Origin of the sequence: Brevibacillus borstelensis (assembly GCF_037834415.1) — a bacterium.
Classification (GTDB): Bacteria; Bacillota; Bacilli; order Brevibacillales; family Brevibacillaceae; genus Brevibacillus; species Brevibacillus borstelensis_A.
The window spans coordinates 56555-114225 of sequence record NZ_JAUMSJ010000010.1; the positions used below are offsets into that span (position 1 = coordinate 56555).

Below are 57671 nucleotides of genomic sequence, written 5' to 3' on the forward strand. Positions count from 1 at the left end.
AGGCACTTCTCTCACTGTATATCCGATTCGCCCATCCGCTGCGGACAGGACAAGCTCGGAATCGACGATGAAGCTGCCATCGATCTGATCAATCTGGTAATCTCCGCGAGCGTCCCGAAGCTCGGTTATTTGGATGTTCACATTCTTCCTCCTTCAATCGCTCTCCTTTACTGTCAATGAACAGCTTTGGTTATACTACTTTCAAAGCAAGTGCCACAGATGAAAGGAGGATTGTTGCCCATCGACACTCATCGCGAGGAACATTTGCCTGATTTTAAACAGCTGACCGACCGCGTGATCGCCCCGCCGCCAAAAGGTCCCTTCATTGGCATTCGGACCAATCTGGATGAAGAACGCAAGGATGCGGACAAAGAAACGCCTAAATAGGTGATCTGTCTTTTGATTTTAAAGGCTGAAGGCACAAGCTGTACGACATTGTCGTGGACAGCTTGTGCTTTCCAATTTTAAGGCGCACCTCTTCCGCCGAATCCAGCTTCCCGTATTTGTCCCTCGCCAGGACTTGTCCTGACGCCTCCAGAGCGGTGCAGCATTCATATCCCGCAGCTATCTTTCTCATGGGCAGACCAGAAAGGGGCAGGCTCGCGACCAGACAGATGGTCGACGAGAATGCCGAAGTGCGTATGCCAGCCGCTGGCGACGCTAATCATCTCGCCATCGTCTGCAAGGCGGCGGCGGGTCAATACGAGAATCACATTTTCGCCTTGCGGAGTTGGTTCAAAGGTAACTTCCGAGCTGTATCCGGACTCTTCCGCCCAAGTGAAAGCGAGGAAGCTGGGCGGCTCGCAGCGCGTGATCCGGCTAGTTGGTATGTCCCCCTTCGTAGTGCTTGTATCGATCAGGGGTCGGCTCGGCTTTCGCATGTTTTTCGCTCATTTTCCTGCCGATCGATTCTCTTACAGATCGAGCAGCTCGATCTTCTCCAGCTCCTTGCGTCGCTTTTCTTTTACGGAATTTCGGCCATTGACCCACGCGAGCAGTAAAATGGCCGTTCCCCCCACAGCTGCCAACGTCATGGAGACTTCTTTCCCTTCGGCAAACAATCCGCTCAGCTTGCCGTATGCAAAAAAAGCGACAAACAGCACCGGCAGGACAGCGCCCCAATAGGCCTCATCCCGTCTCGACAGGTAGTGTTGCAGTCCAAGTACCGCCAGCGCAGCCAAAAATTGAATCACCTGCATCATAACTCTTCATCTCTTTCCTTTTTGTATTTTTCAATAATGATCTTGGCTACCTCTAAACTAATCCGTTCATCAATGACCAGGTTTTTAATCATGTTCACGAACCCGACATCTTCTTCCTTGCTGTGCAGCTCAATTTTTTTGATTAACCGATCCAGCTTGGCCCTGACCGTTGGGTATGAAACATCGTAGATGGCAGCCATATTCTTTAAAGAGCCTGAGTTGACAATAAATTTTCTGATAAATTCAAGGGACTCTTTATCTAAAGCCAGCACCCAGGATGGGACTTCGTCACGATCCAAGTTAATCACCTCTCTCTTTTAATTATATTAATATAAACATAAATTTTATTCAAGTTTTTTTAAATAAATTTAAATAATTTTCCTGACTTCCAACGAGAGCTTCACCGTTCAGCATAGAATATTGAATCCGGAAATAGAAAAAGGCAGACTCCTTCTCAGAATCTGCCAATGCTGTTTAAAGCAGTACCCGCTGCTATGCTCCGTCGGGTCCGCTCACAGTTCCAAAAAAACGCCGACAAGCGAATAGAGAATAACTGTAGAAAACAATACCGTCATATGAAACAGCGAAAACAGGAACAGCGATTTTGCCCACTTTTCGGGGTCCATTTTTTTATAGCCGTAAACGCTCAGAATGAGCCAGGAGATGCTCAACAGAAGCGCTACCAACATCAGACCAAGGCTTAGCGATCCCAACAGAAAGCTGGTCGCGATCAACATGACCAGGTACACATTCGTTTGGATATAAGTTCTGCGGACGCCTTTGACTACGGGAAGCATGGGGACCTTCGCAGCCTTGTACTCTTCGTGCTTGCGGATCGCGATCGCATAGAAATGAGGCATCTGCCAAATCACCATGATCACAAAGAGACCGAGGATGGCGGGATGCGTGATGTCCGGATGAATGGCGGCCCACCCGATGAGCGGAGGCGCCGCCCCGGAGATGCTTCCCACCTCCGTATTGTAAACGGTTCTTCGCTTCGTCCACATCGTGTACGGGACGACGTAAAAAAACAAGCCCAAAAACCCGAGCAACGCCGCAAGAGGGGTCGTGCATGCAAGAGCAGCCAATCCCAGGACAGTCGTCACAATGCCTAGCCACAACACCGTCTTCGGCTCAATCTCTCCTGTCACGGTCGGCCTGTTTTTTGTCCTCTCCATGACAGAATCAATATCCCGGTCGTACAGGTTGTTAAAAGCCCCCGCCGCTCCCATTACGAGACTCGAACCGATGAAAGCCAATATAATTTCCGGCAGCTTCTCAAACGGGCTAATCCGATATGTGTATAAAGCCAATGTCAATCCCGCAAACATCGGAATCAAGTTCGACTTGATGATCCCTGTCTTGACGGTTTGCGCCAGGATTTTCGGCCAAGCCTGTTTCGGAGCCATCGAGAGGGCTTGTTGTATGTTTGTATCGATTTTTTCGTCCTTTTGCATTTTCCCTATCTTCCTTTTCTAATCTATCCGCATGCAGCCAGTTCATCTTACTTCTACCTAGTATATCAATTTATCATTTATTGTGTTGCTTGTTCAAATAATTGGCACACACCAGTACCTGCCAACTATTTGATTGTCCACCCGGATTGACCTGCGAATAAGCTGCCGCTCGCGATACAAATCCCGACCGACAGCAAAACCGGAAGTGTTCTTATTCGACAAAAGGCAACAAATCCCTTTCCGTTCTAGGTAAAGAAAACCACTCTATACAGGAGAGAATTCCTCTAATGAGCCCTCCGCTTATGACCGAACCCAATCGAGATAGGCTTTGCCAAAGAGACAAAAGTCCGCCCCATACCACAACCCGTATTTTTCAAAAAAATCACCACGAAAACGACATGCTTTCGTGGTGGTTTTGCTTTGCCCTATTCAAAGAGCTGTTTTCTTTGGCGCTCTTCCGTACGGGACGGCCATCATCCGCTCCCACATCGGGATAAACTGCTTGATCAACGGTCCGATAGCCACAGCCGTCACCAGTGTTCCGATCGACACCGGCCCTCCCAAGAGAAAGCCCAGCAATGCCACCGTACATTCGATCCCGACCCTGACTTTGCCGATTCCCCAGCCCATTCGTTCATGCAGCGCCAGCATAAAGCTGTCGCGTGGTCCGGCCCCGATTCGCGGCGAAATATACATCCCTGTGCCGAACGTATAAATAAGAAGCCCGCCCGCGAACAAGACGACTCGCTCGGATAGAGTCTCACCGGTAGGAATCCACCCCAGCCATAAAAATAAGTCGATGAACAAGCCGAAGAAAAACATGTTCAAAAACATGCCCACGGTTGGCCTGATCTTGCCGATTACGTAAGACGCAAGTATGATGATCGCTCCGACGATTTGCGACCAGCTGCCGATAGTCAGCCCGAACGTCTTTTGCAATCCGATGTGCAGCGTATCCCACGGAGCTACACCTAGATTCGCCTCGATCATCATCCCGATTCCAAAGCCCATCACGGCCAGTCCCAGCATGAACACGGCGTACCGAACCGTTACCGGGTGTAAAAAAAACTTCCTTATCATAATTTGTTCCCCCTGTTGGGGTGGTCAGCCCCTTATGATCTGTTGCCCTTCTCAGGACGCAAAGGGGGGGACTGAGCGAATGCTGCTCGTTGAAAGGCGACTGCCGTAACATGTTTATCCATAAGTATCACCTTCTTTCTGTATTATTGAATATTTAGACTTCTAGACCAATCATGACCGCACAGAGGGAACCGGGACCCATGCTTACGCCATCTTGAATGATATGTCAAATTCCCAGGATTATTTCCAGTTTTTTCTTTCCGTTAGATGAAGGGACTCGCTTCTCCTTTCTTTTCTACCATTCTCGTTCAGATCATTGAACTTGTCTATAGGAAAAAGGCAGATTCGTTTCCAAAGCGTGGTGGTAGTAAGGAGCCTCTCTTGGGCATTCTGGAGCGGTGAGAGAGCAGCAGGAAAAGCAAGAGGCTCTTTCCGCTTTCATTTACAAAGGAAAGTTGAAAGAGCCATCTTCAGGCAGCCTGAGCAGCAGCAGGTTGCTATTCGTTTAGACTAGAAAGATACTTTTTCTTTAATCCGAAGTAAAAGAGAACCTGCAAGAAAAGATATACCGCCGCCACATACAATGCCTGCAGCATCGTATAATGTATTTTTGAGTAATTGGTATTCACTAATGCGATATAGTAGAGAGCCATAGCAACACCAAAAATGGCTGGTACAGAAAAGATAATTTTCAACTGTTTCGTCAGATTTCGCTTCATCTCACGGTTGGTGATCCCGATTTTTCTCAGTATCGCTATTCTCTGCGTTTCTTCCGCAATATCTGTAACAATTTTATAGAACAGCACAATACTTGAGGAGATCAGGAGCAACGCTCCTAAAAAGGCCATGGAGAAGTAAAAGACGCCATTCATCTGTACATCCCTTTCTTCTTTTTCGGCCTTGGAGAAAGGGCGATATGCTTCCAGCAAGGTCCTTTCGTTCTTCGGTCCACCTAAAAAAGCTTTGTCCTTCCAGATTGATTCATCAGCGTGATTCGCTTCTCGCAAAGTACGGAGAATCTCCGTGAATATCTTGCTTTTATCACCGCTAGCCAGACTGATTAAATGATACTTGGAAGTATCGGGATAACCGCTTTTTCGAAGGATCATTTCATAGTCTGCATCATCGACTACATAGGCGTGATACGTCGAATACGCATTGGTATACTCTAAATTTGCAAACTGGGCCATATCACTCAGAATCCGATCTTTCGATACGGTAAACAAATCAGCAGGATCGACTTGACGAAAGAATTCCGAAGGGCTCATCGTTATATTCGCATCATCGAATGATGTGCCCGGGCTTTGCACGCTTTGTTTATTCATCAAAAACATGATATCTTCAGTAGGTTTCGTTTGAATCTCTCCACCATCAAGAAATACATCCAGCATGTATCCTCTTTTGACGTCCTTGTTTGCTGCCATATGTTTGTTGTAGTTGCTTTCACTTACAATGACACTGTTGAAATACGTACGCTCACCCGTTTTCACTTTCCCATCCTTCAATTTGTAAATCGGTAAGGAAAGATAGTCCAAGACCGCATATTTCTCGATCTTCCCGCCATGATCTTCAATAACTTTCCGCATCTCATCCTGCGAAACATGATTGTATTTATCATCCTCAACGAACATGAAGTCATACGGTCTCTCCAAATCATTGAATGTAACGGTATTTTTATGGATCGTGTAGCCGACTCCGATCAGAAAAACACCCAGGGATACCATAAGAGAAACTACATAAAGAATCGTCCGATAGGATAAAAAACGGTGTGCAAGATTGGACAGAACCAGCAAGTTGTTATTGTACACTCTTGGAAATTTACGAATGAATAATTGGCATGTACTGATCAATGTACCGAAAATGAAGAATGGACTAGCCAATACCACTATTGCACAAAGCGCAAGCATCGCCTTGCTACCATCAAAGATTTCATCCGTGTAAATTTTCGGCAATAGGTACAAGGATAGTGCAAATAACAGGGTAGCGATCAAGCCGATTGCGGGATTGGCAGCAGCCACTTCTTTTTTCGAGCTGGATTGTATAACTTCAATGATGGACAGCTTGGTCAAATATCTCTCTGTAAAAAAAGTACTGATGATATAGATTGGCAAAAAGACACCGATCGTCAGCAAAAAAGAATCAAAGCCAATGCTGTATGCGATATCTTTCAATAATTTACCAAGGATCAGATAAAACATCCTTGAGAAAAGCAATCCTGCCGCAATTCCGGTTAGCAATGAGATGGAGATAATGATTATATTTTCTCGTCGAGTCATCTTTTTGAGATCACGTGTAGTCATCCCTAATGTCAAATATACGCCAAATTCTTTTCCTCTGAATTTCACAAAATACGTTTGCGTGTAAGAGATAAAAACGATACAGAACAGCACGATAGCCACAAATGAAAAATTGAACACACTTTTCGTGTTTGCTGGGATGCTGTCGTTAAAAAACAAGGTTCCATACATAAATAGAACGGCGACAATAAAACTGTTTACGAGATAAAAGGAGACATAACGGGTAAGGTTGTACTTCAAATTTTTATAGACAATCGCGGAAAACGTCATTGGAGCTCTCCCCCAATCATGCTTTCAGCTTCCAGGATGCGGTCGAAAAATTCCCTTCTGTCACCATTCGATGCGATTTCCATCTTGATCGCTCCATCTTTGATAAAAATGATTCTTTTACAAAAAGATGCAGCAAAGGGGTCATGACTGACCATCAAAACCGTGCTCTTTCTTTCTTCATTTATTTTTTTGAGCGTGTTCATAATGTTGTTGGAGGATTTTGAATCGAGATTTCCTGTCGGTTCATCGGCGAATACGATGGCGGGGTCATTGATCAACGCTCTGGCCACAGCTGCTCTTTGTTTTTGTCCACCCGATACATGATAAGGATATTTATTTTGGATGTGCTCGATTTCGAAAAATGCTGCAAGCTCCTGGACTTTCCCTTTAATTGTTGTCGGGTCTACCTTGTCTAGTATCAAGGGAAGGGAGATATTTTCTGAGATCGTCAGGCTGTCAAGCAAGTTAAAGTCCTGAAATACATAGCCTACACTGTGTCTTCGAAAAAGAGCCATTTCCTCCTTCGACAGGTTTGTGATGTTTTTGTCCTCAATGAAGATTTCTCCCGAAGTGCATTGATCGATACCGGACAACAAATTCAGCAAAGTGGTTTTTCCGCTTCCGCTCGGCCCCATAATGCCAACAAAATCGCCACTTTTCACACTGAGGTTTATTCCATGCAAGGCCGTAACCTCTTTGGCTCCTTTAAACGAGTTATACACTTTTGACAGGTCATTTACTTTTAATACTTCCATCAGAAAGAAACCTCCAATACGCAACGTTTGTTCTGTTCTAAGCAGAAGTTTATAGGAGGAATGGATAACAAAATATCGATTTTACTCTCAAAGCCTTACAGTTTTGAAAGAAAACCGATGTCGACCGTCGTTCCTTTATCCTTTTGTGATTGGATGTGAATGGTATGTCCCAATCGTTCCGAAATAAGCTTGACCATGTAAAGCCCGATTCCTGTGGCATTTCTGTCCCGTCTCCCGCCATCACCCGTAAAAAATGGATCAAATACTCGGTGAATATCCTTTTCGTCAATTCCAATGCCATCATCAATAACGGAAAGAATGACCTTGTCCCGTTCTTTTCTTGCTCGAATCATGATTGATTCGCTTCTCTCTGATACGGAATACTTGATGGCGTTTGACAGGATTTGTTCAAGCATATACTGTGCCCATTTTTTATCGGTCAAGATTTCAAATTCATCCGGAATATCCACAATCGGTTCGATTCCCTTATACCTGATTTCTCTTCTTCTTTCATTCAGGGCCGGATAAACAAGCTGTTTTAACGACATTCGCTGAGCGATAAAATCTCGGGAAAACTCATCGATCCTCAGCAGGTTCAGAGCTTCCTCCAGATTCTTTTTCACTCTCTCATTCTCTTCGTTGATGTCTTCCAAATACTCATCATTTTCTCTTTCAGCAAGTCCTATTTCACAAGCCAGGTGGATGACGGAAACCGATGTTTTCATGTTGTGAATCCATTGGGAAAACAAGGCATTTTTATTGTTCTGCTTTGCTTTGTTGTCATAAAGCCTCGCGTTATATTGATGGTGGAGTTTGGAGAGCGTTTGGAATACAAGCTTGTCTTTATGATTCGAGAAATGCTTGGCGTAGTCCGGACTCCTCCCTCCGTCCTCGATCTCGCCTACAAATTGATGATATTTGTATACTTCGTAGCCTACATAAAGAATGAGCAGAGCTCCGCTCAACAGGACCGGATATACATACTCTGAGCTATCCAGTAAAAGCATATAAAATGAAATGATCAGGAACGTATTGATGGTGTACACGAAGATTGTCGCTTTCTTATCCTGTATCACTTCAATGATCAATGGAATGAAAGACATAACCCAGTCCCCTTTTTGTCGTGATAACATCATCGAGTCCCAGTTCCCTCAGCTTGCTCTTTATTCTGGACATGTTGACATTGAGCGTATTTTCAGCCACAAACGTGTTATAATCCGTTAACACATCAAACAGGTCATCTCTGCTCACCAATTTCCCTGCATTCTGCATGAATAATTTGATGATTTTATACTCATTCTTCGAAAGCTCTACGGTTTGATTTTCATACTGCAGCTTTAAACTGTCCTCCAGTAGCACTAGCTTCCCCTCTTCGATCCTGACCCCTTCCGAATATTGCATGGATCTCCGTAAGGCAGCATTAATTTTGGCCATAAGAATCCCTACACTGAACGGTTTGGTCATATAGTCATCCGCACCTAGCTCTATTCCCCTGATTTGTTCCCCTTCTTCATTCCTGGCGGATAATATGATGATGGGTACGGCGTGGTTTTTCCTGATTTGTTTCAAGTAATAAAAGCCATCAAACATCGGCAAATTTATATCCAGAATGATCAGATGAGGTTCTATCCGATCAACCGTTTCCGTGACGCGCTCGAAATCCTCGACAATGAAAACTTCATAATCGTATGCGGTCAAATACTGCTTGATATATTTAATCAGCTTCACATCGTCTTCTATTAAAAGTATTTTCATCGGTTGCCCCCCGGATTACGGTTGTTGGATGCATGGCTGTCTGCTTTGTATGGTAAGACCTGTCTACATTATATCCCTTCCTTTTTTCAGGGCGAAACCGAGAGGACAGCCCCCGTCATGAAAATGCGTTTCTTTGTGTCGGTATCATCAAGAGGTATCTGACTACAGCAAAACCTGACAAACTCCAATACCATGTAATATTTACAGCTTTGCTTGGTAAAGGAGAGTGAGGGCTGGTTGGGAAAACGCAAGAAAATCATTGTTCGGATCGCTTTTAACTCAAAAAAGCTAAGGTACAACCGCAAGAAGCGATTTACAACGCGATGGATTAAAAACCGCATGAAAGTATTTATGCGGTATACGCGGAGGAGCTTGCAAAGACAGAGCAATCAAGGCTTTGTCGCTCTTGTCGAGTATGAGGATCGTTCCCGAAAAAAAATAAAAAAGGAGCTGCGCAAGTACAGCAAGCTCCCTAAAAATATCAAGTTCGTCCCCAAAAGCAAGTGTCAAAAAAGCATCAGGAAGCGTCTGAAGGGCTATCATTACTTGTATTTGGTCCGGTTGGATTCGGATGATTTGTACCGCCGCAGCTATATTCAGCAGCTGAAGAATCATCGCAGAAGAAAGGGAACGTCCGCGGTGATCAACCAATACGGCTACATGTACGACTCGAAAAAGAAGCGGATTGCCCCGATGTACGCAAAGTCACCGGCCTTCTATACCTTGATTTATAAAGTAAAAGATTATTTGAAAGGGAAACGGTATCGGCTGGCCGGGGGACATCCCGCTGTCATCCGCCTGCGTCACGACAAATTGCGTCTGCGCAACTATGTGCACGTCATCCACTCAGGCAATACGACAAGCAAATTTCGTTCAAAGCGGAACAAGGCCATCAACAAAAGACGTATTGTAAAAAATCGGCGCCAGGTAAAAAGGATCCTCTCGTCTTTTATGTAAAAAGGACCTTCTCATCGTTTTATCTTACAAGAAAAAAAGGTGCCGATTTGGCATCTTTTTTATTCTTGAATCGAAAGCGATATGCCAAGAGGCTTAGTCTGGTTGGTGTTGAAACACAGGCCCTCCATCTCTTTCGTCGGCTCCACCATCTCGTATTCATGGATTAACTCAAATAATTCGACAATCAAAACCGTATCATCTGTTAACTTAACCCCGATATCTTTCCAAGCAAGCCGATGGTCCTCTTGGAATTGGGCGACATCGTCTCCGTTTCCTTCTCCCTGTACAAGCCGCATATCAGGGTTTCCAGACGTCGTTTCAAAAACTGCCTTCAGTCTCACATTGCATCTGGGATTGCCGTGCTTGTCAAAGACGGTGACAATTTTTCCGACCGGCTCGTATGTTTGCTGCAATTCTTCCGCTGAATATTCTTCTTTGGGTGCACAAGTAGCCGTTTTCTCCCCTCTGAGGATTTGCTGAATCAATCTCTCGCCCAAGCCATTATCCTCTTCCCAGCCAAATATCATTTTGTGATTGTGTATTGTAATTTCTGACATAGACTCTCCTCCAAAAGCTCACTTATCTATTCATCATAACATTTTGGCGAGTTGGCTTCATAACTAGCCTGCCTGTTATCCCCGTTAGACTTTCCTTTGCCTGCCCATTTGGCATTGCCGCGAGTACGTCGTTTTACCAGTTTTCGAATCGCTTATGGCTGGGGCGCAGGACAAGCACACATGCACATCAAAAAAGACGCTTCCGTGAGGAGCGTCTTTTAACATTACGAACATGTGTTCTTTTTTTGAAACATCCAAACTAACCAGACGTATATTCGACCTTCATATTAATAGTATAAACCATTCTGAATTATAAGTCTATATTTACTTGAAAAAATGCTTTAAAGTTTGTATACCCGGCCGGGAAACTTGTGGTGTGTATCTGTTTGTAAACGGGAACATGCCTGCTTTGACAATAAAGAGGAGGATATTGATGAAAATACGTTCATGGAACAACAATCTGAAAACCCGGTTGATCGGGGAAGCACTGTTTAACATGCTGTTTTGGATGTACTTTCCGTTTATCACCGTATATTTTGGTACGGCATTAGGCAATCATATCGCTGGCATTTTGATGACGGTCCCTCCGCTCTTCAGCCTGATCGGGAGTCTGCTCGGAGGAGCTTTGGCGGATCGGTGGGGAAGGCGTTCTGTCATGCTGCTGGGCGCTTTTCTTCAGACGGTGATGTTTGCCTTGTTTGCCGTGTCTTGGTCCCATTGGATCGATTATATCGCGTTCATCGGTCTTGGGCTGGGAGGAGCCATCTACAGGCCGGCAAGCTCCGCCATGGTTGCCGATCTGGTTCCCGCTCAGGACCGCCGCCAAATATTCGCAACGTTTGCGACGGCCAACAACATCGGCGCGGTTCTCGGGCCTGCGCTTGGAGCCGTTTTCTTCTTCCATTACCGGCAAGAGCTGCTGTGGACCTGCGCCCTGGTTTTGCTGCTGTATTTGATTGCCATGTATGCGATCGTTCATGAAACATTGCCGCAGTCGGCGAAAAGCCCGGAAGCCCCCGCTTCGATTTCCCGCGCTTTCAAAGAACAGTGGACGGGTTACGGCATTATTTTTCGCGACAAAGTGTTTCTGGTCTATACGTTGGCAGGCATCTTTGCGCTGATACCGATCATGCAGCTCGATTTGTATTTACCGGTATACGTGATCAATCACGTCCCTGCCCAGGCTTTGTTCCCGTGGAATGGCGATTCCCTCATGCTGTCCAGTACAGAGATATATGGTTGGCTGCTGGGGTTTAATGGTCTTTTGTTTGTCCTGTTTATCCTGCCTGTTACGAAATGGTTCAACAATTGGAAAGAGCGCAACGTCTTTATTCTGTCAACGCTGTTGACCGGCGGGGGCACATTCCTCGTCGGGATAAGCGCCCATATCTGGTTCCTGTTTTTCGTTACGATCATCTTCACCTTTGGCGAGATGGTGCGTTCTCCCGTGACGCAAAGCTTTATTAGCCGCTATGCCCCGGAAAATGCCCGGGGGCAGTACATGGGAGCCGACAGCTTGCAGGCCACGATCGGAAAATTTTTGGCCCCGGTGACGGTGTTTCTGTCCGGGTGGGTGGCGCCCATGGGAATATTCTGCCTCATTTTGGCGTTTGCCTTGATCAGCATCGCGCTATACATTCAGTTATTCAGAATGTATGTGGAGAAGCCGGAGGCAGCGGGCTGATGGAAGCTGAGGAGCAAAGCCATACCGTCAAATCGATTCCATCCTGTCAAAATAGTTGATCACAAACTGCTTGAACCGCAAGGCAGCTGGCGACGAGTACCGATCCTTCACATACGCGATCCCGATCACGCGTTTGCACTTTGGCTGCCGGATCGGGATATACACGATTTTGCTCTTGTCCAGTCCTACGTCGGGGAGGAGCGAGAGGCCCAGTCCGGCGGCGACCAGCCCTGCGACGGTAGACACTTCTTCTCCTTCGAACGTAACCTTCGGATTCATTCCCAATTGCCGGAATAAACCGTCGGTCGTTTCACGAAGCGCGTACCCCTTCTTCAGAAAGATAAATGATTCGTCCGCTATTTCTTCCATCAAAATGCTTTCAGCATGAGCCAAACGATGATTCGTTGGCAGGATGACAAAAATCTCCTCACTCCAAAGAGGTTTCCATTGGATCGGGACTTTTGTTTCGGTTGGCTCAGCAACAAGACAAAGGTCAAGCTTACCGGCGTTCATATGCTCGAGCAGCGAGTAACTGTGATTTTGGGTTAGTTGAAAGCGGATCGCCGGGGATTGGCTGCGGAAAGCTCCAAGCAAGTCAGGTATCAAGTTCGTGCCCAGCGTATGCAAGAACCCTAACGCTACTTCTCCATGCTCCGGATTCACTATATCGTGCAACTCTTGCTTCCCAACGTCAAATTCCATCAAAATGCGATTCACCCGCTTCAAAAAGAGCTGGCCATATCGATTCAGCACAATGGTACGCCCTTGTCGATTAAATAACGGTACGCCCAGCTCTTCCTCCAGTCGGGCAACGGAACGGCTGAGGGCTGGCTGGGAAATGGACAGATACTCGGCCGCACGTGTCACATGCTGCAATTGAGCCAAGGTTTGAAAGTATTCAAGCTGCTGCCACTCCATGTTTAACCCTCCTTTACATAAAATCATGTACTGATTTATCTATTACCGCGATGCATTAAAAACATAATTATAATGAATTATACATCATGATTTGCCGGTGATAGTATAAAAAGTGCGTACGGATGAGGGTAAGGGAGGTCCATTCAGCATGGGTTACATTCAACAAGGCACAGCTGCTTTTCGCAAATCAAACGTGGCCTTTTTTGCAGCCGGCTTCAATACGTTTGCCATTCTTTACAGCACGCAGCCATTGATGCCGGAATTCACTAAGGAATTTCACATATCACCTGCAATGGCCAGCCTGTCGCTTTCTTTGACCACCATTTCTCTGGCGATTAGCATGCTGTTGTTTGGCTCGATCTCGGAAGTATGGGGGCGCAAACGAATCATGATGATCTCCATGCTATCCGCCTCCGTCTTGTCCATTTTGACTGCATTCAGCACAACGTATGAAAGCCTGCTGGTCTTCCGGGTTATTCAGGGGTTTGCTTTAGGCGGACTTCCCTCCATCGCAATGGCCTATCTGGGAGAAGAAATGGAACCAGCCAGTCTCGGTGTAGCGATGGGACTCTACATCAGCGGAAACTCGCTTGGAGCCGTATCAGGCAGAATCATTGCTGGAATGATGACCGATATGTTCAACTGGCACGCAGCGTTGGGAACCATCAGCTTTATTAGCGTTCTGGCCAGCCTGATATTTTTTGCGAGTTTGCCCAAGTCTCAAAACTTTCACCCGCGTTCGCCGGAAATCGGCAAGCTGCTTGCCTCTCTGGTTGATCATTTGAAAAATCCTGCATTGCTTTCGCTATATGTTATTGGGTTTCTCATCCTCGGCAGCAACATTGCCTTGTTTAATTACATTGGGTATGTCCTGGCCGCTCCTCCATATTCATTCAGCCAGACACTGATAGGCTGGATTTTTATCGTATATCTCGTAGGCATGTTCAGTTCCGTTTGGATGGCAAAAATGGCAAGCAAATATGGAAAACAGAAAGTGCTTTTACTCTCTTTGCTGATTACATTGGCCGGCGTCTTCCTGACGTTGGATTCCCATGTGTGGATCAAGATATTGGGCTTGCCGATCGTGTCTTTCGGATTCTTTGGCAGCCATTCCATCGCAAGCAGCTGGGTGGGATATCGGGCTCATCACGACAAGGCGCAAGCTTCTTCGCTCTACCTTTTCTTTTACTATGGAGGTTCCAGTATCGGAGGAACGGCAGCCGGAATGTTTTGGTCTTCGCAAGGGTGGGGCGGAGTCGTCGGTATGATCGCGGGATTTTTGCTGATCGCACTTGTGCTCACGTTACTTCAAGCAAAATTGGTTACGGCCGTTCAACATAAGAAAACCATTTCCTTTAAATAAAACATCCATTGAAAAAATTCTCACCTAATGAATGAGGATTTTTTTCGTTTAAAGCCTTTTATGGTTATCTGCATGCCGACACTCCTACCGAATAGGAGAGCAACATTTTAAAAGGACTCCTGTGGCAATATGGGGGGTGAAACAAGAAGGGAGATGCTCAGAAATGCAAAAGCTGAATGGAAAAATTGCACTGGTTACAGGAGCTAGTCGAGGAATTGGCCGCGCTATCGCGATGCGCTTGGCAGAAGAAGGTGCATTGGTAGCTGTTCATTATGGGAGAAGCCGGGATGCTGCGGAAGAAGTCGTCAGGGAGATTGAGCAGAATGGAGGGTCAGCCTTTCCTCTCTGTTCGGAGCTTGGTTATGTGAAGCCTGGATTCGTTGCAACGGATATGAATGCCGCTATGGTTCAGGACCCTGCTTCACATCAATTCGGGGCTGACTATTCTATCTTTGGACGGTGGGGAGAACCGGCGGATATTGCGGATGTCGCAGCATTTCTTGCCTCTCCGGAAAGTCGGTGGATCACTGAACAGTGCATTGATGCAAGCGGGGATCGCACCTGTAATTCCACACAAAAATAACCAAGTGGCCTGCCGAGCGTTTTCGCGGCAGGCCCGCATTGGCTGAATGTAAATCTAGCTTCTCTTTTCTGTGATTTCGTCAAGCGTCACTGTGTTGCCCTGTCTTGATATCCTTTGTATTGCTGGTTTCCTGTCCGCTTTCGTTGTCAATGTTCCCAATTCTTCCGCTAAAGCGGCAATGGTTGGACTGCTAAACATGGTATTTATTGCGACATCGACGCTTGCTTTCTTGCGTATGCGAGACACCACTTGCGTAGCCAACAAAGAGTGTCCGCCCAATTCAAAGAAGTTATCGTATACCCCTACAGTCGGTAGCTGCAGCACTTCTTGCCAAATCTCGGCGAGTGTACGTTCCAGCTCTGTACGCGGAGCTACATACGCTTTTTCCCGCTGGAAATCGCCACTAGGCGCTGGCAGCGCTTTCCGATCAATTTTTTCATTGCTGGTTAACGGAAAGGCTTGCATCACGACGAATGCAGACGGAATCATATAGTCGGGAACGCGCTGCTGCATATAGGTACGGATCTCGCCCACCTGAATCGCTTCGTTCCAGACAGGAATGACATAGGCGACCAAGCGTTTGTGGCCGGGCTCATCTTCCCGGACCACGGCAACCGCCGCTAGCACAGTCGGATGCTGCGCCAATACGCTTTCAATTTCCCCAAGCTCAATGCGGAACCCGCGCAGCTTCACCTGATCATCGGCGCGGCCCGCATACTCGAGGATTCCATCCGCGCGGAATCTTACCAGGTCTCCCGTTTTGTACAGTTTTTGTCCCGGCAAAAACGGGTGATCGATAAACTTCTCGGCGGTCAGCTTCGGTAGATTCAGATAGCCCTTGGCGATCCCCACTCCGCTTACGTGAATCTCTCCAACGACTCCTACCGGCACCGGCTGGAGATGAGCGTCCAGCACATATACCTGGGTATTGCTGAGCGGGCGTCCAATCGCAGGGGCCCCCTCCCCTTGCACAGGCACTTCTGCCGAGGTGCAAATGACGCTGCATTCCGTCGGTCCATAATGATTCACGTACGCAAACGGCAATGGCTTTGCCGGGCAAATCTGCAGCCGATCCGAGCCTGTGAGAAGGACACGCAGCTTCACATCGTCCGGCCATGCTCGCTGGATTTGCTCTTCGGCAATGACAGGCGGCAGATGAATCAGCGTAATTTCTTGCTCTACTATCCATTGCTGCAGGGCATCCGGCGACAACAGCGTTTCGGTCTCCAAAAGGTATAAAGCTGCGCCTCCCGCCAAGATCGGCCATATTTCCAGCATCGACGCATCAAAGCCCATTCGCGCCACTTGTCCCCCGCGGTCTTCCGGCGTCACCTGATAACGCTCGTGATACCAGCTAACCAGATTGACCAGTCCCTTGTGCGGCACCAGCACGCCTTTGGGCTTGCCCGTCGATCCGGAGGTGTAGATGACGTAGGTAACTTGCTCCGCATCTACTTTTACCGGAAGGTTGGTACTCGGCTGCTGGGCAAGAAGCTTGTCTTCCCGATCGATCCAGATGAAGCGGACCGAGCGTGCCGAATCCTCGTCAGAAAATGCGGCAGCCATGTCTTCCTTCGTGAGCAAGAAGGAAAGAGCTGCATCCTGCAAAATCCATTTGATGCGCTCCGACGGATAACTGGGGTCCAGCGGCAGATAGACACCGCCTGCCTTGAAGACAGCGAGCTGGCAAATAATGAGCTCCAGGGAACGTTCCAGATAGACGCCTACCATCTGACCGGATCCCAAGCCTCTCTCGTACAGCAGATGCGCCAGTTGATTGGCACGCCGATTCAGCTCCCCATAAGTGAGAGCACGGCTGCCATCTACGACGGCGACAGCCTGTGGAATGTGAAGCGCCTGCTCCTCTACCCATTCATGGACGCACTTGGCGAGCGGGTACGCTCTCTCCGTCTGATTCCACCGGACAAGCATCTGCTGCTCGTCTTCCGACAGCAAGCTCATGGATGATAACGGAGCTTCCGGATGGGCCAGTATCTTTTCCAGGAGCGCCGTAAAAGATCTGATCATTCGCTGGATGGTGGCCTTTTCAAAGAGATCCGTATTGTACTCCCAGTATCCTGCTATCCGTTCATTTTCTTCCCAAACAGACAAGGTAAGATCGAATTTGGCGGCCTCCACTTCGACGTCTATGCTGCTGATCGTTAGCTCTTCCAGTTCTATAGAGCCTTCCGGCGCATTTTGCAGCGCAAAAAACACTTGAAACAATGGCGAATAGCTCGTGTCACGGGTCGGTTTTACCTCCGCTACCAGCTTCTCAAAAGGAATATCCTGATGTTCGTAGGCCTCTACCGTCATTTGTTTTACTTGTTGGAGCAGCTCGTAGAAACTGCTGGTGGGAGTAATTTTCGTTCGCAGCACTAATGTATTGACAAAAAAGCCAATGACATTTTCAATTTCTTCACGATTTCGATTGGCAATAGGTGTCCCTACAGCAATGTCATCTTGCTGGGCATAGCGAGATAAAAGCAATTGATAGGCAGCCAGCATCGTCATAAACAGGGTTGTCCCTGCCTGGTGGCTGAATGCCTTGAGTTCTTTGGAAAGCTTTTCGCTCAAGCAAAAGCCTTCTTGCCTGCCCCGGTATGTTTGGACGGCTGGCCGTGCTCGATCTGTAGGCAAGACAAGCACCGGCACATCCTTCAATTGATTCTTCCAGTAAGCCAATTGCTTCTCTAACTGCTCTCCCCGCAGCCACTCTCTTTGCCACACAGCAAAGTCGGCATATTGAATAGGCGGGGGCGAAAGCGTTGGAATGGCATCACTGCTGTATGCTTTGTACAAGCTCGTTAACTCGCGGCTAAAAATGCCCATTGACCAGCCGTCGAAAATAATATGATGCAGATTAAAGGCGAGCCAATGCCTCTGCTCATCCAACCGAATGAGTAGCGCGCGGAACAAAGGAGCCTCCGTTAAATCGAAAGGAGCCATGATCTCTTCTTGAATCCATTGGCGTGCCTTCTCTTCTTTTTCATCTAATGAAAGGGCTTCTACACTCCGTACAGACAAAGCATAGGAAGACATGGGGACGATGACCTGCACGGGCTCCCCGTCTACTTCGGCAAATTTGGTTCGCAAAGCTTCATGACGCTGGATTATCACGCTTATACTTTTTTCTAAAGCTGTTACATTCAAACTGCCGTCCAGCTGCCAAATAAAAGGCATATGGTAGGTACTGCTGTTTAGGTCTATTTGCTGGATAAACCATAGACGCTGCTGTGCATATGAAAGAAAAATATCTTGTTCTCTGGATGTTAAAGGAAGAACTTCTGCGTATTTATCTGACTGCCCGGTTTCCGCTTGCAGGTATTCTGACAAGCTTTTAAGTACAGGAAACTTGAATACAGCACTTAGCGGAATATCCACTTTTAAAATATTTCGAATCCTGGACACGACTTGCGTAGCCAACAAAGAATGCCCGCCCAATTCAAAGAAGTTATCGTATACCCCTACAGTCGGCAGCTGCAGCACTTCTTGCCATATCTCGGCCAATGTTCGTTCCAGCTCTGTACGCGGAGCTGCATACGCTTTTTCCCGCTGGAATTCGCCACTGGGCGCTGGCAGCGCTTTTCGATCAATTTTCTCATTGCTGTTTAACGGAAAGGCTTGCATCACGACGAATGCAGACGGAATCATGTAATCGGGCACGCGCTGCTGCATATAGGTGCGTATTTCACCCACCTGAATCGTTTCGTTCTCGGCCGGAATGACATAAGCAACTAGACGTTTATGACCGGGATCATCCTCCCGGACCATGGCAACCGCTGCCTGTACGGTCGGATGCTGCGCCAATACGCTTTCAATTTCCCCAAGCTCAATGCGGAACCCGCGCAGCTTCACCTGATCATCGGCGCGGCCCACATACTCGAGGATGCCATCCACGCGGAATCTTCCCAGGTCTCCCGTCTTGTACAGCTTTTGACCCGGCAAAAACGGGTGATTGATAAACTTCTCTGCGGTCAGCTCCGGACGATTCAGATAGCCCTTGGCGATCCCCACTCCGCTGACGTGAATCTCTCCCACGACTCCTACCGGCACCGGCTGGAGATGCGCATCCAGCACATACACCTGGGTATTGCTGAGCGGGCGTCCAATCGCAGGGGCCCCCTCCCCTTGCACCGGTACTTCTGCTGAGGTGCAAATGACACTGTACTCTGTCGGTCCATAGTGATTCACGTACGCAAACGGCAAGGGCTTCGCCGGGCAAGTCTGCAGGCGATCCGAGCCCGTAAGAAGGACACGCAGCTTCACATCGTCCGGCCAGTCTCGCTGGATTTGCTCTTCGGCGATGACCGGAGGCAGATGAATCAGCGTAATCTCTTGTTCCACTATCCACTGCTGCAGGGCATCCGGCGCGAGCAGCGTCTCGGTTTCGAGCAGGTACAGAGCAGCCCCTGCCGTCAAGATCGGCCATATCTCCAGCATCGACGCATCGAAGCCCATTCGCGCCACTTGTCCCCCGCGGTCTTCCGGGGTCACCCGATAACGCTCGTGATACCAGCTCACCAGGTTGACCAGGCCCTTGTGCGGCACCATCACGCCTTTTGGCTTGCCTGTCGATCCGGAGGTGTAGATGACGTAAGCCACTTGCTCCGCATCTACTTTTACTGAAAGGTTGGTAGGCGGCTGCTGGACCAGGAGAGCTTCTTCACGATCGATCCAGATGAAGCGAACCGAGCGGACCGAATCCTCTATCGAAAATGTGGCTGCCATCTCTTCCTTCGTGAGCAAGAAAGGGAGATCTGTGTCCTGCAAAATCCACTTGATCCGCTCTGACGGATAACTGGGGTCCAGCGGAAGATAGACACCGCCAGCTTTGAAGACAGCGAGCTGGCAAATAATGAGCTCCAGGGAACGCTCCAGATAGACGCCTACCATCTGTCCCGCTGCCAATCCTCGCGCGCGCAGCAAATGTGCCAGTTGATTGGCGCGCCGATTCAGCTCCCCGTAAGTGAGAGCACGGTGGCCATCTACAATCGCGATAGCCTGGGGAATTTGCAGCGCCTGCTCCTCCACCCACTCATGGACGCACTTGGCGAGCGGGTACGCTTTCTCCGTCTGATTCCACCGGGCAACCATCTGCTGCTGCTCGTCTTCCGACAGTAAGCTCATGGATGATAACGGAGCTTCCGGATGAGCCAGTATCTTTTCCAAGAGCGCTGTGAAGGAGCCGATCATTCGCTGGATGGTGGCCTTTTCAAAGAGATCCGTATTGTACTCCCAGTACCCTGCTATCCGTTCATTTTCTTCCCAAACAGATAAGGAAAGATCGAATATCGCGACATCCGCTTCGACGTCTATGCTGCTGACCGTAAGCTCTTCCAGCTCAATGGAGCCTTCCGGCGCATTTTGCAGCGCAAAAAACACTTGAAACAATGGCGAATAGCTCGTGTCACGGGTCGGTTTTACCTCCGCTACCAGCTTCTCAAAAGGAATGTCCTGATGTTCGTAGGCTTCTACCGTCATCTGTTTTACTTGTTCGAGCAGCTCGTAGAAACTGCTGGTGGGAGTAATTTTCGTTCGCAGCACTAATGTATTGACAAAAAAGCCAATGACATTTTCAATTTCTTCACGATTTCGATTGGCAATAGGTGTCCCTACAGCAATGTCATCTTGCTGGGCATAGCGAGATAAAAGCAATTGATAGGCAGCCAGCATCGTCATAAACAGGGTTGTCCCTGCCTGGTGGCTGAATGCCTTGAGTTCTTTGGAAAGCTTTTCGCTCAAGCAAAAGCCTTCTTGCCTGCCCCGGTATGTTTGGACGGCTGGCCGTGCTCGATCTGTAGGCAAGGCAAGCACCGGCACATCCTTCAATTGATTCTTCCAGTAAGCCAATTGCTTCTCTAACTGCTCTCCCCGCAGCCACTCTCTTTGCCACACAGCAAAGTCGGCATATTGAATAGGCGGGGGCGAAAGCGCTGGAATGGCATCACTGCTGTATGCTTTATACAAGCTCGTTAACTCGCGGCTAAAAATGCCCATTGACCAGCCGTCGAAAATAATATGATGCAGATTAAAGGCGAGCCAATGCCTCTGCTCATCCAACCGAATGAGTAGCGCACGGAACAAAGGAGCCTCCGTTAAATCGAAGGGAGCCATGATCTCTTCTTGAATCCATTGGCGTGCCTTCTCTTCTTTTTCATGTGGTGCAAAAGCTTCTACACTCCATACAGACAAAGCATAGGAAGACATGGGGACGATGACCTGCACGGGTTTCCCGTCCACTGCGGCAAATTTGGTGCGCAAAGCCTCATGACGCTGGATAATCGTATGGATGCTTCTTTCCAAAGCCGAAACGTTCAGATTGCCTTCCAGCTGCCAAATGAAAGGCATATGGTAGGTGCTGCTGTTTACATCTAACTGCTGGATAAACCATAGACGCTGCTGTGCATATGAACTCGAACGTTGTTTAGGCTGGGAAGAATCTTTTTTCATTAATTCTTCCAGCATTTTTCTTTTCTCAGCCATAGAGAGACCCTTCAATTTATCCATGTTCCCCTCCTTGCGCATCCAAAAGTTCCTGGAGAAGAGAGTCGATTGCATCATCTGAAAGCTCGTCAAACAGACCCGTCTTCTCATCTGCTGTATGTTTGGAAGATGCAACCTCCTGAATCATCTCTGCCAGTTCTGTAATCGTGGGACTTGCAAACAACTGTTGAAGCGTTATCGTATAATGCGAGCGAAGTCTGGAAACCACTTGTGTAGCCAACAAAGAGTGCCCGCCCAATTCAAAGAAGTTATCGTATACGCCTACAGACGGCAGCTGCAGCACTTCCTGCCAAACCTTGGCCAATGTGCGTTCTATTTCTGTGCGCGGAGCTACATACGCTTTTTCCCGCTGGAAGTCGCTACGAGGCGCCGGCAGCGCTTTTCGATCAATTTTCTCATTGCTGTTTAACGGAAAGGCTTCCATCACGACGAATGCAGACGGAATCATGTAATCAGGAACGCGCTGCTGCATATAGGTGCGTATTTCGCCCACCTGAATCGTTTCGTTCCCGGTAGGAATGACATAGGCGACCAAGCGTTTGTGGCCGGGCTCATCCTCCCGGACCATAGCAACGGCTGCCTGTACGATCGGATGCTGCGCCAATACGCTTTCAATTTCCCCAAGCTCGATGCGGAACCCGCGCAGCTTCACCTGATCATCGGCGCGGCCCACATACTCGAGGGTTCCATCCGCTCGGAATCTTCCCAGGTCTCCCGTTTTATACAGCTTTTGTCCCGGCAAAAACGGATGATCGATAAATTTCTCTGCCGTCAGCTCCGGACGATTCAGATAGCCTTTGGCGATCCCCACTCCGCTGACGTGGATTTCTCCGATAACTCCTACTGGTACTGGTCGGAGATGCGCATCCAGCACATACACCTGGGTATTGCTGAGCGGACGTCCAATCGCAGGGGCCCCCTCCCCTTGCACCGGCACTTCTACGGAGGTGCAAATGACACTGTATTCCGTCGGCCCATAGTGATTCACGTACGCAAACGGCAAGGGCTTCGCCGGGCAAGTCTGCAGGCGATCCGAGCCTGTGAGCAGGACCCGAAGCTTCACATCGTCCGGCCAAGTGCGCTTGATTTGTTCCTCGGCGATGACCGGAGGCAAATGAATCAGCGTAATCTCTTGTTCCACTATCCATTGCTGCAGCGCATCCGGCGCGAGCAGCGTCTCGGTTTCGAGCAGGTACAGAGCAGCTCCTGCCGCCAAGATCGGCCATATCTCCAGCATCGACGCATCAAAGCCCATCCGCGCCACTTGTCCCCCGCGGTCTTCCGGAGTCACCCGATAACGCTCGTGATACCAGCTAACCAGGTTGACCAGGCCCTTGTGTGGCACTAGCACGCCTTTGGGCTTGCCCGTCGATCCGGAGGTGTAGATGACGTAAGCCACTTGCTCTACGTCCACTTTTACCGGAAGGTTGGTACGCGGCTGCTGGGCCAGAAGGGCCTCTTCTCGATCAATCCAGATAGAGTAGACCGAATCCTCGACAGAAAATGCGGTAGCCATGTCTTCTTTCGTGATTAAGAAGGAAAGGGCTGTGTCCTGCAAAATCCACTTAATGCGCTCCGACGGATAGCTGGGGTCCAGCGGCAAATAGACACCGCCTGCCTTGAAGACAGCGAGCTGGCAAATAATCAGCTCCAGGGAACGCTCCAGATACACGCCTACCATCTGCCCGGATCCTAACCCTCGCTCACGCAGCAAATGTGCTAGTTGATTGGCACGCTGGTTTACTTCTTCGTAGGTGAGAGTACGGTGGCCATCCACAACCGCGACAGCCTGGGGGATTTGCAGCGCTTGCTCTTCCACCCACTCATGCACGCACTTGGCGAGCGGGTACGCTTTCTCCGTCTGGTTCCACCGGGCAACCATCTGCTGCTGCTCGTCTTCTGACAGAAGATTGATTTCAGACAGTGTCCTCTCTGGCGATGTGAGTGTTTCCTCTAGTACGTTTTGGAAATAGCGGGCCAGCCGGGCAACGGTTTCTTCTTCAAATCGACGCCCATCATAGCTAAAATGAATACGCAGCTGCCCTCCTGGCTCAACGGCAATGGTTAGCGGGAAGTTCGTTCGCTCGATGGCATCTATCGGTTCGACACGCAGATCATCAGTAATATTCCAAATCTTTTCGTCCTGCGGGTAGTTCTCGAAAACCAGAATGCTTTCAAACATTTTCAAATGATGGGGTACTTCGCTCCATTTTTGTACGTTGGACAAGGAGCAATACTCGTATTGCCGGAGCTCCAGATGCTGTTCCTGTATGTCTTTCATAAAATCGGTCACACTCGCTGACGGTATGACCCGGATTCGTAATGGCAGGGTGTTGATGAACAAGCCTACCATGGATTCCACACCCTCCAGGTCTACCGGTCTGCCAGACACCGTTGTCCCAAACAAAACATCTGCTTCTCCGCTCAGACGACTCAAAAGCAAAGCCCAAACGCCTTGCATCCACGTACTCACCGTGAGCTGTTTTTCTTTCGCCAATTGTTTCAGTCTCTCTGTACTTTCCATGGAAAGCTGAATACGCTTTTCGCCGTAACCCGCACTTGCGGTATGATCCTTTCGATCCAACCCAAGCGGAGTAGGCACTTCAAACCCTTGCAAATACTGCTTCCAGAATACCTCCGCAGCCTCCTGGTCCTGCTGCTGCAGCCAGAGAATATAGTCTTGATAGGAACGGGGAGAGTCGATCTCCACTGCTTCGCCTTTGCAAAGGCTGTGGTAAAACGCGATGAGATCCTGAAACACAAGTCCCAAAGACCATCCATCTAAGATCGCATGATGGGAGCTCCAAATCATTTGATACAGATCGTCCCGTTTTCGAATCATCGTGACGCGCATCAACGGCGCTTCCGCAAATGAAAAACCTTTTTCACGGTCCTGCTCCAGAAATAACGCCAATTCCTTCTGATACTCTTGTTCAGAGAGTGCTGTCCAGTCCAATGCGTTCCAAGGAAGCTCTACGTTCTTCCACACCAATTGGACAGTTTTACGCAACTGATCATCATAGAAAGAACTACGTAAAATCGTATGGCGCAGTACAACATAGTCCCATGCTTGTCTCCATGCAGACACATGCAGCTTTCCGGTAAGGGTGTAAATTCCTTGCACGAAATACAAACGAGAGTCTGGAGTAAAGCTGCTCTCAAACAACAATCCCTCTTGCAGGAAGGTTACCCCACTGATATTCTCAATTTTTTTCCCCGTGGATTCCGCGAACCTTTGAATGTTTTGCAGTTCAAATTGATTCAGATTCGCTGCCGGAAAATCGGAGGGAGTAAATCCCTGTACGCCCGGAGACGTACAATACTGGATCCATTCACGAAGCGACTGAACAAAATCATCGGCAAGTCGCTGAATCGTTCCTTCTGCATGGCAATGTTGACTATACTCAAAATGGACCTCCAAGCTGTCATCGACAACCTGTCCATAAATGTCCAGTAAGTGATCTCGTTTTCCTTCACCATGCAAAGACTCTCCAGCAGACTCCACAGACATGGTGAACGTCTGGTCCTGCTGGCTGTCTTGTTGGAATTGTCCCAGGTAGTTAAAAGAAATTTGCGGTTGTGCCGCAGAAGACAACATCTCCGCTGTTTCCTTGTCATCGTGTAAATATCTCATCAACCCATAGCCAATGCCGCGTTTCGGGATTTTACGGAGCTTCTCTTTCACTGCTTTGAGCAGCTCCCCGTTTTGAATCGGACGCTGGTAGATCCCCTCCAGCAGTACCGGAAAGACAGTGGTAAACCACCCGACTGTGCGTGTAATATCCACGCCCTCGATGATCTCTTCGCGTCCATGCCCCTCCAGATTGATCCGCACCAGCTTATTCCCTGTCCACAACACATACGCTTCGGCTAAAGCGGTGAGCAGAACGTCATTGATCTGTGTATGGTAAGCTTTGGGGACATCTTGCAGCAACGCGCGCGTTTCTTCCCGCGTGAGAGACACGGTTACTTTCGCAGCAGACCCATCCGTATTGTCTCCCGTCTGATGGTCAACGGGGAGCGCAGGCGCAGGAACGAGCGCTTCCTGCTTCCAGTACTCCCACTCTTTCCGAAGCTCCTGGGTTTGCCCATAAGCCGAAAGCTTGTTGGCCCACTCTTGGAAAGAGCTCGTTTTGGGCATGAGCTGAACAGGCTGTCCATGCTCCAGCTGCTCGTACGCCGTCGTGAAGTCTTCCAGCAAAATCCGCCATGAAACCCCGTCCACGACCAGATGATGCACGACGATCAGCAAGCGGTCTGTTTTTCCCGGTCCCCGATGAAAATACGCCGCTCGCACAAGGGGGCCTTTGTGCAGGTCAAGGCTTGCCTGCACCTGATTGGCTATGCTTTCCATGGCCGATTCTTGCTCATCTTCCGATAGTCCCGCCAGATTTTCCTCTTGAAAGGGACCCTCCGAATCTATCGTGTCATACCACTGTCTCCACCCGTTGGTCGTCTGTTCATAACGCAACCGCAAGGCATCATGATGCAAAACGAGTTGGCGAAGAGACTCTTTTACCCAATCAAGATTGACCGGAGAGTGTACTTCCAGCAGCATGGGCATGTTCCAGTGATGGGGATTGGGCAGGTTTTGGTCGAAAAACCATCGTTGAATAGGAGTTAACCGCACCTCTCCTGTAGCCGCTCCTTGATCAGCCACAATCCCGTCTTCCTTGACAACTTTCGACAAAGCGGCGATCGTCGGATTCTGGAACAGCTGTTTGGGCGTCAAGCGCAAATCATGTTGGTGTACACGCGACACGATTTGTATGCTGAGAATCGAGTCTCCGCCCAATTCAAAGAAGTTATCGTGTATCCCTACGAATGGTATTTTCAACACTTCTTGCCAAATCTCGGCCAACGTGCGTTCTAATTCTGTTCGCGGGGCCACATACGCTTTTTCTCGTTGGAACTCGCCACTCGGCGCCGGCAGTGCTTTCCGATCAATTTTTTCATTGCTGTTTAATGGAAATGCCTCCATCACTACGAATGCAGACGGAATCATATAGTCGGGAACGCGCTTCTGCAAATAAGCACGGATTTCGGCAGCGTCAAACGCTTCGCTTTTGCGAGGAATGACATAAGCGACCAAGCGTTTGTGGCCGGCCTCATCCTCCCGAACCATGGCAACCGCTGCCTGCACGGTCGGATGCTGTGCCAATACACTTTCAATCTCCCCAAGTTCAATACGGAACCCGCGCAGCTTTACCTGATCATCGGCGCGGCCCACATACTCGAGGGTTCCATCCGCTTGGAATCTTCCCAGGTCTCCCGTTTTATACAGCTTTTGTCCCGGTAAAAACGGATGATCGATAAATTTCTCAGCGGTCAGCTCCGGACGATTCAGATAGCCCTTGGCGATCCCCACTCCGCTTACGTGGATTTCTCCGATTACTCCCGCTGGCACCGGCCGGAGATGGGCATCCAGCACATACACCTGGGTGTTGCTGAGCGGGCGTCCAATCGCAGGGGCCCCCTCCCCTTGCACAGGCACTTCTACGGAGGTGCAAATGACACTGTATTCCGTCGGTCCATAGTGATTCACGTAAGCAAATGGCAAGGGCTTCGCCGGGCAAGTCTGCAGCCGATCCGAGCCTGTGAGCAGCACACGCAGCTTCACATCGTCCGGCCATGCTCGCTTGATTTGCTCTTCGGCAATGACAGGCGGCAAATGAATTAGCCTAATCTCTTGTTCCACTATCCATTGCTGCAGCGCATCCGGCGACAGCAGCGTCTCGGTCTCCAAAAGGCATAAAGCAGCCCCTGCCGTCAAGATCGGCCATATCTCCAGCATTGACGCATCAAAGCCCATTCGCGCCACTTGTCCCCCGCGATCTTTCGGGGTCACTTGATAACGCTCGTGATACCAGCTGATCAGGTTGACCAGGCCCTTGTGCGGCACCAGCACGCCTTTGGGCTTGCCTGTCGATCCGGAGGTGTAGATGATGTAAGCCACTTGCTCCGCGTCTACTTTTACCGAAAGGTTGGTACTCGGCTGCTGGGCCAGAAGGTCTTCTTCTCGATCCATCCAGATAGAGCAGACCGATTCCTCAACTGAGAATGCTGGAGCCATGTCCTCCTTCGTGATCAGGAAGGAAAGGGCTGTGTCCTGCAAAATCCACTTGATGCGCTCTGACGGATAACTGGGGTCCAGCGGCAGATAGGCACCGCCTGCCTTAAAGACAGCGAGCTGGCAAATAATGAGCTCCAAAGAACGCTCCAAGTACACACCTACCATCTGCCCGGATACCAGACCTCTCTCTCGCAACAAATGTGCCAGTTGATTGGCGCGCCGATTCAGCTCCCCGTAAGTGAAAGCACGGCGGCCATCTACAACCGCGACAGCCTGGGGGATTTGCAGCGCCTGCTCTTCCACCCACTCATGCACGCACTTGGCGAGCGGGTACGCTTTCTCCGTCTGGTTCCACCGGGCAAGCATCTGCTGCTGCTCGTCTTCTGACAGAAGATTGATTTCAGACAATGTCCTCTCGGGCGATGTGAGTGTTTCCTCCAACGCGTTTTGGAAATAGCGAGCCAGTCGAGCAATCGTTACTTCGTCAAAGCGACGCCCATCATAGCTAAAATAAATGAGCAGCTGCTTCCCTGGCTCAACAGCTATGGTGAGCGGGAAATCCGTTCGCTCGATGGCATCCATTGGCTCAATACGCAAGCTATCTGTAATATTCCAAATATCTTCATCCAGCGGGTAGTTCTCGAAAACCAGAATGCTTTCAAACATTTTCAAATGCTGGGGGATCTCGCTCCATTTTTGTACGCTGGACAAGGAGCTATACTCGTATTGACGGAGCTCCAGATGCTGTTCCTGTATGCCTTTCATAAACTCGATCACGCTGGATGACGGCACGACCCGGATTCGCAGCGGCAGGGTGTTGATGAACAGGCCTACCATCGACTCCACGCCTTCTAGGTCTGCCGGTCTGCCAGACACTGTTGTCCCAAACAAAACATCCGCTTCTCCGCTCAGACGACTCAAAAGCAAAGCCCAAATGCCTTGCATCCATGTACTCACCGTGAGCTGTTTTTCTTTCGCCACATGTTTCAATCTCTCTGTACTCTCCGTGGAAAGCTGAATATACTGCTCGCCGTAACCAGCACTTGCCGTTTGATCCTTTCGATCCAATCCAAGCGGGGTAGGCACTTCAAATCCTTGCAAATACCGCTTCCAGAATACCTCCGCAGCCTCCTGATCCTGCTGCTGCAGCCAGAGAATGTAGTCCTGATAGGATCGAGGAGGGTCGATCTCCACTGCTTCGCCTTTGCAAAGGCTGCGGTAAAACGCGATAAGATCCTGAAACACAAGACCTACAGACCATCCGTCCATGGTCGCATGATGGGAGCTCCAAATCATTTGATACAGGTCGTCCCGTTTTCGAATCATCGTGATGCGCATTAGCGGCGCTTCCGTAAACAGAAAACCTTTTTCATGATCTTCTTTCAGGAGAAAAGCAAACTTCTCACGATATTTGCTTTCACTTACATGGCGCCAATCATATTCATCCCAAGGGATACTTACGTGGTCGTATACCACTTGGAACATTTTCTCCAAGCCTTCCCAATAAAACGCTGTCCTCAGCACATCGTACTTTTTTACGACATATTCCCATGCGCGCTTCCAGTTCGTAATGTCCAAGTTACCTGTAATCTCATAGCAAAACTGTTCAATATAAATACCTGCTTCAGCATCAAACTGCGTTTCAAAGAACATCCCTTGTTGGAGGGGCGACAACTCAAAAATATTAATCGCTTGGCTCAACCATCAGACCTCGCCTTCGTCATTTACTTTTTCTGCAGGAGACTCAGCAGCTTGTTCAAATCGGATTGATTGATATTCGCTGCCGGGAAATCGGAGGGAGTAAATCCCTGGACGCCTGGAGACGTGCAATGCTGGATCCATTCACGAAGCGCCTTGGCAAACTCATCGGCCAATCGCTTCACCGTTCCCTCCGCATGGCAATGCTGACTATATTCAAAGTGAATCTCCAGTCTGTCATCGACAACCTGTCCATAGATGTCCAATAAGTAGCTTCGTTTACCTTCGCTATGCAGGAATTCTCCAGCGGACTCCACAGACATGGTGAACGTCTGATCCTGCCGATTGTCTTGATGGAATTGTCCCAGGTAGTTAAAAGAAATTTGCGGTTGTGCCGCCGAGGACAACATCTTCGCTATTTCCTTGTCATCGTGCAAATACCTCATCAGGCCATAGCCAATGCCGCGTTTCGGAATTTGACGGAGCTTCTCTTTCACTGCTTTGAGCAGCTCCCCGTTTTGAATCGGACGTTGGTAGGTCCCCTCCAACAGCACCGGAAAGACAGTAGTAAACCATCCGACGGTACGGGTAATATCCACGCCCTCGATGATCTCTTCGCGGCCATGCCCCTCCAGATTGATCCGCAGCAGCTTATTCCCTGACCACACCACATACGCTTCGGCCAAAGCCGTGAGCAGGATGTCATTGATTTGTGTATGGTAAGCCTTGGGAACATCTTGCAGCAGCGCGCGCGTTTCTTCCCTCGTGAGAGAGACGGTTACTTTCGCAGCCGACCCGTCCGTATTGTCTCCCGTCTGATGGTCGACCGGGAGCGCAAGCACAGAAACGAGCGCTTCCTGCTTCCAGTACGTCCACTCTTTCTTCAGCTCCTGGGTTTGCGCATAAGAAGCAAGTCGGTTGGCCCACTCTTGAAAGGAGCTCGTTTTCGGCAACAGCTGAACAGGCTGTCCTTGCTCCAGCTGCTTGTACGCCGTCGTGAAGTCTTCCAGCAAAATCCGCCACGAAACTCCGTCCACGACCAGATGATGCACGACGATCAACAAGCGGTCTGTTTTTCCCGGTCCCCGATGAAAATACACCGCGCGTACAAGGGGGCCTTTGTGCAGATCGAGGCTTGCCTGCACCTGATTGGCTATGCCTTCCATTGTTGATACCTGCTCATCTTCCGATAGTCCCGCCAGATTCTCCTCTTGCAAGGGAACGTCTGGAGGTGCAGTGTCATACCATTGTCTCCACCCGTTGATCGTCTGTTCATAACGCAACCGCAAGGCATCATGATGCAAAACGAGGTGGCGGAGCGCCTCCTTTACCCAATCGAGGTTTATCGGTTGATGTACATCCAGCAGCATCGGCATGTTCCAATGATGGGGATTCGGCAGGCTTTGATCAAAGAACCATCGTTGTATAGGAGTTAGCCGCACTTCTCCCGTAGCCGCTCCTTGATCAGACACAACCCTGTCTTCCTTGACCACCTTCGCCAAAGCGGCAATCGTCAGATTCTGGAACAACTGTTTAGGCGTCAAGCGCAAATCATGTCGGTGTGCACGCGACACGATTTGAATGCTGAGAATCGAGTCTCCGCCCAATTCAAAGAAGTTATCGTATACGCCCACAGATGGTATCTGCAGCACTTCTTGCCAAATGCCAGCCAACGTGCGTTCCAGCTCTGTGCGCGGAGCTGCATACGCTTTTTCCTGCCGGGATTCTTCGACAGGTGCCGGCAGCGCTTTCCGATCAATTTTTTCGTTGCTGTTTAACGGAAATGCTTCCATGGCGACGAATGCAGACGGAATCATGTATTCAGGAACGCGCTGCTGCAAATAGGCACGCAGCTCATCAGCCTGAAATTTGTCTTTGTCGAGAGGAATGACATAAGCAACCAAGCGTTTGTGGCCGGGCTCATCCTCCCGGACCATGGCAGCCGCTGCCTGCACGGTCGGATGCTGCACCAATACACTTTCAACTTCTCCAAGCTGTATCCGGAACCCGCGCAGCTTCACCTGATCATCGGCGCGGCCCACAAACTCAAGGGTTCCATCCGCCTGGAGTCTTCCCAGGTCTCCCGTCTTGTACAGCTTTTGTCCCGGCAAAAATGGGTGATCGATAAACTTCTCTGCCGTCAGCTCCGGTCGATTCAGATAGCCCTTGGCGATTCCCGCTCCGCTTACGTGAATCTCGCCGACGACTCCTGCTGGCACTGGCCGGAGATGCGCATCCAGTACATAAACCTGGGTGTTGCTGATCGGACGTCCAATCGCAGGGACTCCTTCCCCTTGCACAGGCACTTCTGCCGAGGTGCAAATGACGCTGTACTCCGTTGGTCCGTAGTGATTCACGCAGGCAAACGGCAATGGCTTCGCCGGGCAAGTCTGCAGACGATCCGAAACCGTGAGCAGAACACGCAGTTTCACAGTGTCCGGCCATGCTCGCTGGATTTGCTCTTCAGCGATGACCGGAGGCAGATGAATCAGCGTAATCTCTTGCTCCACCAGCCATTGCTGCAAGGCATCCGGCGCAAGCAGCGTCTCGGTTTCGAGCAGGTACAGAGCAGCCCCTGCCGTCAAGATCGGCCATATCTCCAGCATCGACGCATCGAAGCCCATCCGCGCCACTTGCCCCCCACGGTCTTCCGGAGTGACCCGATAACGCTCGTGATACCAGCTAACCAGGTTGATCAGGCCCTTGTGCGGCATTAGTACGCCGTTGGGCTTGCCGGTCGGCCCGGAGGTGTAGATGATATAGGCGACTTGCTCTGCATCTACTTTTTCTGGCGGATTGGTACTCGGCTGCTGGGCCAAAAGGGCCTCTTCCCGATCGATCCAGATGGTATGGACTGTATCCTCTACTGAAATTGCGGCAGCCATGTCTTCCTTCGTGAGCAAAAAGGGAAGGTCCGCATCCTGCAGAATCCACTCGATGCGCTCTGACGAATAGCTTTGGTCCAGCGGCAAATAGACACCGCCTGCCTTAAAGACAGCGAGCTGGCAAATAATGAGCTCCAGGGAACGCTCAAGATAGACGCCTACCACCTGTCCTGCTGCCAATCCTCGCGTGCGCAGCAGATGTGCCAGTTGATTGGCGCGCTGGTTTAATTCTTCATAGGCGAGAGCACGATGACCATCTACAACCGCGACAGCCTGGGGGATTTGCAACGCCTGCTCTTCTACCCACTCATGGACGCACTTGGCAAGCGGGTACGCTTTCTCCGTCTGGTTCCACCGGGCGAGCATCTGCTGTTTTTCGTCTTCTGGCAGAATGCTGATTTCAGACAATGCCCTCTCGGGAGACGTGAGTGTTTCCTCCAAGGCGTTTTGGAAATAGCGAACCAGCCTAGCAATTGTTTCCTCGTCGAAGTGACGCCCATCGTAGCTCATATGAATGCGCAGCCGCTCCCCTGGCTCTACAGCCATGGATAACGGGAAGCTCGTACGCTCGATCGAGTTCGTAGAAACAATCGCAAAAAGGTCCTGATCGCCATGTTCCATTAAGTCGACAGGCATATTCTGGAATACCAGGATGCTGTCAAACAGTGACATGCTGCCCGAATCTCTACCCCATTTTGGTATTTCAGAGAGTGATACATAGTCATACTCGCGGACCTCAAGAAAAGCCATTTGTATCTCTAACAGCCATTCCATCACTGTTTGATCCCTGCGGATCGACACTCGGAATGGCAGTGTATTAATCAAAAGCCCCACCATTTGTTCCGAATCCTGCAATTCTGTAGGACGCACAGAGACTGTCGTACCGAACATGACCTCTGGTTCGCTTGTAAATTGACTCAAGCAAAGTGCCCAGGCTCCTTGAACACACGTATTCATAGTGACCTGATTTTCTTTTGCAAAGAGATAGAGCTGGTCGGTGGCTTCCTTTGAAAGCCTTACCTTATAGTCTCTATATCTTTCTGAAAGACTTGCCACCGGTTTTAGCTCAGAATTTATAATGTTTGCCCCTTCAAATCCTTTTACATATTGTCTCCAGAAGAGCTCGGCTTGGTCATAATCTTGTTTCTGCAGCCACACCATATAATCTTGGAACGAGTTACTAGCCGGTCCCAAACTGAATTCTTGATTGTTTACCAGATGCTTGTAGGAAGTAAAGAGATCTTGCAAGACGAGGTGCAGGGACCAGCCATCCAAAATGATATGGTGTGAGCATACGATCATCTTGTAAAAATCGTCTTTTTGCTGCAAGAAAGCGATTCGAAGCAGGGGTGGCTCTTCAAATGAAAAACCTTCCTTGCAATCTCGTTCAAGCAAGAGTTCCATTTCATGTTGAAACTCTTCATCGGAAAGACTCCGCCAATCGTAGACTTGAACAGGCAGCTGCGTGCTTTTAAACACTACCTGTATGGGCTTGTCAAACTCTTTCCAGAAGAATGCACTGCGAAGTACGGGGTGTTTTTGGAAGACAGCCGTCCACGCTTTGGTCCACAAGGTCGGGTTAAAATCCCCCTGCAAATCACAACAAAAATGCTCCATATACATACCTGGTTCCGATTCAAATCGGCTTTCAAACAATAGACCCTGCTGCAGTGGTGTGAGACCATATATCTGGTCAAACTCTTTGGCAGAAATCATATTCAACAATTGGTCCAGCTCAGATTGAGTAAGATTCGCTGTAGGAAAATCAGAGGGAGTGTAACGTTTTTGTTCCAAATGAATGCAATGCTCAATCCAATCACGGATCGAAGCAAGAAAGCTATTGGCGAAATGGAGAATAGTAGAGGTGTTATGTACATTTTGACTATACTCAAAAACAATCTCTAACTGCTCATTTATAATCAGCCCATTCATGTAAAGAAGATGGTCTCTCGTACCATTCGCATCAAACTCAGATCCAATCTGATCGGAAAGAATCGTTAATAACTGTTCTTTTTGGAATACATTATCGAATTGCCCCAGATAGTTAAAGGTAATTTGCGGTTTTTCCGCGGATAACAGTATCTCCGCTATTTCCTGATCATCCTGTAAATATCTCATCAGCCCATAGCCAATGCCGCGCTTCGGAATTTGACGGAGCTTCTCTTTCACTGCTTTGAGCAGCTCCCCGTTTTGAATCGGACGCTGGTAGGTCCCTTCCAGCAGCACCGGAAAGACAGTGGTAAACCATCCAACGGTACGGGTAATATCCACGCCCTCGATAATCTCTTCGCGGCCATGCCCCTCCAGATTGATCCGCAGCCGCTCATTCCCTGACCACAGCACATACGCTTCGGCCAAAGCGGTGAGCAGGATGTCATTGATTTGTGTATGGTAAGCCTTGGGGACATCTTGCAGCAGCGCGCGCGTTTCTTCCCTCGTGAGAGAGACGGTTACTTTCGCAGCCGACCCGTCCGTATTGTCTCCCGTCTGATGATCGACCGGGAGCGCAGGCACAGGAACGAGCGACTCCTGCTTCCAGTACTCCCATTCTTTCTTCAGCTCCTGGGTTTGCGCATAGGCAGAAAGCCGGTTGGCCCACTCTTGAAAGGAGCTCGTTTTTGGCAAAAGCTGAACAGGCTGTCCCTGCTCCAGCTGCTCGTACGCCGTTGTGAAGTCTTCCAGCAAAATCCGCCAAGAGACCCCGTCGATAACCAGATGATGCACGACGATCAGCAAGCGGTCTGTTTTTCCCGGTCCCCGATGAAAATACACCGCGCGCGCAATCGGTCCCTTGTTCAGGTCAAGGCTTGCCTGCACCTGATTGGCTATGCTTTCCATGGCCGATACTTGCTCATCTTCCGATAGCTCCGCCAGATTCTCCTCTTGAAAGGGGAATTCCGGTTGTGCCGGATCGTACCACTGTCTCCAGCCGCTTGTCGTCTGTTCATAACGCAACCGTAAGGCATCATGATGCAAAACGAGGTGGCGGAGCGCCTCTTTTACCCACTCAAGATAGACCGGAGGGTGTACTTCTACCAGCATGGGCATGTTCCAATGATGGGGATTCGGCAAGCTTTGGTCGAAAAACCATCGTTGAATGGGAGTTAGCCGCACCTCACCTGTAGCCACTCCTTGATCAGACACAACCCTGTCTTCCTTGACCACCTTCGCTAAAGTGGCAATCGTCGGATTCTGGAACAGCTGATTTGCCGTAAAAATCATTTTTCGCTGGCGCGATTTGGCGATCATTTGGAAGCAGAGGATCGAATCCCCGCCCAGCTCAAAAAAGTTATCATAGATTCCAATCGATTCTGCTCTAAGCACCTCTTTCCATATTTCTACCAGTTCTTTTTCGATTGCCGTTCTAGGTTGCTGATAGTCTGCCTTTTCGGTGGAAGGTCCAGCTAAATCGAGTAATTTGCGACGGTCTATTTTACCGTGTGTCGTAAGGGGCAGGGATTCCACAATAAGATAAGCAGCAGGGATCATATAGTCTGGCAGTTTCTGCTTTATATCCGTTTTTACGGTTTCCAGCTGGAACGCTTCCCTATCGACAGGTACAACAGCGGCAACGAGTTTTTTCATGCCATTCGGTTGTTCTTTCGTAAACAACGCCGCGTTTTGAATAGATGGATGGCTTTGCAGGATCGATTCGATTTCTTCCAGTTCTACGCGAAAGCCTCGCAGCTTTACTTGATGGTCCAGGCGGCCCAGGAATTCAAGATTTCCATCCGGGTGCACCTTGACTAGATCGCCTGTTTTATACAGCCTTTCCTGTTTATCAGTTGGGTGCTGAATAAATTTGCTTGCTGTGAGCTCTGGCTGATTAAAGTATCCTAACCCTACTCCTGCACCGCCTATATACAACTCCCCTGTTTCTCCTTCAGAAACGGGTTTTACATGCTCATCGAACACGTACGTATGCACATTGCGAATGGGTCGGCCGATGAACAGTTGGTTCATCTCATTTTCTTCGTGGTAGAGAGTAGAAATGATCGTCGTCTCCGTAGGCCCATACGTATTGATCCATTTTGTATTCCCCGAAACCTCTCTCCATTTTTTGTAATGCTTCAATGATGCCTTTTCTCCGCCAATGACAACTAACCGAAGACAAGCAAGCATAGAAGCATTTTCTGAGGATAAAACATCCACCCATGCATGCCAAAGTGATGTTGGCAGATTGGCGACTGTAATGCGATTTTCATACAGCCATTCGGTCAACGTATAATCTGTCTGTAGAAAGACATCGGGCCAGAGTACCAAGGTAGCGCCTGAAAGCAGAGTCGGGAATATCTCCTCTACAGATATATCAAAGCTCATCGAAGAGAGCTGCATGACGCGATCTTCTGTGTTCAGCTCATATTCTTCGATCACAGCCAAGTGGTGATTGATCAGGTTCTCATGACTAATCATGACACCTTTTGGATTACCGGTCGTACCGGAAGTGTACATGATATAGGCCATCTGCTTTTCAGCAACTACACTTTCCGGATTTCCCCTGCTATAACCGGAAAGGACCTCATCGATTTGATCCAGACAGATGACCGTCATGTTCTGTCCCCGAAAGCGATCTGCATACTTGCTATGCGTGATCACAAATGGCAGCTGTGCATCATTAATCAGGTAATCGATTCGACTTTTCGGATAGCCCGGATCAATGGGGAGATAGGCTGACCCTGCTTTATATATGGCTAAAAAGCTTATGATCATATCGATAGAGCGATCCATTGATAGGCCAACGATCGTATTCGCAGCCCCTTGATCAACCAAATAGCGGGCAAGTTGATTTACCCGCTCATTCAACTCTTTATAAGATAACTGAGACTCATTGTGTACGACGGCAATGGCATCTCCTGATTTACTCGCTTGCTGCTCAAAAAGGTGATGGACACCCAAGCAGCTCTGCGTGTGAACCATACTCATGATACTGTCACCCCGTGTTTTTGTTTTATCAGGTTTGCAAGACGACGGATCCCGCTCTGAATTTGATCGTGATCATTGTAAGAAAAATTCAATCTCATCGAATTCTTGTCGTCAGCTTTGGCAATGACCGAAAAAGATTCACCTGGGAGATAGGCTACTTGAGCACAATCTATGGATTCCTTAAAAAGTTGAGTGGTATTGATTTCAGGAGAAAGCTTCAACCAAACAAACATTCCGTTCCCCGGAGTTTCCCAGGAACCGAAAGAGCCCAGATGCTCCTCTAAAGCATTGATCATTGTATTTCTCCGCTCACGGTACTCCGTGCACAGAAGCTGAATATGAGATTGCAGATATCCCTTGTCAATAAACCTTGTCACGAGCTGCTGAGAGAACGAAGTCGTGTTGATGTCGTTCGCCTCTTTGATGATCGCCAATTTCTCCACGAGCCAAAGCGGTGCTACGACCCATCCCATCCTTACGCCAGGGGCTAATATCTTTGAAAAAGAACCGACGTATAAAACCCAATCTTGATCAAATGAAACCAATGGCGGCAAATTCGCTTGTTCGTAATGTAAAAACCCGTATGGGTCATCTTCAATGATTGGCACATGGTAATGACTTGCCAACGAGACTAATTTTTTTCTTTTCTCCAGTGTTAAGTTGTAACCGAGAGGATTATGTCCGTTGGGGATGCAATAAATAAAGGAAGGACGCACCCCTTTTCTCAATAGATCTTCTACGGCATCAACGTCCATTCCATGAACAGGATCTGTCGGTACCGTGACGATCTTCGGTTTAAACGGTTCCAGCAGTTGTTGAAAACCTGTATAAATCGTTTCTTCTATCAGTACTGTATCTCCGGAATCGATTAATAAACGCACTAACAATTGAATCCCCTGTTGGGCGCCTGAGGTCAAGAAAACATTCTCTTCGGCCACATCAGCACCTCTTAGAGACATTAATTGTGAAATATGCGTTTTTAAGGCCCCAGAAGAGGGGCCGTATTGAAGAACGTTTTGACTTTCCTGCAACATTTCAGTGGAAATCTCAGCAAGCAGTTTATTCGGAAACAGATTGGGATTCGGTAGTCCCAGTCCAAACAGAGTAAGATTCGGTTTCGCTGATAGACTTAACATTTCTTGCATCGATGAAGTTTTCGTCGTTCGCGCCCAGCTTGCCAACGGATAATCAAATTTGGACATATCCCTTCCCTCGCTTTTTTCATGATAAGCAATACGCTTTACAGATTTCCTCTTCGCGCTTGCTCGCGCTCTACCGCTTCAAACAAGGCCCTGATATTTCCGTTCCCAAAACCCCGTGACCCTTTTCTTTGAATAATTTCAAAGAATAACGTAGGACGATCTGTCATCGGATAGCCAAAAATTTGCAGCAGGTATCCTTCTTCATCCCGATCTACAAGAATATTCAGTTCATTCAGCTTCGCCAGCTCCTCATCGATTTCTCCTACGCGCTCAGGCAATGCCTCATAGTAAGCGTCTGGCGTGCTCAGGAACTTGAAACCATTGTTCTGCAAGTTTTCAACCGCTTTAATAATGTCATCCGTCAATAATGCAACATGAGCAACACCCGCTCCTCTGTTGTACTCCAAGAACTCCGCGACTTGTGACTTTCTTTCGCCAGCCGCCGGCTCAACGATCGGAAGCTTTACCCTCTCCGTTCCATTTTGCACAGCCTTCAACATGAGCGAGGAAAGGCTTGAGCTGACGTCTTCCTTTTTAAAGTCTTGGATCATTCGAAAATCAAAAACATTTTCATAATATTCCGTCCATTGATCAGCCTTTTCAACGTCTATCGCCAAGTGGTCAATTCGAGTCAAAAACGTATCGGAAACATTCGCTGGCTCGTCAATTTTGGTAAAGCTAGGTAAAAAGAATCCATCATAGCCGGTCCGCTCAACCAGGGTGTGAACGACATCTCCAAAGGTCCCCACTCTCGCCATTTTGACAACCCCGAAATCGTCACTGATTTCATAAGGCTGCATTACAGGAGTGGCCCCTCTTTTAATCGCCAAATCGTACAGCTCCTCTACATTCTGGACACGAAAGGCAATATCTTTCACGCCATCTCCATGAGTATGTACGAACTCAGCAATGGGACTTTCCGGAGAGTATGCCCCGCTAATCAGTATTCTGATGTCCCCTTTTTCCAGCAAATACGAAGACCGTTCTCGATTTCCCGTTTCCAAACCGCTGTACCCGACTACTTGCAATCCAAAAAGCTTGCTATAATAGAACGCTGCCTGCTTCGCATTGCCTGCGTAAATCTCCAGATAATCGATATCCTCGATCGGGAAATTCTCTACACCGACATTGACATTCCATTCGTTTTTCAGAGTGTTTTTCATATTTTGCGCCCCTTTGCATTTTTTATAAAAAGATCTTGCCTGGATTTAAAATCCCCTTTTGATCCAGCACGTTTTTGATCGCTTTCATGACATCGACTGCTTGTCCATGCTCCAGAGGCAAGTACTTCGCTTTCCCTAGCCCGATGCCGTGTTCACCTGTACACGTTCCGTTTTTAGACAGGGCAAAACGAACAATTTCTTCGTTCACTTTATGTGCGATTTCAATATCTTTCGAGCTATTGGGATCGACAATCAGCACGGCGTGGTAGTTTCCATCTCCCAAATGCCCCAATATCGCTCCATCGACCCCCTCTTTCTCCATCATTCCTCTCGCGTGAACCACTGCTTCAGGAAGGCTTGTGATGGGTACACAAACATCTGTGGTCATTAGTCTCTTCCCCGGTGCCATGGCTGCGATTGCCAGCGCCGCATCGTGCCTCGCTTGCCATATAGACTGATTTTTCCCGGTCTCAAAACTAAAGTCCCACTCTAAGCATCCCTCTTCATTTATGAGCTCCTTCACTATTTCCAAATCATTTTCAACCGATTTTTTCGAACCACTTAGTTCAACGAAGAGCGTCGGGAGCACCAGAAAATCCGTTTGTTTAAACTTGTTGATCGCTACTATTGTTTGCTCATCAACCAGCTCCAGTTTTCCGACAGGGATCGAGTTCATGATGATGGCTCTCGCAGCATTGCCGGCTGCAGACAAATGGGGGAATACAGCCTTTACAAAGAGAGTAGATTCCGGAATCCCTTGCAGCTTTAGCGTTAGTTCCGTAAACACGCCCAGCGTTCCCTCTGACCCGACAAATAACTGAGTTAAGTTGTAGCCGGCAGATGACTTTTTGGCCAGACTTCCTGTCCGGATGATAGAACCGTCGGCTAAAACCACTTCCAGCCCCAATATTTGATCTTTCATCGTCCCGTAGCGTACAGCAGAGCATCCACTGGCGTTTGTAGCAGCCATTCCCCCAAGGGTTGCATCTGCTCCGGGATCAACAGGGAAAAACAGTCCGTATTTTTTTAGATATTTGTTTAGCTGCATTCTCGTCACGCCTGGCTGAACTTTTACGATCATATCGTCTAGCCGCAGCTCAACAATTTGATTCATCCTGGTAAAATCCAGGCAAATTCCCCGCTTTACCGGAATTACTTGACCTTCCACACTCGTTCCCATTCCAAACGGGACAATCGGAATTTCATTCTGGTACGCATAAGCCACGATGTTGCTGACGTCTTCTTTACTGGTTGGAAAGACAACTACGTCTGGCGATACGCCTTCATGATAAGAAGTCAGATCCTTGCTGTGGTGTTCTCTAATGTTCTCATTGGTAGTTATGCTCGCTGATTCATTCGTTACCTTCAATAAATCATCAACAACGGACATATCCCTCCCCCTTCTCATTATGGAATAAAGCCCAGACAAAAGGTTTTAATTGTATAATTTTGAAATAAATTACATGCTGTCTTATATAATAGGTTTATTACATCAAATCTTTGCTGTCAACATTTTAATCACACACTTACATATTTTGAATCTTATGTACACAAAGGAAAAGATTGTAATCTTAGTTTATGTTTAATACAATTAGAAGTAAAGTAAATTTTCGAAAGTTTCGTTTAATTAAAAACTACGGACTTACATACTGCTTCTGCATCCGTTGCAGCTGACGATACATGCTTGGCAGCAGTCTGAAAACCGACAAAAAAAGAACGCGTGGATTGCGTTCGCGTTTACGTTCTCTTGTCCCCTGAAAGCGTGCCTGGATACGCTCCATTTTGCAAGACATTCACATTTTCTTTCCATCTCATTTTGACCCGAGAGCACTTCCCCCTGGTAAAACCTAATCAATGATATTCGGCAATCCCTAATTAAACGAAAAACTTGGGAAGGAGTTTTACACATGGGTACCAAAGTAGCGTCCAAAGAAGTAGTTGTTTTTCCGCAGTCATTTTCTCAACAACGACTGTGGTTCATCCATCAGCTGGAGCCAGCAAGTACTACGTATAACATGCCGTTTTACATAAGAATTTACGGTAACGTAAACGTAGCAAATGTAGAGAAAAGCATAAAAGAAATTATTGCGAGACATGAAGTGCTGAGAACCACTTTCCAAAACATTGATGGCGTACCTCATCAGATTATTCATAAAGAAATAGACTTTGCGTTAAAAAAGGAAATGATCATCCACGGTACGTTAGAAGAGCGCGAGAAAACAGCCTTACGTGCTGCTCAGGAAGAAGCAAACAGTCCTTTTCAATTAGAAGAAGGACCTCTATTTCATGCCAAGTTGTTTGTGATGAACGATGATAACTATTTACTGTTAATCAACATGCATCACATCATCTCAGACGGCTGGTCCATTGGCGTTTTTTTCCAAGAGCTTAATGAATTGTATAAAGCCTATTCAAACAATTGTTCATCTCCGTTAGCCGATTTACCCATTCAATACGCCGATTTTGCTGTATGGCAACGAAATTGGTTGCAAGGTGATGTATTAGATCACCAAATCAGCTACTGGAAGAAACAGTTAAAGGATTTGCCTACCATTCAGCTGCCTTCGGATTTTCCAAGAGGAAAACATTCAAACTACGAAGCCAAAAGCCAACATTTTGTCTTATCCAAAGCAGTAACAAAAAGCCTGCGCAGCTTTGGCAAAAAGGAAAGCGCAAGCCTCTATATGATTTTGCTAGCTGCATTCGGTGTATTGTTATATCGTTATACACAGCAAAACGACCTCGTAGTCGGAACTCCCATCGCGAATAGAAATCAAGAAGAGATTGAGAAATTGATCGGTTTTTTTGTCAACACGATTGTTGTACGGACGAATATTCAGAGGGAGAGCTCCTTTCAAGAATTTCTGCAAAGCGTCAAATACACACTTTTAGAAGCTTATACGTATCAGGATGTTCCCTTTGAAAAATTAGTCGAAGAGCTGCGCCCGGATAGACAGATCGGAACGACTCCTTTGTTTCAAATCGCTTTTGCCATGCAGAATGTTGCTGCCCCCTCTCTTGTAGCGAACGATTTGCATTTTGAAATACTGGAGATTGAAAATCCAGTTGCCAAGCACGAGCTGGCGTTATACATGTCCGAGGACGAAGAACAGATAACCGGAAGTTTTATCTATAGAGCAGATCTTTTCTCCGATACGACCATCCAAAGCATGATTACGAGGCTGCAACGAATAATCGCTTCAGTCGTTGAAAATCCCCACCAAAACATTGGCGAAATCCCTTATCTGACACCAGAGGAAGACCAGTTTTTTCAAAAGAACAGCACCAGTCTTGTCATTCCTGAATCGAAGCAAATTTGTATCCACCGTATGTTTGAGAATCAAGTTCGGAGAACCCCCCACCAGATTGCACTGTCAACCCAAGGTGAAACGCTTACTTTTGAAGAACTGAACGCAAAATCCAATCAGCTGGCCCATTATTTAGTAAAGCTTGGGATTGGTCCGGAAAAAGTAGTAGCCATTTATATGGACCGTTGCAATGAGTGGATTATCTCCCTCCTAGCCATCCTCAAAGCAGGCGGAGCATTCTTGCCCATCGATCTCAGTTATCCGCCTGAAAGAGTAAGCTTTATCGTCAATAACGCAAATGCTCATGTCATGATAACCAATAACAATGAGACTTGCTCAATTCAAAGCGACTGCCTAAGATTAGATTTTTCCAACCAGAAAGCACTGTGGGAAAGTGAATGGCAATCCAATGTAGGAATCGAAACAGAACAAGTGAACCAGTTGGCCTATTTAATCTATACCTCTGGAACAACCGGAACGCCAAAAGGGGTCGCAGTGGAGCATGAACAAATTTTGTATCATATCCAAAATGTGATGAACGATATCGGTTTTCGTCCCGGCATGTCCTATGGGATGGTTCAGTCGATAGCATTTGACTCCTGTTTAACTTTTGTTTTTTCTGCTCTGCTGACAGGAGGCTGTTTACACATGCTTTCAAAAGAGGAAGCCGTTGATTCGGAAAGATTCGGAGCTTGTATGGAAGAAAATCAAATTGATTGCTTGAAGATGACCCCTTCTCATTTTGAATCCTTGCTTTCATGTGATCATCCCCAAAAGATTCTGCCTAAAGAAGTGCTCATTCTGGCTGGGGAAACCTTTACGAAACAACTCGGACAAAAAATTCAGGAGCTATCCGGAAATTGCAAAGTATTTAATTCCTACGGCCCTACAGAAACGGCGGTTTCCGTTATTTTGCACCAACTCGATTTCAAACGTCCGGTACAGAGCAATTCCATCCCCATCGGAAAACCGCTTCCGCATGTAAAACTATATGTACTCGACTCACACTTACAGCCTGTTCCGTTCGGAGTTCCGGGTGAACTGTACATTGGTGGCGAAAGCGTTGCCAGAGGATACGTCAATTATGAAGGGGCAGGCCAGCCTGCATTCATCGAGAACCCATTTGGGTTAGGGAGAATCTATAAAACCGGTGATATCGTCAGGTACTTGCAAGACGGGAATCTTGAGTTTTTGCACAGAGTTGATCACCAGGTGAAATATAGAGGCTATCGAATTGAGTTGAGTGAAATTGCCTCGATTTTTTCTAGTATGGAGTTCGTGAAAAAAACCGAAGTTATTTTAGAAAAAGTTAATGGCACACAAAAACTTTTAGCATTTGTGAAGATTGATGCCTTGAATCCGAACCAGTCCGTACACATCATGAGAAGCATTTTGAAGAGCAAATTGCCAAACTACATGATTCCTGAAATGGTTGTCGTCGATGATATTCCGTTAACATCAAATCGAAAGGTAGACCGGAAGAAATTGATCGCATTGTATGAATCAACAAGGGATAAGCCGGATCATACAGAGTACTATCTTTCGACAGAGATCGAGCTGTCTCATATTTGGAAAAGGGTTCTGGGCTATAACGGAACGATTATGCCTCAAGATGACTTTTTTCACTTAGGTGGCCATTCCCTTAACCTCGTCATTTTGCGAAACGAGATCATAAAAAAATTTCATGTGAACCTTAATTTACATACGTTATACAGCTATAGCACCTTTCGGGAAATGAGCATGATGATTCACACCAGCTCACGGGAACAACATTCCTCTCTAGTACATATGAAGCAAGTGAGCGAAGCGGTCGGTACTGTTTTTTTAGTACATCCTCAGGGCGGCGGCGTGATTTGTTATAGAGATTTTGTTCATGAGTTATCCATGAATAGGGACATATTTGCTTTGCAATCAGTGGGATTTGATTCTCATGAAGAACCGTTAAAGAAAGTAGAAGACATGGCAAAAAAATATATAGAAGAAATCAAGTCCGTACAAGCTCACGGCCCGTATACATTAATCGGATGGTCATTCGGAGGGATCATTTGTCTTGAAATGACTCGGATTTTAGAGGCTCAAGGAGACAACATCGAATTTCTAGGTATGATTGACAGCAATCCGAGCTTCCTGGCATTGAAGCATTCAACACAACCTGTACCAGAAAACTCTTTAGCCTCCCATTTTGCCAGATTATTTGGGATTGACATCCATCAATTTCAGGATTGTGGAGAGGATCAAGCGATTCAAAGCATATATGCGGAAGCTGTGAGCCAGGGATTCGTTCCGGCTGAGATCGATTTTGGCTTGCTGATGAAACAAGCCTCTATTTCAAAATATAATGCTGAAGCACTCTCCGCCTACAAGCTGATGAACAAGATAAACACAGATATTCATTTGTTCTGCGCTACGATGGAAAGTGAGCTTTTCGGAAATCAGGTCATCGATGATCAAGAATGGGCTTTCACAACAAACGGAACGTTACATGTCTACAAAATCACAGGAGACCATTTTTCTATCATGAAGAGCCCCCATGTCTCAACCATTACGGCGACAATAGATAGAATCCTCTGCAAAACAAACGGCTAGAAACTAAGCGATTCAGAAAGGATTGGCTTATATGAAAAATAAGTCCTTTGTTTTCTTATTGACCTCGGAAACCATCAGTACCCTTGGTGATATGATTGGTCTTTTTACAATCGAATGGCTCTTGTATAAGCTAACAGGCTCAAAGCTCCTTATGGGGAGCTTGCTTGTTGCATATGCAATACCGGAGATTAGCATTCGTTTGTTTGGTTCTGTCTTAGTCGACATGTTTCATCGAGTGCGACTCATGATTACGTTAAATATGATTCGTCTGGTTACTATTTCGATCGTTACCGTACTTATTTTTCTCCAGTCACTCGAGGTATGGCATATTTTCTTGATGGCCATCATCCTTGGTGCTTGTTCAGCCCTTTTTATCCCCGCCGGAATGGCACTTGTACCGACGATCTTGCCCAAAGATGAGCTGCTCAAAGGCTATTCCTATTTAGACATCTTCACAACATCTTCACGATTGCTCGGACCGGTAATAGGCGGACTTTTGTTAAATCTGGATCTCCTCTACATTGGGGTCATCGTTTACGCCGTCTCATTCGGTTTGGCTGCCGTCTGCTTGCTATTCGTATCTACCCCTACTCCCACACACCTGGAAAAAAAGCTGGTACAATCATCGTTATCTTTCAAGATGCTGGTATCAGAGTGGACGGAAGGCTTCACTTTTTATCGAGCTGCACCCGATTTGCTCATTATCCTGTTATTTTTATGCTTGTCCAATATGTGTTTTGCGTCATGGAACGGGCTAACGATTCCATTCGGAACAGAAGTTCTGAATCTGTCCACATTTCAAATTAGTTTTTTTCTGCCGTGCTTCTCCCTGGGTATGCTTTTGGGAAATCTGATTACGTCACGCTTAAAGAAGGTAACAAAGCGGCGAGCGTTTATGTTCTCCTCGATGATCGCCACTGGCATCGGGAATATACTGCTGAGCCTGAACCATAACTACATGTTGGCGATTGCTTTATTTATTTTCCTCGGATTTTGTTTGCCGTTCTTCTCCTCTTTTAACGCTGCTATTTACGGTCAAGTCGTCCCGGATTCTCTGAGAGGGAGGGTACTGTCTGTTCGATTAGTGGCAACACAGTGCATGATGCCTGTTGGAGGCTTCATTGGAGGGCTGGTCAGCGAGTTTTACGGCATTCCATTGCTTATTTTCGTTTCTGGCCTGATTCCCCTGGCCTGTGGAATCGTCGGATTTGGTCTTCCCCAACTGAAACCGCTTGATGGAGAGCTTACTGAACGAACTGTTCATACCAAGCCGAGAGCTTATGAGACAGCGTAAACGAAAAAAAGCCGAGGAAAAGTTTCGCTCCGAATGATTGGATAAATTCGCCATGTTTCCCGTAAATAGTTCCGGGGTAACTACCTCCTATAAGACATCAACGCAGAGAAGCAGGTCCTGGTACGGTAGATAGCAACCAACCAACACTGCTTGGTTCCGACCTTGACCGGGATACTGTCCAAACCCGATTGGAATATCCAAACACGTCCGTGGCATGAAAAGGCTGCAGCAAGGGACGACGTGTGGTTTACCGATCCGTATGTGGATGCGATGACCGGCAAGCTGGTTATCAGTGCCATTCTGCCCGTTAAAGACGGAGGAAGACCTGGGGAATATCACCAGCATGGGAAATCTCGGCAGGTACGGAGAAAGTGGCTGCCTCGATGAACGAGATCGTCGCGATCAGCCGCGCCGCATCTGAACATACGCGTGGAGCAATTCAATCGGCAGCATCGCAGCTGGCAGCGATGAAAGAGATTGCGGATGCAGCCGAGTCGCTCAGTTTTACCGCTCAGCAGCTGCAGGATAGTTTGTTCCACTTTTCGGTAGGGAATGAAGGCAGAGAACAGGATTTGCAAAAATAAAACAAGCTGGGATGGGAAAAGGCTTCCTGCTGCGGGAAGCCTTTTCTCGCGGAATTATCCGCATCGCCCGAATATCTATATGACTTGTCTATGATATTTCGGTCCGAATACGGTACGTTTGCATCAGCCTCGGTTCCTTCTTTCGTCAACATGCATATTGTTCAACGGCTAAGCAGTCAAGTAGCTCTTGAGTATCCTTTCCGTATACTTCATATTGCGTTCGATCGGGGCATTGCTGCCCGTCAAACGGCTCGCCATGATGGCTCCCTCCATGGAATCGATCAGAAAAGCCGCCATTTCGGCAGCATCTATGTCCGGACGGAACTCCTTGTTGCGTATGCCTTGCTCAATGATCGATTGAAGGAACCTGACCATGCCAGCGTAAGCTTCTGCCGCCTTCTGACGAAGTTCGGGGAACGTTCCATCGCTTTCTACCGCTGTGTTCAGCAGCGGACAGCCGCCGGGTATTGGCGGGTTGTGGGCGGCATCCTGGTAAACAGCCGAGATTTTCATTAGTTTCTCGAGCGTACTCGTCCCCTCTTGCACCGCTTGAACAAAAAATTGCTGCAGGATTTGCCCGGCTCTCTCAAAGGCGGCCAGCACAATCAGTTCCTTAGTTTCAAACCGACGGTAAATGGCTCCCTTCGGTAAACCGGTTGCTTGCATAATTTCTTGTATGGACGTTTGCGCGATGCCTTTGGTATTAAACAAAAGCATGGCGGTATGAATAATCTTTTCCTTTATCTCGTCTGATTTCTTCATATGTTTCATCCCCCTGGCAGGCAGTGCTATTCATTAATACCTTCCGCGATTTCTTCATATTGTCACGAATCCCGAGAAGTATTCTATTTTAAATTAGCAGAAGACGTCGTATAATGAAACCGTTCAGACCGAACGGTCCGGTCTGAACTATTATACATAAAATAAGCAAAGGATGGTATGCCAGTGTGAAAAACCGAACGGAAGCAAAAAATGGCGCTGTTATTTTACTGTCAGTCATCGCGTTGATGTGGATGATGCATACGTTAACGAAAAATTTCGTGTCAGATCCCGACTTCTTCAAGCTGCTTGCGAACAAAGATTCCTTCACCGCCGACCGTGCGTTATGGCTGTTCATGCTGCGGGCGCACATTGCGCTTGCGATTGTCTCGCTGGTTACGGGGCCAATCGGCATGCTCCGAAACGTTCGTATCCGGTCAATCGCTTGGCATCGGTGGAATGGACGAATCTACGTCGTTTCCATCGTGCTGAACTTCATTCCGGGACTTTACACTTCGTGGTTTGCGGCGGGAAGCTTGACGGTTGCGGGATTCCTCCTCTTGAATCTGCTCTGGCTCGGGACCACTTGGCTCGGATATCTCCATATTCGCCGCAAGCAAATTGCAGAGCATTCGCAATGGATCACACGAAGCTTTTTTCTTACCTACGCGAATCTGACCATTCATCTCTTGCTCCCGATAGGCCAGCACGCAATCGGCCTTACCTACGCTACCGCGTATGCGCTCGCCGTATGGGGAAGCATGCTGCTTAATCTGGGTTTGGCCGAAGTTTTCATCCGCAAGAAATGGTTGGCCTGAAGATGTCATAAGGGTGGAGTCAAACATTGTGCGATATCTACCCGCTCTTCGGCGTCCTTGCGAACAATGCAGGAGGTATCTCGAACGATCACGGAATCGCTATGGCCAGAATGCTGTAAAAAGGTTGAGTTCCGATTTTTTTTGCACCAAAACGAACCGGACGGTCCGGTCCTAATAAAACAAGAGGAGAGATCGTGGTATGCTACACATTCAAATCGTGCTGTTTGACGGGTTTGACTTTATGGATGTCATCGGTCCTTATGAAGTATTTACGGCCGCTAAAATGCTGAGTGGTGCCGATATGGACGTAAAACTCGTAAGCGCGGAAGGCGCAAGATTGGTTGAAAGCGGGATGAACGGCCCCGGGCTGCCAGCCAGTAATAAAATTGATCTCAGCAAGGGAGGCATATTGGTCGTCCCCGGCGCCATGGGTACTGTCGGTCTCGATGACACCGGTCCGGATTCCGTAGTTACACGGCTCAAGCTCGCGACCGAAACTGAATTGATGCCCGTTCTCAGGCAAGCCATGGTGGAGAAAAGCCTTACTGTTGCAACGGTTTGCGGAGGCTCGATGCTCCTTTCCATGGACGGATTGTTGGAGGATCGTTATGCGGTTACCCATTATTTAGGGATGGAGGTGCTGGGAGCGACCGGAGCCAAGCCTGTTCCTGCCAGAGTCGTCGTGGACGGAAGGCTCGTGACTGGTGGCGGCGTAACTTCGGGTCTCGACGTTTCCTTGTATTTGGTGGAACGCGAGCTTGGTCCGCAAATCTCGCACGCTGTCGAGAAGCTGTTTGAATATGAGCGAAGAGGCACCGTTTGGCATGCGACTGGGATTCCACCGCTTGTGATACAACAACCGCGGGAGGAACCTACGGAATCGCTCTCCGAGGGTCCATTCCCTCTTTTAACCGGGGAAGCCTCCCCTGCTGATTTCGACGGAAAGTGGGATCTCATTCTCTCTACGCCTATCGGCAAATTAACGTCCGTCATGACGATTGCTACAACGGGCGGCGTCATTCGAGGTACCATGCAGCAAGGGGACGACAAAGTCGACATGATCGACCCGCGCATGGAAAGCGATCGGATGACGTGGGCGTTAAGCGTCAGGAAGCCTATGCGACTCAACTTGAAGTTTACCGTCACCATTCAGGGGGATACCTTGACTGGGAATGCTAGAGCGGGGATGCTTCCTTCATCTAAAGTTGTGGGAACTCGCAGGAAAGAGTAAAGTGTAGGCGAGAATCAGCGTTATGCATCTCGCCTACATGCCTTGTACCAGCTTGCGTTTCTAGGGTACGCCAAACAAAATCAAAAAGACACCGCGCAACGGTAAATCCCCCTCACGGAAGACAACGTATAACAGACATAAGATGTACTAAGATGTTGCCAACCGGAGGGGGTTTTTTTATGGGAAAACCGGTCATTGCCTGGGCCAAGTGGGGCTGCCGCGAATCGGGAATTCGAGCCCGCCTTGGTCGAAGATACGTTACGAGAATCATCCCAGAAAGGGATTTTCCTATAAGACGCCGTAAGGCTACTTCTTCTCCAACGAACATTACCAGAGCATCGGGTTCCTTTTGGAGCAAGAGGTTTTGCAACGAGCTGCGAATCAAGTTGCATCCCGCACTAAACAGGCAAGGCTCCCTTCGATTTTCCCTTGGGATGGGGGCTTGCACGGTTGCACCGTTCAATTCTGCACAGCCGCTTTAGTGGATCGACTTACCCACCGCTCACACATTCATTGACATTCACATCCATCTCGATACAAAGTAAAACTCCGGAATTAAGTAAGCCAATATTGCAACTGGTTGGCGACTTTTTCAACCAGGTGGCTGATCACAGCAAACCTCATGTACGATAAAATTTGCGCTAAATGTGCAATCAAGGAGGTTTATTTATGATCCAGAAATTCGATGTGAAATCACGAGAGACACTGGATAAAATAAAAACATATATACCCGGTATGCCAATTTGGGAAGTAAAGAAATTGTATGGTCTTTCAAGCGTAGTAAAACTAGCTTCGAACGAAAATCCACTCGGACCCTCTCCTAAAGTGATTCAAGCGATCCATTCTTCTCTTGCCGAGTTACATCGCTATCCCGATTCTAAACTCGACTTGTCCCAAAATCAGCTAATTGTTACAAATGGCGGTGATGAGCTAATTAAACTACTATCCGAAACCTTTTTAGAGCCAGAAGATGAAATCGTTTTACCTTCCCCTACCTTTAGTGAATATGAATTCGGCGCAGATTTAATGGGAGCCGTAATTAAATCGGTTCCATTTGACGATGAGTATCGGTTTGACATTTCTGCTATTTTGTCTGCGCTCTCTGAGCGGACAAAGTTGGTATACATTTGTTCTCCTAATAATCCGACGGGCACCTATCTCCCCCGAGAAGACTTAAAAAGATTGTTAGACCAGTTGCCGGATGGAATTCTAGTGGTATTAGATAGTGCTTATAGTCACTACGCAACTGCCGAAGACTTCACAAATGGCGTGGAATTCGTACGCTTAGGTTATCCCATCGTTGTTCTACAAACATTTTCAAAAATCTATGCCCTAGCAGGTATCCGCGTTGGCTTCGGCGCAGCACCCGAAAACGTTATACAAAAAATTCTTAAAGTAAAAGAACCCTTTAATGTAAACGCATTAGCACAGGTGGCCGCTACTGCGGCTTTAGAAGATCATGAACACTTTCAAAAGTCACTTTTGGAAAATTCCATCGGACGTGAACAATTGTATAAAGCTTTTGAGGAATTACGTATTCCTTTCACTGAAAGCATGGCTAATTTCATTTTAGCTGAGGTTGGGCCAAACGCAGAATTGATATACAATGCGCTACTAAAAAGGGGAGTAATTGTACGATATGGGGCAACATTTGGATTACCCAATCATATTAGATTCAGTATTGGTGCCGTAAGAGAAAATGAATTTTTAATTCAAACCCTTCGGGAAGTTATGTACAGTTAGCAAACTTACTGACCTGAATCACGTCACGGCAGTAAGGTTTGAAAAAGGCGCGTATCAGTAAAAGCAAAAGCTCCAATTGTTTTGCCCATATACGCCAGATAATACGGTTCGATTGTATACGAACCGAAAAATCCCGAACCACTAAAAGTGGCACGGGATTTTTAACTTTGAACGAAAAGAATTATTTGTTACCAAGCTCAATCTTCACGATGGAAGCTCCGATCCCACGATCCCAGGTACATTTTCTTTATTTACGCCACGAGGCTGGTCGAAGTTGATCACATAGAGCGTATGACCGATGAAATGAACACTAGCCGGGAATGAGAAAGCCTCTTTTCCGAAAGATGGGCTATTACACATATCCCCAAATCATGCACAACAATGTACCGAAAACGGTAACCAATGCAATGAACAAGGAGTAATAGATATTTGTATAAATGGCCCCTTTATCTTTGGTTTCACCGGCGTGCATAAAGACGACCAATTGAAGCCCGGCTTGCAAAAAAGCAGTAATGAGGAGAATCGTCATTCCGGTTGCAAATGACACGTCCAAGAAATAAACGGCGAGAGCCATTGCCGTAAGTACCATTGAAAACAGAAAACCCATTACTTGTTTACGTGGAAATAAATCATTCATCCCTGCAACATTCCTTTCAGATAGACGAAGCTGAAGATAAAGATCCACACGACATCCAGGAAGTGCCAGTATAAGGAAAAAATAAAAGATTTGTTTGCTGTCGCCGGAGTTAATCCCTCTTTTCTAACTTGCAGGAGGATAAACAACCCCCAGAAAAACCCAAAAGTCACGTGACCACCGTGTGTTCCCAGTGTGGTTAACAGAATAGCCGTAAAAGCACTCGTCTGTATTCCTGCCCCAATGTGGGCGTAATGAATAAACTCATCAATTTCTACTCCTAAAAATCCGAGCCCCAGGATTAGGGTGATGGCAAAGAAAATGAACATTGCTTTTTTATTTCCAAGCCTCATCGCATGGATACCCAACCCGATTGTAAAACTGCTTGTCAGAAGTAAGATCGTTTCCACCAAGACAGGAGCGATTTCAAAAATCTCCGCACCACTGGGACCATTTCCGGTACGTTCAACAAGTGTGAAGTAGGATGCGAAAAGCGTGCCAAAAAGAACAATTTCCGCACCAAGAAAAATCCAGAACCCCAAAACTTTTAAACGATTTTCCTCCGTTGCATATTCAAGGGGGAGCGAATGATCCAATTTCATCAGCTAACACCTCGCAATTTTTGATTTTCATTCGATTTAATCTCTTTTACAGAAATATAGTGTCCATGATCCTTTTCAAAGGATCGGTAGGTCAGGAAAGCAAAAATACCGATTGTAGCCACGATTGCAGTCGTCCACATGCTGAAGACAAGAGCAAATCCCCAGACAAAGAAGATACAGCTCATCACAAATGGCACCCCGCTGTTATTGGGCATGTGGATTTTTTCATATTCCCCCGTAAATAATGGCTGATCGTTCTTTTTAGCATCCCAAAATGCTTCAATGGAGTGAGCCTGTGGCAGTATAGCGAAATTGTATTCTGGAACAGGCGTATGAGTAGCCCATTCTAGGGAACGAGCATCCCATGGATCGGCGCTTATATTTCTTGGTGCATAGCGAACACTCCAGTAAATGTTGTACACAAGAAGAACAAAACCGATCAGCATTCCAATAGCTCCGATGAATGATAGTAAGTTATAGGCTCCAAAGCCAGTAGATGCGGAGTACGTATACATCCGTCTGGCCTGTCCATCCAAACCGGACAAGAACATCGGGAAGAAGGCAACGTTGAAGCTGATGGCGATAAACCAGAACGTCCATTTCCCAATCCGCTCATTCAACATGAAACCAAACATCTTCGGCCACCAGTAAGTGAGACCTGCAATCATGGCGAACACAACACCCGGAATAATCACATAGTGAAAATGGGCAACAAGGAACATGGTATTGTGGTACTGATAGTCAGCAGCTGACATACCAAGCATGACCCCAGTAACTCCACCAATTAAGAAAATCGGAATGAACCCTAGCGAGTAGAGCATCGGAGAGGTAAAGACGATCTTGCCTCTCCAAAGCGTAAACAACCAGTTAAAGATCTTGATTCCAGTCGGCACCGCAATGGCCATTGTCGTGATGGAAAAAATGCTGTTGGTCAGTGCGCCTTGTCCCATTGTAAAGAAATGGTGAGTCCACACCAGGAACGAGAGCAGCGAGATGATCACCATCGAAGCAACCATTGATTTGTATCCGTAGAGATTGCGTTTTGCAAAGGTTGAGATGATCTCACTGTACACACCAAAAGCGGGCAAGACCAAGATATACACTTCCGGATGGCCCCAAACCCAGAACAGGTTTGCCCAAAGCATATCCATGCCGCCATTCGTGGATGCGAAGAAATGAGTGCCAAAGAGTCGGTCCATGGTCATCATAATGAGCGCCACGGTTAATACAGGGAAAGCGAAGACAACGATCACGTTGGTGACCAATGCAGACCAGGTGAACATAGGCATTTTCATTAAGGTGATACCTGGCGCTCTCATCTTTAGAATCGTGGTAATGAAGTTTATCCCGGATATTAATGTACCGAGCCCGGATATTTGCAAGGATAGCGCATAGTAGTTGGTTCCAACAGACGGACTGAATTCGTTGCCTGCCAAAGGAAAATAAGCAGACCAACCGGAATCAGGAGAACCCCCAATCACAAACGAAATGTTTAATAGCATGGCTCCCATGAAAAACAGCCAGAAGCTAAGGGCATTTAATCGCGGGAACGCCACATCCCGCGCACCAATTTGCAATGGAACAACAAAGTTCATAAAAGCATAAATGAACGGCATTGCCATAAAGATCAGCATGATCGTACCGTGAGTCGTAAAGATTTCATTATAGTGCTGCGCATCGAGCAGCGTGTTTTCTGGAACTGCGGTTTGAGCCCGCATCATGATGGCATCTGCACCGCCGCGAAAGAGCATGATCAATGCCGAAATCAGATACATAATTCCGATCTTTTTATGGTCCACTGTCGTTAACCATTCACGCCACAAATACCCCCATTTTTTAAAAAAGGTTAAGCCTGCAACTATCGCTATGATCGTAAACGCGATGGCAATCATGGAACCATAGATCGCTGCGTTTGGATGAGGTACGGCAAATTTGGAGAAGTAGTCCATTGTTTCGCGACTCCTTTCTAAATCGTTATGGGATTGATTAACATAAGTCTACTGTTACTCATGGTGATCAGAATCCTGTTGTAGGTTCAATGTCTGATGATGATGTTCACCTTCAGGAGCTGGACGAAACGGTAAATGAGTACCCGTGAAGGTGTACTGTCCAACATGTCCCGGTTTTAGCAGTTGTTCAAATTTATCTTCTTGCAGAGGCTCAGCCGTGTTCCTTACTTCATCAATCCATTTCCCAAATTCAGCTTCGGTAACTGCTTTGACATTGAACGTATTTTCCGCAAAGCCCTTTCCGCTAAAGTTTGCATTTCGCCCCATATATTCTCCTGGAACATCGGCCGCTAAGTGCAATGTCGTAACCATGTCAGCCATAGCGTATTTTTGACCCCCTAGCTGCGGAATCCAAAAACTGGTGATGGGCCCGTAGGAATACAATTTGAACTCGAGAGGGCGTCCTGTTGGTATATACAAATAGTTAACGGTTTCGATGTTCTCTTTTGGATAACTAAAATGCCACTTCCAGTTTGATGAAAAAGCATATATGATTAGCGGCTCTCTATGCTCATATCCTTCTGGTCGTGCCTCCACCTTATAGTTGCTTTGTACAGAAATAACGGAAAGATAGGCCACGATTAGAACGGGTATCCCCACACATAGCAATTCAACCCAAGTGCTTCCCTCGATGTGAGGCGGTTCATAATCTACGCTTTGTTTGGACGCTCGGTATTTGTAAATCATAAATACGAACAGAGCGATAACCACCAGGACGATGAACGCCATGGTCCAAATAGAAATCATAATGACATCCGCCTGTGTTCGGGCTTGTGGCCCTTTCGGATCTAATACTAGTAATTTGTTTGAACAGCCGGCCAAAAAAGTAAAGGCAGCTATGATCAAAGAATAAATCGACCATTTTATCTTCATAGAGGAACTCCTTTCTACATGCACGATTTGATTCCCCATTCTCGATCATTTTTCCGGTATGTTGCGCGGTCATAGCCGGACTCATTTCATCAGGAATCTTCATGCTCTCGAATATATTGTTTATCCTAAGGAATATTTGGTGAATCGTCCTCATCCATTCAAAAACCTTTTTTGCCATCCATGTTCAATATTTTGAAACAATGGTGGCAAAAGTTCGCCACAATATAAAAAAGCAAATAATAGGATATGGTCATCTGAACAAAAAAATTCCAAGTGTAAGGAGTCAGTTTTGGAAAAAACCACACTTCCTAAAAAAACTTCTCCTTGTCCTTAAACCTTTTTATTTACGAAATTGGTGATAATATGGTTAGTGACATCGAGAACTGTTCCTGAGACTACATTTTAGATCGATCCATTCAATACATCTTCCAGTTTTCTTATGACCCTCCACACCAAATTTCTGCACTAATGGGAAGTGAACACATTTTATGGATTGGAAACCAAATCGCCAAAGCCCAATACCTGTCTACAAACAAATTGCGTCGTATATCGAACAGTTAATTTCCAACGGAGAATATCCGTCAGGGTCAGTTCTTCCGTCTGAGCGTGCTTTAGCGAAGGAATTACAGGTAAATCGCTCGACAATTGTTGCTGCTTTCGAAGAATTACGTGCTTCAGGCATTGTAGAAAGCCTGCAAGGAAAAGGAACTGTTGTAAGTAGAAATATTTGGGGCGGAACTAGTAAACGAATTCCCAATTGGGAGAAATTAATTGAGACAGGCTCTTTCCTGCCTAATCCGACTATGATGCAGACCATAAGAAAAGAGGCATACCATCATGACCTGATCGACCTTGCAAGCGGGGAACTGTCACCTGAATTATCTGCATCCCCCTATTTCCGAAAGATTTTGGCAACCGGGGATTTTAACTATCATGTAGGCTATGATCATCCACAGGGGAACTTGAATTTACGCCAAACGATTGCGCGTCACCTTGAAGATTTTCGAAATATCTCTGCAACGCCTTCTTCCATCCTAGTTACCTCAGGAGCACAGCAAGCTCTATACCTAATTGTTCAATGTTTACTTCAGCAAGGTGACGCTGTAGCCATTGAAGACCCTTCTTATTGTTATTCATTACCTTTATTTAAGTCTGCGGGAATCAGATCATTTCTTTTGCCTGCGGATGAACAGGGGATAAACCCAGAAGATATCATTGAATTGTATAAAAAACATCGAATTAAAATGGTATTTCTTAACCCCAACTTTCAAAATCCGAATGGTTCCTTTCTACATATAGACCGGAGAAAAAGAATCCTTGAGATCTCTTCCTACTACGGTATCCCTATCGTTGAGGATGACCCATACAGTTTAACGGCCTTTGATCAGACAAATGTGGCAACATTAAAATCACTAGATCAAAATGGAACGGTTCTCTACATTAGTTCCCTTAGCAAAATCGTAGCCTCTGGACTTCGAATCGGTTGGATTTTTGGCCCACAAAAAGCAATCGAACGTTTAGCGGATGCGAAACAACAAATTGATTTTGGCCACAGTATTCTTCCAGAATGGGTTGCCAATCAATTTTTGTCCTCTGAGGATTTCTCGATACACTTGCAAAAGCTTCGCAACTCTCTCGCATGTAACCGAGATAAAATCGTTTTTTCGTTACACGAACTGTTAGGCGATCATGTCGAGTTTTTAGAACCAGATGGTGGCATACACATCTGGTGTAAGGTGAAGAGTGAAATTGATGAGCAGCAATTATTGAAAGAGTCTATCCGACGAGGGGTTGTTTATGTCCCCGGAAGTATTTTTGGGACAAAGAAGGGGTATGCACGTTTTACTTTTGGACGAGTTAGCGAAGATAGTATCTATGACGCTATTACTCGCTTTTCTGAA

General features: G+C 47.5%; 34 protein-coding genes and 1 pseudogene (2 of these 35 running past the window's edge). 12 read left to right on the plus strand and 23 right to left on the minus strand.

The annotated features are described in order from the left end of the window. Window positions 1-141 carry the beginning of a GNAT family N-acetyltransferase gene (locus Q3F21_RS11035; protein ID WP_340252423.1) on the minus strand. 408 nt of this gene lie to the left of the window's left edge, so the window shows 141 of its 549 coding nt (coding positions 1-141); its start codon is at window positions 139-141; the stop codon falls past the left edge of the window. Between the two features lie 78 nt (window positions 142-219). On the opposite strand from Q3F21_RS11035, the gene Q3F21_RS11040 reads away from it, so the two are divergent. Beyond that, complete coding sequence (locus tag Q3F21_RS11040; protein ID WP_340252425.1) at window positions 220-387, plus strand: hypothetical protein; 168 nt, start codon at window positions 220-222, stop codon at window positions 385-387. Window positions 388-551: 164 nt separating this feature from the next. Here Q3F21_RS11040 and Q3F21_RS11045 read toward each other — a convergent pair whose 3' ends face one another. The 9 genes from Q3F21_RS11045 to Q3F21_RS11085 all read right to left on the minus strand — a co-directional run bounded on the left by Q3F21_RS11045 (window position 552) and on the right by Q3F21_RS11085 (window position 8816). Next, complete coding sequence (locus Q3F21_RS11045; protein WP_340252427.1) at window positions 552-881, minus strand: SRPBCC domain-containing protein; 330 nt, start codon at window positions 879-881, stop codon at window positions 552-554. 33 nt (window positions 882-914) lie between these two features. Next, window positions 915-1202, minus strand: a complete 288-nt coding sequence (locus Q3F21_RS11050) for a hypothetical protein (protein ID WP_340252429.1) — start codon at window positions 1200-1202, stop codon at window positions 915-917. Beyond that, on the minus strand, window positions 1199-1501 hold the full coding sequence (locus tag Q3F21_RS11055; protein ID WP_340252431.1) for a DUF2089 family protein: 303 nt from the start codon (window positions 1499-1501) through the stop codon (window positions 1199-1201). Before Q3F21_RS11055 ends, Q3F21_RS11050 begins: the two co-directional genes overlap by 4 nt. 213 nt (window positions 1502-1714) lie before the next feature. Further along, entirely contained in the window at window positions 1715-2611 is an 897-nt protein-coding gene (cyoE, locus tag Q3F21_RS11060) for a heme o synthase (protein WP_340252518.1), read from the minus strand. Between the two features lie 477 nt (window positions 2612-3088). Continuing rightward, the gene (locus tag Q3F21_RS11065; RefSeq protein ID WP_340252433.1) at window positions 3089-3739 is read right to left on the minus strand and encodes a YitT family protein; all 651 of its coding nucleotides are present in this window, start codon (window positions 3737-3739) and stop codon (window positions 3089-3091) included. A 497-nt stretch (window positions 3740-4236) separates the two neighbouring features. Next, window positions 4237-6306, minus strand: coding sequence for an FtsX-like permease family protein (locus Q3F21_RS11070; protein WP_340252435.1), 2070 nt, complete (start codon window positions 6304-6306; stop codon window positions 4237-4239). Next, window positions 6303-7061 (minus strand): ABC transporter ATP-binding protein, encoded by a 759-nt coding sequence (locus Q3F21_RS11075; RefSeq protein WP_340252436.1) that lies wholly within the window; start codon window positions 7059-7061, stop codon window positions 6303-6305. The genes Q3F21_RS11070 and Q3F21_RS11075 overlap by 4 nt, the downstream gene beginning before the upstream one ends. Window positions 7062-7156: 95 nt before the next feature. Next, complete coding sequence (locus Q3F21_RS11080) at window positions 7157-8164, minus strand: sensor histidine kinase (RefSeq protein ID WP_340252438.1); 1008 nt, start codon at window positions 8162-8164, stop codon at window positions 7157-7159. After that, on the minus strand, window positions 8139-8816 hold the full coding sequence (locus Q3F21_RS11085) for a response regulator transcription factor (protein ID WP_340252440.1): 678 nt from the start codon (window positions 8814-8816) through the stop codon (window positions 8139-8141). Before Q3F21_RS11085 ends, Q3F21_RS11080 begins: the two co-directional genes overlap by 26 nt. 237 nt (window positions 8817-9053) lie before the next feature. Between Q3F21_RS11085 and Q3F21_RS11090 the strand changes: the two genes are divergently transcribed. After that, window positions 9054-9773: a glycosyltransferase family A protein gene (locus tag Q3F21_RS11090; protein WP_340252442.1), complete on the plus strand. Its 720-nt coding sequence runs from the start codon at window positions 9054-9056 to the stop codon at window positions 9771-9773. Window positions 9774-9928: 155 nt separating this feature from the next. On the opposite strand, the pseudogene Q3F21_RS11095 reads toward Q3F21_RS11090, so the two are convergent. Continuing rightward, a pseudogene (locus Q3F21_RS11095) lies at window positions 9929-10321 on the minus strand (hypothetical protein); the annotation flags it as partial. Between the two features lie 442 nt (window positions 10322-10763). On the opposite strand from Q3F21_RS11095, the gene Q3F21_RS11100 reads away from it, so the two are divergent. Then, window positions 10764-12014 carry an MDR family MFS transporter gene (locus Q3F21_RS11100; RefSeq protein WP_340252444.1) on the plus strand — a complete coding sequence of 417 codons (1251 nt, stop codon included), beginning with the start codon at window positions 10764-10766 and terminating at the stop codon, window positions 12012-12014. Window positions 12015-12041: 27 nt separating this feature from the next. Here the strand turns inward: Q3F21_RS11100 and Q3F21_RS11105 are convergent, their stop codons facing one another. Further along, window positions 12042-12932, minus strand: a complete 891-nt coding sequence (locus tag Q3F21_RS11105) for a LysR family transcriptional regulator (protein ID WP_340252446.1) — start codon at window positions 12930-12932, stop codon at window positions 12042-12044. A 148-nt stretch (window positions 12933-13080) separates the two neighbouring features. Between Q3F21_RS11105 and Q3F21_RS11110 the strand changes: the two genes are divergently transcribed. Both Q3F21_RS11110 and Q3F21_RS11115 read left to right on the plus strand, forming a co-directional pair. Then, on the plus strand, window positions 13081-14295 hold the full coding sequence (locus Q3F21_RS11110) for an MFS transporter (protein ID WP_340252448.1): 1215 nt from the start codon (window positions 13081-13083) through the stop codon (window positions 14293-14295). A 163-nt stretch (window positions 14296-14458) separates the two neighbouring features. Beyond that, window positions 14459-14878 (plus strand): SDR family oxidoreductase, encoded by a 420-nt coding sequence (locus Q3F21_RS11115; RefSeq protein WP_340252450.1) that lies wholly within the window; start codon window positions 14459-14461, stop codon window positions 14876-14878. 54 nt (window positions 14879-14932) lie between these two features. On the opposite strand, the gene Q3F21_RS11120 is transcribed toward Q3F21_RS11115, so the two are convergent. From Q3F21_RS11120 to Q3F21_RS11145, 6 genes are read right to left on the minus strand one after another with little or no spacing between them, the layout of a single operon-like run. Continuing rightward, entirely contained in the window at window positions 14933-21388 is a 6456-nt protein-coding gene (locus Q3F21_RS11120; RefSeq protein WP_340252452.1) for an amino acid adenylation domain-containing protein, read from the minus strand. Beyond that, a complete protein-coding gene (locus Q3F21_RS11125) occupies window positions 21381-29159 on the minus strand; it encodes an amino acid adenylation domain-containing protein (protein ID WP_340252454.1) in 7779 nt (2592 codons plus the stop codon). Before Q3F21_RS11125 ends, Q3F21_RS11120 begins: the two co-directional genes overlap by 8 nt. A gap of 23 nt (window positions 29160-29182) precedes the next feature. After that, window positions 29183-36964: an amino acid adenylation domain-containing protein gene (locus Q3F21_RS11130; protein ID WP_340252456.1), complete on the minus strand. Its 7782-nt coding sequence runs from the start codon at window positions 36962-36964 to the stop codon at window positions 29183-29185. After that, complete coding sequence (locus tag Q3F21_RS11135) at window positions 36961-38166, minus strand: PLP-dependent aminotransferase family protein (RefSeq protein WP_340252458.1); 1206 nt, start codon at window positions 38164-38166, stop codon at window positions 36961-36963. The genes Q3F21_RS11130 and Q3F21_RS11135 overlap by 4 nt, the downstream gene beginning before the upstream one ends. Window positions 38167-38204: 38 nt before the next feature. Beyond that, window positions 38205-39329, minus strand: a complete 1125-nt coding sequence (gene hppD / locus Q3F21_RS11140; RefSeq protein WP_340252460.1) for a 4-hydroxyphenylpyruvate dioxygenase — start codon at window positions 39327-39329, stop codon at window positions 38205-38207. A 22-nt stretch (window positions 39330-39351) separates the two neighbouring features. Continuing rightward, entirely contained in the window at window positions 39352-40719 is a 1368-nt protein-coding gene (locus Q3F21_RS11145; protein ID WP_340252462.1) for an FAD-binding oxidoreductase, read from the minus strand. Window positions 40720-41236: 517 nt separating this feature from the next. On the opposite strand from Q3F21_RS11145, the gene Q3F21_RS11150 reads away from it, so the two are divergent. From Q3F21_RS11150 to Q3F21_RS11160, 3 genes are all read left to right on the plus strand, one after another. Beyond that, entirely contained in the window at window positions 41237-45223 is a 3987-nt protein-coding gene (locus Q3F21_RS11150; RefSeq protein ID WP_340252464.1) for an amino acid adenylation domain-containing protein, read from the plus strand. Between the two features lie 31 nt (window positions 45224-45254). Then, window positions 45255-46517, plus strand: a complete 1263-nt coding sequence (locus Q3F21_RS11155; RefSeq protein WP_340252466.1) for an MFS transporter — start codon at window positions 45255-45257, stop codon at window positions 46515-46517. A gap of 383 nt (window positions 46518-46900) precedes the next feature. Continuing rightward, the gene (locus tag Q3F21_RS11160; protein ID WP_340252468.1) at window positions 46901-47101 is read left to right on the plus strand and encodes a hypothetical protein; all 201 of its coding nucleotides are present in this window, start codon (window positions 46901-46903) and stop codon (window positions 47099-47101) included. Between the two features lie 168 nt (window positions 47102-47269). Here Q3F21_RS11160 and Q3F21_RS11165 read toward each other — a convergent pair whose 3' ends face one another. Continuing rightward, the gene (locus tag Q3F21_RS11165; RefSeq protein WP_340252470.1) at window positions 47270-47863 is read right to left on the minus strand and encodes a TetR/AcrR family transcriptional regulator; all 594 of its coding nucleotides are present in this window, start codon (window positions 47861-47863) and stop codon (window positions 47270-47272) included. Window positions 47864-48048: 185 nt separating this feature from the next. Here Q3F21_RS11165 and Q3F21_RS11170 point away from each other — a divergent pair, with 185 nt between their 5' ends. From Q3F21_RS11170 to hisC, 3 genes are all read left to right on the plus strand, one after another. Further along, the gene (locus Q3F21_RS11170; protein ID WP_340252472.1) at window positions 48049-48678 is read left to right on the plus strand and encodes a DUF2306 domain-containing protein; all 630 of its coding nucleotides are present in this window, start codon (window positions 48049-48051) and stop codon (window positions 48676-48678) included. Between the two features lie 199 nt (window positions 48679-48877). Further along, the gene (locus Q3F21_RS11175) at window positions 48878-49909 is read left to right on the plus strand and encodes a DJ-1/PfpI family protein (RefSeq protein ID WP_340252474.1); all 1032 of its coding nucleotides are present in this window, start codon (window positions 48878-48880) and stop codon (window positions 49907-49909) included. A 669-nt stretch (window positions 49910-50578) separates the two neighbouring features. Continuing rightward, window positions 50579-51652, plus strand: a complete 1074-nt coding sequence (gene hisC / locus Q3F21_RS11180; RefSeq protein WP_340252476.1) for a histidinol-phosphate transaminase — start codon at window positions 50579-50581, stop codon at window positions 51650-51652. 352 nt (window positions 51653-52004) lie between these two features. On the opposite strand, the gene qoxD is transcribed toward hisC, so the two are convergent. From qoxD to qoxA, 4 genes are read right to left on the minus strand one after another with little or no spacing between them, the layout of a single operon-like run. Beyond that, window positions 52005-52289, minus strand: coding sequence for a cytochrome aa3 quinol oxidase subunit IV (qoxD, locus tag Q3F21_RS11185; protein ID WP_340252478.1), 285 nt, complete (start codon window positions 52287-52289; stop codon window positions 52005-52007). After that, on the minus strand, window positions 52286-52888 hold the full coding sequence (qoxC, locus tag Q3F21_RS11190) for a cytochrome aa3 quinol oxidase subunit III (RefSeq protein ID WP_340252480.1): 603 nt from the start codon (window positions 52886-52888) through the stop codon (window positions 52286-52288). Before qoxC ends, qoxD begins: the two co-directional genes overlap by 4 nt. After that, window positions 52888-54837: a cytochrome aa3 quinol oxidase subunit I gene (gene qoxB / locus Q3F21_RS11195; RefSeq protein ID WP_340252482.1), complete on the minus strand. Its 1950-nt coding sequence runs from the start codon at window positions 54835-54837 to the stop codon at window positions 52888-52890. The genes qoxC and qoxB overlap by 1 nt, the downstream gene beginning before the upstream one ends. A 54-nt stretch (window positions 54838-54891) precedes the next feature. Continuing rightward, window positions 54892-55770 (minus strand): cytochrome aa3 quinol oxidase subunit II, encoded by an 879-nt coding sequence (qoxA, locus tag Q3F21_RS11200; RefSeq protein ID WP_340252484.1) that lies wholly within the window; start codon window positions 55768-55770, stop codon window positions 54892-54894. A 488-nt stretch (window positions 55771-56258) separates the two neighbouring features. On the opposite strand from qoxA, the gene Q3F21_RS11205 reads away from it, so the two are divergent. Continuing rightward, window positions 56259-57671, plus strand: the 5' portion of a protein-coding gene (locus Q3F21_RS11205) for a PLP-dependent aminotransferase family protein (protein WP_340252486.1). The gene runs 39 nt beyond the window's last position; only the first 1413 of its 1452 coding nucleotides appear in the window; its start codon is at window positions 56259-56261; the stop codon falls past the right edge of the window.

Excerpts from the sequence above, each read along its gene's own strand:
- Q3F21_RS11040 (WP_340252425.1), top strand. The coding sequence starts at position 220 with ATGAAAGGAGGATTGTTGCCCATCGACACTCATCGCGAGGAACATTTG.
- Q3F21_RS11045 (WP_340252427.1), bottom strand. The coding sequence starts at position 881 with ATGCGAAAGCCGAGCCGACCCCTGATCGATACAAGCACTACGAAGGGG.
- Q3F21_RS11050 (WP_340252429.1), bottom strand. The coding sequence starts at position 1,202 with ATGATGCAGGTGATTCAATTTTTGGCTGCGCTGGCGGTACTTGGACTG.
- cyoE (WP_340252518.1), bottom strand. The coding sequence starts at position 2,611 with ATGGCTCCGAAACAGGCTTGGCCGAAAATCCTGGCGCAAACCGTCAAG.
- Q3F21_RS11065 (WP_340252433.1), bottom strand. The coding sequence starts at position 3,739 with ATGATAAGGAAGTTTTTTTTACACCCGGTAACGGTTCGGTACGCCGTG.
- Q3F21_RS11070 (WP_340252435.1), bottom strand. The coding sequence starts at position 6,306 with ATGACGTTTTCCGCGATTGTCTATAAAAATTTGAAGTACAACCTTACC.
- Q3F21_RS11075 (WP_340252436.1), bottom strand. The coding sequence starts at position 7,061 with ATGGAAGTATTAAAAGTAAATGACCTGTCAAAAGTGTATAACTCGTTT.
- Q3F21_RS11080 (WP_340252438.1), bottom strand. The coding sequence starts at position 8,164 with ATGTCTTTCATTCCATTGATCATTGAAGTGATACAGGATAAGAAAGCG.
- Q3F21_RS11085 (WP_340252440.1), bottom strand. The coding sequence starts at position 8,816 with ATGAAAATACTTTTAATAGAAGACGATGTGAAGCTGATTAAATATATC.
- Q3F21_RS11100 (WP_340252444.1), top strand. The coding sequence starts at position 10,764 with ATGAAAATACGTTCATGGAACAACAATCTGAAAACCCGGTTGATCGGG.
- Q3F21_RS11105 (WP_340252446.1), bottom strand. The coding sequence starts at position 12,932 with ATGGAGTGGCAGCAGCTTGAATACTTTCAAACCTTGGCTCAATTGCAG.
- Q3F21_RS11110 (WP_340252448.1), top strand. The coding sequence starts at position 13,081 with ATGGGTTACATTCAACAAGGCACAGCTGCTTTTCGCAAATCAAACGTG.
- Q3F21_RS11115 (WP_340252450.1), top strand. The coding sequence starts at position 14,459 with ATGCAAAAGCTGAATGGAAAAATTGCACTGGTTACAGGAGCTAGTCGA.
- Q3F21_RS11120 (WP_340252452.1), bottom strand. The coding sequence starts at position 21,388 with ATGGATAAATTGAAGGGTCTCTCTATGGCTGAGAAAAGAAAAATGCTG.
- Q3F21_RS11130 (WP_340252456.1), bottom strand. The coding sequence starts at position 36,964 with ATGAGTATGGTTCACACGCAGAGCTGCTTGGGTGTCCATCACCTTTTT.
- Q3F21_RS11135 (WP_340252458.1), bottom strand. The coding sequence starts at position 38,166 with ATGTCCAAATTTGATTATCCGTTGGCAAGCTGGGCGCGAACGACGAAA.
- hppD (WP_340252460.1), bottom strand. The coding sequence starts at position 39,329 with ATGAAAAACACTCTGAAAAACGAATGGAATGTCAATGTCGGTGTAGAG.
- Q3F21_RS11145 (WP_340252462.1), bottom strand. The coding sequence starts at position 40,719 with ATGTCCGTTGTTGATGATTTATTGAAGGTAACGAATGAATCAGCGAGC.
- Q3F21_RS11150 (WP_340252464.1), top strand. The coding sequence starts at position 41,237 with ATGGGTACCAAAGTAGCGTCCAAAGAAGTAGTTGTTTTTCCGCAGTCA.
- Q3F21_RS11155 (WP_340252466.1), top strand. The coding sequence starts at position 45,255 with ATGAAAAATAAGTCCTTTGTTTTCTTATTGACCTCGGAAACCATCAGT.
- Q3F21_RS11160 (WP_340252468.1), top strand. The coding sequence starts at position 46,901 with ATGAACGAGATCGTCGCGATCAGCCGCGCCGCATCTGAACATACGCGT.
- Q3F21_RS11165 (WP_340252470.1), bottom strand. The coding sequence starts at position 47,863 with ATGAAGAAATCAGACGAGATAAAGGAAAAGATTATTCATACCGCCATG.
- Q3F21_RS11175 (WP_340252474.1), top strand. The coding sequence starts at position 48,878 with ATGCTACACATTCAAATCGTGCTGTTTGACGGGTTTGACTTTATGGAT.
- hisC (WP_340252476.1), top strand. The coding sequence starts at position 50,579 with ATGATCCAGAAATTCGATGTGAAATCACGAGAGACACTGGATAAAATA.
- qoxD (WP_340252478.1), bottom strand. The coding sequence starts at position 52,289 with ATGAATGATTTATTTCCACGTAAACAAGTAATGGGTTTTCTGTTTTCA.
- qoxC (WP_340252480.1), bottom strand. The coding sequence starts at position 52,888 with ATGAAATTGGATCATTCGCTCCCCCTTGAATATGCAACGGAGGAAAAT.
- qoxB (WP_340252482.1), bottom strand. The coding sequence starts at position 54,837 with ATGGACTACTTCTCCAAATTTGCCGTACCTCATCCAAACGCAGCGATC.
- qoxA (WP_340252484.1), bottom strand. The coding sequence starts at position 55,770 with ATGAAGATAAAATGGTCGATTTATTCTTTGATCATAGCTGCCTTTACT.